Origin of the sequence: Cupriavidus sp. 2TAF22 (assembly GCF_052115045.1) — a bacterium.
GTDB lineage: Bacteria > Pseudomonadota > Gammaproteobacteria > Burkholderiales > Burkholderiaceae > Cupriavidus.
Window position 1 is genome coordinate 1 of sequence record NZ_JBFRFX010000049.1, and the last position, 44,090, is coordinate 44,090.

Here is a 44,090-nt window from a genome sequence, read left to right on the forward strand (position 1 = left end):
CGGCGCCGCGGCGCCGTCTTGCGCTCGATCAGCGATAACAGTTCCTGTCTTTCTTTCTTCGCCAACTTCACTGGCGTTGCATGGCGGCCTCGACTCATCCCGCCATGATATCCGAGGCGATTATTTATTCAAGCTATTTACGGGATGTTGTACTAGGGCCATCCGGGCTACTGGCTTGAGTCGTCCGCCGGCGACGTCTCCGCTCACCCGTACTAGCGCGTGAGTCTGCCGCCCCTATGTTTCAGGGCTCCTCCGAAAATAAACGTCCCGGACTGTACGCCCCCGGACGGCACGTGTACAGAGCGCGAACTATACATAGAGGCAAGAAGGCGATACAGGTGCCCGAGACCGGCTCCGTGGGCGGGACCGACATTGCCGGCACACCAGCTTCGTACGGTGAAGGACAACAACCGGTCGCGAGGTATCTGTATCGTGCCGCAGCGGCTGCCTCACGCAATTCTGTGTGGGAAACGACGCCGTGGTGACGCCCCCGGCGTCGGCGCCACGCCCGGGTTCCGCTCCGCACATGGCATCATCCCTACACACCCACCCACCATGGCAATTGCCTTCAGCTGCAATCTGGCCGCAACACCACTCCCGCTCGTGCATCCGTGGCAACACACGGTGGGAAGTTGCCACGCCCCAGTCGCACTGCGCGCGGACTGGCAGAAGCAACTGCGCAGGGCACACCGCGAACTGGGCTTTCGCCACGTCCGCTTCCACGGCATCCTGTGCGACGACATGAGCACCGTGGTCTGCCGGGACGGCCAATGGCTCTACTCCTTTTTCAATGCCGACCAGATATTCGACTTTCTGCTGTCGATCGGCATGAGGCCGATTGTCGAACTGTCATTCATGCCCTCCGCCCTGGCGTCGGGCACGGAGACCGTGTTTCACTATCGTGCCAACATCACGCCGCCAAGAGACTACCGGGAGTGGGAGCAACTGATCCGGAAACTGGTGAGCCACTGGGTCGCGCGCTACGGTATCGAGGAGGTTTCCCTATGGCTGTTCGAGGTTTGGAACGAGCCAAACCTGCGCCTGTTCTGGACTGGCGGCCAGCAAGCCTACTTCAGGCTCTACCAGGCCACGGTCCATGCCATCAAGCATATCGATGAGCGCCTGCAGGTCGGCGGTCCCGCTACCGCACAAAATGCGTGGATCGACGACTTCATCGGCTATTGCGAGCAGAATGCGCTTGCGGCCGACTTCGTCAGCACGCACTACTACGCCACGGATGCATCTTCCCAGTTCGATGCAGCAGACACGATTTCCCAACTGGAACATGCCCCGGCAGACCTCATGCGGGAGCGGGCCCTCCAGGCAAACGCGCAGGCGCGCGGCCGCCCTCTCCTATATACCGAATGGAACATCACACCGAAGCAGCGCGATCCGCTGCACGACGAGGCGTTCGGCGCCGCGCTCGCGGTCCGGATTGCCTTGAGCGTGGACGGTCTTGTGGATGCGTATGGCTATTGGACGTTCTCCGATATCTTCGAGGAGAACGCCTTGCCGAATGCGCCCTTTCATGGCGGTTTCGGCTTGCTGACGCTGCATGGCATCGCCAAACCTGCCTACCGGGCATTTCAGTTGATGCAACGCCTTGGCCCGAGCCATCTTCCCATCGTCGGCAAGCATGAAACGGTCGCCGTCTGGGCAGGGAGTCTCAGTCCCGGCTGCCGTCCTTCCTCCAGCCTGTTGTTGCTCAACCAGGCAATGCCCCGGCACGCCATCCGAAGCGAGACGGCACAGATCAGGTTGTCAGGAGCGGCCGGGCGGAGTCCGCGTCGGGTAACGATCGCGCGCATCGATGCGGATCATTGCAACCCGCGGGCAGCGTGGCAAGCCCTGGGAGAACCGGAGTACTTGGGCGCCGAAGATATCGACCGGATCAGTGCGGCAGCGGCACTCACCGACGAAGCACATGCCTTCTCGCTCGACGGCGAAACGACCTTGATCGAGGTGGCCCTTCAGCCTCAGTCCCTGGCATCGTTGCGGATTGAATGGAGCGCGTAGTGAAAGAAGCCGCCTCCCGCTCGTGGCCCGGATGGAGGTGCTGTAGCTCGTAAGCGGCCTGCGCCGGGCGCACCTCAGTGACGGGATCCGCCACGACCCGCGCATGCAGGCCGGACCGCCGCCGGGAGTTGCCCAGCACAAACCTGGCACCGGCCTGTGCCAGGAGGAATCAACGGGGCGGCGCAACTCAACACGACGGCGTCGTCACCGCATGGATCCGGCGCCATCGCTGGTTTGGGGAGAGACAATTATGAAATCCGGCTACAACTCACCGCTTTACCTGCTACCGTTCGATCATCGCCAGTCCTACGTGGCCGACCTGTTCCGCTTCCATCCTCCGCTGACACCTGCGGAGCGCGATAGGGTGACCAGCAGCAAGCAGATCATCTATGATGGCTTCCGGGATGCAGTCGACAACGGGGTGCCGGCATCTTGCGCCGGCATCCTGGTCGATGAGGAATTCGGCGCCGGCATTCTTCATGACGCGACGGAGGGCGGCTACGTGACCGCGCTCTCTGTCGAGAAGAGTGGCCCGGCTGAATTCGAGTTCGAGTATGGCGAAGCATTCGCGGAGCACATTGAAGCGTTCAGGCCGACTTTCGCAAAGGCTCTGGTGCGCTATAACCCGGATAACGACGCCGCGCTCAATCTCCGGCAAACAACGCGCCTGAGGCAGCTTGCAGACTACTGCCGGCGTGCCGGGCAGCGCCTCATGTTCGAACTGCTGGTGCCGGCCACGATGGCGCAGATGGAGCGGGTCGGGATGGACAAGGATGCCTATGACCGGCGCACCCGCCCCGGCCTAATGCGCCAGGCGATCCGTACCCTGCAGGATGCCGGCATCGAACCGGATATCTGGAAGATCGAAGGGCTCGACTGGCGCGAGGATTACGAGCAACTGGTGGAGACCGTGCGGCGCAACGCACGGGATGACGTCGGCTGCATCGTGCTGGGACGCGGCGCCGAAGAGGCCAGGGTAACGGAATGGCTGGAAACCGCCGCGTCAGTGCCTGGCATGATTGGATTCGCGGTTGGGCGCACCACGTTCTGGGACGCCATCGTCAGCTACGAGACCGGGGAAATGACAGGGCAGGAAGCCGTTTCCCGTATCGCCCGGAACTATGCCAGATGGGTCGAGCTCTTTGAGCAGGCACGGGCGTCCCGTCATGCCGCGGCATACGGTTCCACCGAATCCACGACACCGAAGACGCCGTCATGATCGTCAGTCCTCTGGCCGGCAAGCCGGCGCCAAGGGCGATCCCGGTGGATATTCCCCGGCTCGTCACGGCCTGCTACACCGGCATGCCCGATCCTGCCGAAGCCTGGCGACGCGTGATATTCGGCGCTTCTCGCCATCAGGGCTCTTCCTTGGAAAGAAGCTTCAACGAGTGGCACATGCTAGCCATCAGCTAAGCGATCTACGAATACCGCGCCGGGAAACGCGCAAGCTGGCGCGCGAAGCTCGCGCGGGAAAGACCGTTGTCGGCAGCCAGATGATCGATCGGGTCGCCGAGCGCTGGGCCGGAGTCTTTCTGAGGTCCCTGTCGGTTTCAAGTGGTTCACCGATGGGCTGTGCAATGCGAGCCTGAGATTCTGCTGTGAAGAGAGCGCGGGTGCCTCCTTCCTGCGCCTTGACGGTTCTGTATGGACAACCGACAAGGACGGCCGCGCGGCAGGCCTGCTCTCGGCCGAAATCACGGCGCGCTCCGGGCGCGAACCTGGCGAGATCTTTCGCAAGCTCACCCATGAGCTGCGCAGCTCTGTGGCCACCCGGGTCGAGACGGCCGCAACGATAGCGCAGAGGAAGGTGCTGCCGATGCTCTCGCCGCAGCAGGTGAAATGCACGGAGCTCGCCGACGAGCGCATTCAGCGTGTCCTCATCCGAGCGCCCGGCAACGACGCGCCGATCGGCGGACTGAAGGTCATTGCCGAGAGAGGCTGGTTCGCCGTGAGGCCATCCGGTACGGAAGACATCGACAAGATCTACGTCGAGAGATTTCATGACAATGCGCACCTGCGGCGCATTACCAAGGAAGCGCAAGCGAGCGTCGAAGACGCGCTTGCAGACTGCAAGAGGCGTCCGCCCGCACGGTCAGTCCGAGGCACCGGGCGCCGTCTCGTTTGCAACCGACAGGGGAATCACCACCAGGCCGTGAATCGCACGCAGACCGGCCACCTGCTCGACAGGTCGATGCGTCTGGCCATCCTCTCCCAGAGCGATACTGTCGTGGGTTAAAACTTAGACCTGCAGGCCCATCACCGCTGGCGGGTGGATCGACTAACGCATGTAATCCGGGAAGATCCGCCGATCAGCGCAATGCATCCAGACCGGTCCCACAGGGCTCCCTTGGGAAATCTGAGCTCACGGATATCCTCCAGCCTGACGATGACTCCGCGCCCTCGGCGCGGGCAGGATCGCACAGTTGCTCACATCCGCGGACACTGAGCCCTGGAAAGAAGGCTGTCGACCGCGGACCTTCCCGCCAGTTCGCCCGCCAGGACTGCCCAGCGGCGCGTAAATGGGCCGCCGTGCACCTTTACTCGGTACTCGGCCAGCGCTGGAAAGGCCGGTGGCAGCGAACTGCGCAGGCAGTACCAGGCCTCGAATATGTCCTGGGAACTTCCAACCATGTCAATCCAGATTTCGAAGCCGCGATACTCAACGGAATGTTGCATGGGGAACTCCGGCACGTTAGCGCCGGCAATGATCGGCGGCAGCTATTGAGGGCGCGCGCGCATAGCGGCAAGTTTGCTGCCGCTGGCGTCGGCAAACGGAGAGCGGCTCATGGCAGGCTGATACCGCCCGTATAGGCTACATCGTCATGGGACCATTGTCGGTACGCTACCGTACGGGTGCCGGTAACGCCTGTCGAAATTGCGATCGGACTCAATCAGGAGTGCATGGCACAGTATCGGCCCGGATACGAATTTTGTCGATCTTCTTCGGCATGTTCATGACTGTCGATGACTTGCTGAAGCCCGGTGGTTACATCGTGCCCACAAGCCAGTACGACTGCGTACCGACACTCTCGCCCGTAGCGCGCATCGTCTGCCCAACTGCATTGGGCCGCTCTACGGCGCAGTGCGGCTGCCCAAAGCGAGACGCGTCGCTTCACATGTCCGCCCCAAATCCGCGAGGACGAAAAAGCACTTACTACCGGGGCCCGGAGAGAAGACGGTCGAAGCCACGTGCAATGTGCTGTTCGCCAATTTCAGCGTGATCGTCCACCAGAATCACGGCGCCGTCAAAGGCAGCTTGAACCGGTCAATGCGGGCGATACCAGCATCTATTTGCGCTATGCCCGCAAGGTCATCAACGTGGCCGGCTACGGGCCTGGCCGCGGCGCAGGGGCAGGGGCAGGGGCAGGGGCAGCAGAAGCTGTACGAATTCGTGAAGCTGATGCAAGGCGCAGGCGTGTCGGTGAAGTTCGCCGTGCACCCGCTGGCCGGGCGCATGCCAGGCCAGACGGACGTACTGCTGGCGGAGGCCGGCGTGCCCTGCGACATGATCTTCCAGCTCGACGATGTCAATTCCGAGTTTACCGACGCCGACGTGGCGCCGGTGGTCGGCGCCAACGATGTGGTCAATCCCGCTGCCCGCACCGACAAGGCATCGCCGACCTTCGGCATGCCCATCCTCACGTCGACATGGCGAGGAAGGTCTACGTGGTCATCATCGCCATCTCGACCGCGGTCGGCATCGGGCCGGGCTTTAGCGATCGATCTGAACAAGGCTCTCTACTGGAGCGCGGTGATCAACAGCATGGTTTCCGCCCCGATCGTGGCGGCGATGGTGCTGATGGCCGCACGGGCCGACATCATGGGACCGTTCGTCATCGGCAAGGAGCTGAAGGTGCCGGGCTGGCTGGCCACCCGGCAGCCGTAGGCGCCATGTTCCTGACCTTGGGCGTGTAAAATCCCCCTACCGGCTAGACGGTCTTGAGCCGCGTCACCTTCGTGCCCTCCAGTGTGACACCGGCCATCAGCCCGCTGTTGGTAAGGACGAATGCCGTGACAGGCGCGGTAGCTGTATTGCTATCGATATTGCCGTTTGCGCCCACCTTCAACACCGCGACGGATGCATCGCCGCCCACGGCCCAGCCCTCGCTACTCGTGAACCGCTCTAGGGAGTCAGGTGTCATGAACAGGAAAACAAGCGCCTTCGACTGAGCTCCGATCTGCGGCCCGAACGAGGCAGTGGCGGTGCTGTAGTAGCCCACGGTGCTGCCGCCAACCCGCAAGGCGCCCTCCCCGTACTGGCCGCCAAACCAGAACCCGGCCGCGATCACCGAAGGAAATACCAGCACGCCGCGAGACTTGCCGACCAACTCGTGCGAGCCGTTGGCAGCGCTGTAGAGGCGCGTGAGGGTCGAGTCGATGCCGGTGTCGATCGTGCGTCGGTCTGCCGCCTGGCTACCCCCGGAAGCTGTCCCCGTCGTTGTGCAACCTGGCAGGGTAATGCCAATTGCCGCCACCGATCCGGTCGCAATCAGAATGAAATTTCGCCTTAGCATTTTGGTCTCCAGTGTCCGTATGCGAATCAAGCGTATGCCAGAGGCCGTGCAAATGCGGTACGACAGCGTACGGAAACACAAGGCGGATCACCGGATATGGCCATGCGGAAAGACAAATGCCGAAAGGAGGTATCCGTGTCCACCATCGTAGCGACCTTCCGGCGGATCGACGTCAGTATCCTGGTCAGGATCGACGTCCATTTAGACAGGATCTATCATGCAAAAGATTAGCTTCTCGGTGCGAAACCGCCGGCCAGCTCCGCCAAAATTTCCCGCGACGACGCAAGGCCAGACCTACCAGAGGGCCATGGACGAATCGCTGGAAATGAACTTCCCCGCGCGAGTGACCCGGCCGCTCCCAGCGCAGCCGCGAACGCCCATGAACAGATCAGCACCACACGTGACGACACTGACTGGTCACTCACCGCCGGCAGTGCACGCCAGCCCGCGATTCAGCGTGGAATCAGTCGCCGCTGATCATGCTCGGCAGCTACGTTATCACCGCGAAGTCCGCGAGGCCGAGCGGTGCGGGATTGGATGGCTCGAATCAGCCAGTTCCGGCGGTGTCCTCTTTCAGAGTACTTGATCAGATGCGACACGGATCGGCCGGCCCTGCCGAGTTGCTCCAGGATCGCCGGGTTCTCGAGTGTCCAGATGTCCTGCGTAATCTGCTCGTCCTTGGACGGCCGGCACGATGAATATCGCGTCCAGCAAGGGATCGACAAACACGCTGACGGCAGCGCCGGCGCCAAGTAGGATGTGATGCCTCATCTGTGGAGTGGGAACGTATGCGGGCGACGCGGCAAGAGCGGGGCGCCGATGGAGCCGCGCTATCGCCTCCACAGCCCTACATATCCCTTGTCGGCTGTATGGACCCTATCACGGGGACCACGGCCAGTAAGCGGCATGCGCAGCCCGCCAGCCTCCATCCACACCGCCCTCCCCGATCGCCATGCCGTCTGTACGATAGTGGACAAGCATGGGAAAGGCGCCAGGCAATGCGCCGGGCGCTCTCCCGCGGCGACGCCTCGTTCCCTGTCCGGTGCCGGACAGACACTGGCCGGCGTTCCGCATACAAATGGTACGCGATCGTACCGCCAACCCGCGAAGGGCGCGGCGAGATCATCGAACTGCCACTGAGATCACCCATGAAGCTCACTACGCTCATTCCAGCCGGCGACCACATTCGTCCTGCCCTCTGTTGCGCTTCTTTCCGTGCTTGCACTAGCCGGTCCGGCCGGAGCCATTACCGCCACGGACGCCCACGACTCGGCGCATGTGCTGAAGATCGCCAGGCACGACCGCATCGACACGCACATCGGTGACCTGCATACCAAGCTCCAGATTACGCGCTCCCAGGAAGTCCAGTGGCGGAAGGTCGCACAGGTAATACGAGACAACGCGAGCAAGATGGATTCGCTGCGGCTGGTGCGCGTCGATGGAGCCGGCAGCATGACAGCGGTCGGTGACCTAAAGTCCTATGGAGAGATAGCCGATGCGCATGCGGATGGCATCAGGAAGCTCACGCCCGCGTTCCTGGACCTGTACGACAGCATGTCGGACGTCCAGAGGAGGAACGCCGACCTGATCTTCCAGGACCGGCAGCATGTATCGAGAAAGAACTGATTACCGGGCCTGGACGTCCAGCTGCCCGAACATCTACGTAAATCGCTGACGTGGGATCAGGGCGCAGAGATGGCCCCACATGCGCACTTACAGCTCGATACAGGTCTGGCAATCTACTTCTACGACCCACAAAGCCCGTGGCAGCGCGGGACTGACGAGAACACAAATGGTCTGCTGCGGCAATACTTCCCCAAAGGCCGAACCACTTACGAGCGATTTGAGCATGTCACATCGGCAACGAACCACTCCGGATCCCCATGGCAAAACTGCGAATCGCTGAATTCATTCTCCACGACCTGGAGACCATCCTGGCACAGTGGGAAGCGTTTGCGGGTAGGCAATTGCCGGCGTCGGCGACTATGAACCCGCCGGCACTACGCGACCACGCTGAGCAAATTCTGCAGGCAGTCGCAAAGGATTTGTCTACTTTCCAATCCAGGATAATCCTGGCAGAAAAGTCGATGGGGCAGGCCCTTGAATTCATCGACGCCGCAGAAGCCGCCGCACAGACGCTTGCCCATTTTCGTTTGCGAAGCGGCTTCGACATCAACCAACTGGTGGCTGTGTACCGGGCTCTGCCAACAGCGGGCTGATGGCCGGCGTCACACTGGAAGGCACGAAGGTGACGAGGCCGAAGACGGTCTAGACGGAAGGGCGTAAGGGCGCGCCTCCCGCTGCGCGTTATGCGCGCATCGTCAGGAACATGGCGCTCACGGCTGCAGCCATCATCAGGGTGGCCAGCCAGCCCAGCACCTTCAGGCTCCTGCCGATGACGAACTGGCCCATGATGTCGGTTCGTGCGGCCATCAGCATCATCACGGCCATGATCGGCACGGAGACCACGCCGTTAATCACCGCGCTCCAGTAGAGCGCCTTGATCGGGTCGATCTTTGTGAAGCCCAGCCCGACGCCGATCGCGATCGAGATAGCGATGATGCCGTAGAATCGCTTGGCTTGCATCGGCGTGCGCTCTAGGCTGTTTCGCCATTTGAAGGCACCCGCCATGGCATAGGCGGACGAGCCGCCCAGCACAGGGATCGCCAGCAGGCCAGTACCAATGATGCCGGCGCTGAACAGCATGAAGGCAAACTCGCCAGCAATCGGGCGCAGCGCCAGTGCCGCCTGCGCCGACGTTTGGATATCGTTCACGCCATGCAGGTTGAGCGTAACCGCCGTGGTCAGGATGATGAAGAAGGCAACCAGGTTCGAGAAGGCCATGCCGATGCAGGTATCGATCTTGATGCGCCTGAGGTTGGGGCCGGCTTGCGCGGGCGCTTCTATCAACGGCCGCGCCCGTGTATCGGCCAGTTGGTCCTCGACTTCCTGCGACGCCTGCCAGAAGAATAGGTAGGGGCTGATGGTGGTGCCGAAGAGCGCCACCACGGTGGTAATGTATTCGGGCTTCCAGGACATGCGCGGCGCCAGTGTTTTTGCCATGACCTGCGGCCAAGGGATATGCACGACGAATACCGTGGCCACGTAGGCCAGCAAGGCGAGCGTGAGCCACTTCAGCAAGCGGACGTAGCGCCGGTAGGGGATGAATAGCTGCAACAGAAGGGAAACCAGGCCGAACGCCACCGCGTAGAGCTGTGCGGAGCCACCGACGATGAGCCTCAGTGCTTCGCCCATGGCCGAGACATCTGCCGCGATGTTGATCGTATTGGCCACCAGCACGAGGCTGACCACGCCGTAGAGCAGCCACGCCGGATAGTGCCGCCGGATGTTGGTGGCCAGCCCGTGGCCGCTCACTCGCCCAATCCTCGCGCTGACTACCTGGATGCCGACCATCAGCGGATAGGTGAAGAGCACCGTCCACAGCATGCTAAAGCCGAACTGCGCGCCCGCCTGTGAATAGGTGGCGATACCGCTTGGATCATCGTCGGCGGCGCCGGTGATCAGTCCCGGGCCGAGCTTGCCGAGCCAGAATCCTGCCGAGCCATTGGCCGACTCATCGGCCGAAACTTTGGCGATCGTTTCTATGTCGGGCACCATCGTCTCCGCAATGCACCGTTTCAGGAGAGCATGTACATGTTCTGGCGCCCGATGACGTAGCGGTTCCTGGCGAGTTCGAGGATCTGGTCGTGGTGCCGGTCGAAGGCCGCCAGCACTTCGGGCTCGGCTGGGCCCATTGCCGGGTCAAGATTCGCGAGCACTGCGGCGTTGACAAGAATGCGACTTCGCGTGCGTTGTCGTAGCCCAAGAACCACACAGTGCTTGGCTGCATCGTAGCTGCGGCTCGGGTTGAGAAAACTCAGTGCCATGTTGTGCCTCGATTAACCGGGCACTGTCGTGCCCGAAAAGTTGTTGCCCAAGGTGCCGGAACAATTGGTAGGCCTGGGGAGGAAACGCCACGGCGGCGTGGAGAAACCCTAATTCGCTTGTTGGCCGCTTACACGCGCTATAGCGCCTTGGTGAAAATCCAGTACGGAGCTACTGCGTGAAGGTATCGTCGCTAAGATCCGCTATCTGCTTGCTCTGCGGATTAAATTGACCGGGTTGGGCGGTTTTGCGGGCCTCGTCGGGTTGTTCGGGCCGACGCCTTGCAGGTGCTAACGGATGCGGTGTCGGAGCTGGAGGTGCGTGGGAAAAATGCATAAATGCCTTGTCGATATCGAAGATGTTTGCTCTGCTCCGCGCCGGGCGCCCCGGCGCGGGCATCGACTTACCTGAGCCCGATCCGTGATCGGCTTAGCGGCCTTCAGCGCGGCACGATGACCACGGTACCGTCTGTCGCGACGCCTCTGGCGCCGGGCGTGCCGGCGTTACCCCTTGCTCCCGTGTTTCCGGTAGCCCCTGTGCTGCCGGTAGCGCCCGTGTACCCCGTGGCACCGGTATCGCCTGTTGCGCCGGTGTATCCTGTTGCGCCGGTGTCACCTGTTGCGCCGGTGTCACCTGTTGCCCCGGTGCGCCCTGTCGCGCCGACGTATCCGGTGTTACCGGTATTGCCCGTTGCACCTTGTGGTCCGGCCGGCCCTGTACATGCTATGACGGCGAGTGTCATCAATGCTGAGACAATTAGTTGTGCGTATTTCATGACGGTTCCTTCCACGTTGCTGACTTGAACCGCCCGCGGGTTTGCGGGCAATCTTCCAGACTGGATTATTTTCAGGCGGCAACAAGGTGCGCCGGGCGTCTCGATCCGAGGGGGCGCCGCCAACCGTGCCTTCGCGCGCCGTTCCGAACACTTTGGCGCGCTGCCATCCGCTGCGATACTAATCCGGATCTGACGCAATGTCGGTACGCTAACGGGCATGCATTGCGGACCGGCATGCCTGCGCGGGCAGTGGCGAGATTCACCCGAGCCGCCCCCCACCGCGGTCCGTCGGGGCAGACAAAGTGCTCATATAATCACTCAAATGCCATTGAAGCGAACAGGTGAAAGCCCATTTCGCAGTGGGCCCTGCTAACGGAGGCGCGAGCGGAAGTAGCGTTGCGGACAGACCGCAGTCGAAGGCGATTGCCATGGCGGATGGTGCTTAAGGCTGACGCCGCACACGGGGCGGATCCAGGCGCGCCGCTGGCGCCGTGGGCGTCACGACGGCATCGTTTCCCGTGCGGAACCGCGTGAGACGGTCGCTGCGGCAAGCTACGGATTCTTCCTGAACCGCTTTTGTCCTTCGCCGCACGAGGCGGGCGTGCTGGCAATGCAGTTCCAGCCCCCGGAGGCGGCCACGACCTCCTTGCATCGCACACGATTGCGCAGGATCTCCTTCAGCATTCTTAGTGCGCTCTCAAAGCGGGCCGCCCCAGTGATACGGAAGACCGCATCCGCATTGCGCTCTGCGCCCCCGGCATGCTGTCGTAGAGCCCGCGGAACGCGGATGCGAGCTTGCGGATGCCTTCGGCATGCGCCTGGGCAATCGCGCCTCAGCCATTGAGGTCGGCGAAAGTCGTCGTATCTCTGGCACTGCTGCTGTTACCTACGTAGCGCCGTTGTAGCCGGGGCGCGTAGCTCCAGTAACGCTGCCGCGATGGCAGTTCGCAGTGCGATCCGGACGATGCCCGCGCGCCTTGCGCTCTCGGCAGGGCGTTCCAGGCTTCGGTAGTGTCCGGCACCGGACAGACGCGTCGCCGGAACCCGCGCACATATGGATTACGACCGGCGCCGCCGCGCCCCTCCGAGGCTCTCCGGCCCGCTCACTGACGGATCCGGATCGTTCAGTCTAAATCGATCAAATAACCAGGAGGTAGCCATGCATCGAGATCTAAATGTCGGTGACCATCGACTTTCGATCCAGGCCGAGCAAAAGCCCGACCCCTGGCGGCCAGCCGAAGTACTCGGATACGCTGTGCACTATTCGATCATCCGTACCGATGGGCGTCCTGTGAGGCCGAACTTCCAGATAGTGGAGTCATACGAACTCATTGATGGCACCTATCTCTTTCCCACGAGCGAGGCTGCGCTTGACTATGGCGAGGCCAAGGCGCGGGAGGATATCTCGACGTTATAGGGAGCCGGGCTTTCTTAGATGATGGCCGGCAAGTTCAGCAGGCCAAGCAACTCATCAGGCTTTCGCTGCTCCAGCGTCAAGGGGTTCACGCTCGCACACACTGCAAAAATAGCCGCCCTGCCACAGCAATGCGCCATTCTCGGCACGCCCATTCGTGTTCTGCGCTGGGTAATTGAATCCACCTGAAGCGCGACAACCGGAGGTCGCACGTGTAGGTGCATTGCAGCTAAATTTGCCACCCGGCGCTGTGTTTCCGACGCCGCCTCAAGCAATTTTTACCTATATGGCGCGCTTCCGCTGCCATGAAAATGGCTTTTTGTAGCCTATATTCAAGGTGCTGCCGTAGCAGCTTTAGCGAATACCCACTTCTGGGGGGCTTCACTAAACCCACGCAGGGGTCGGCACCTAAGCCCACTGCCATGCAGGGCAAGAATGCATGGCTAACTCCCGCTGAGGAGCAGAGCAATGAAGAACATCTCCATAACTCTAGGTGCCATCTTGGCACTCGTCGCGGTTGGTGCCACAGCCCAAACACCCAACGACGCGCAAATTGCCGCGATCGTCGTTACTGCAAACCAAGTCGACATTGATGCGGGAAAACTTGCGGAGAAGGACGGTCACTCTCGCGACGTGAAGGCTTTCGGAAAACAGATGGTCACCGACCATACCGGTGTGAATAAACAGGCTGTGGCGCTGGTCAAGAAGCTAAAGGTCACTCCGGAGAAGAATCCAACGAGTGAGAGCTTGCAGTCTGGCGGCGACGAGAACGTGAAGTCTCTGAAAGGCCTCAAGGGCTCGAGCTTCGATAAGGCATATATCGACCACGAAGTCACGTATCACGAACAAGTGATTGATGCACTCGACAAGACGCTCATTCCCAATGCGCAGAACGATGAGCTAAAGGCGCTGCTGGTTGCTGTGCGCCCCGCGTTTATCGGACACCTGGAGCATGCAAAGAAGATCCAATCATCGCTCGACAAGTAATTCTCGGCATGAGAATGACGTCCATGCACCACCTACCCTCCCGATGCGATGGACGGGAGCGAAAACATCTGCTGGCGGTTGCGCTGTTCGTTGCGTGGAGCTTGCTCTGCGTCGGTCCAAGCGCAATCGCAGCCGAGAAGACAGCAAGACACACGGTGATGATCCAAGGCGCGAAGTTTGCGCCCGACGCCATTAGCGTCAAGCGAGGCGATACAATTGTGTGGGTCAACAAAGATCCCTATCCCCACACCGTCACTGCGCCTGGGGTGTTCGACTCACACAACATCGTTGCTGGCGGGTCGTGGCGATATATTGCGCACAAGGCCGGCGAGTTCCCCTACGCCTGCACGCTGCACCCAAATATGAAAGGTACGCTCAAGGTCGAATAGGTTAGGTACCCATACGGGAGTGCTGTCACTCAGCACCGGCCATCGCATTGCCCAACGGCCTGCCACCATGGCGAAGGACTTGAACGACCCTTGCTCGATCATGCATAGGCCTAAGCAGTGGCCCGCGCGCCTGCGGAAATCGATAGGCGCCGGACCGGCCGCGATTGCTACGGTCCGACCCTGTGAAGCTAAACGTTGCTGGTAGCGCGCGCCATGAGGCCCTCCACTGAATTAGCCACAGGCATGCCATGCTTCTTGGGGGCCAGGCCAACGAGACCATTCAATTCGAAGCCCGCGGTAAGTACGCTACCTGCCGCTTGCGCGCCTGCTTCCGCGGTCAAGTGATCGACGCCACAGCGACAAACTTTTTTGAGGCCTTGTGTCAAATTCGGGAAGCGCTGGCGTCGAAGCGTCTCCGCTCTGCCACGGCGGAAGCCTCGACGTGTACTCCATCGGTTCCGTCCGCAAAATGGATAGCGGACTCCGTGCCTATCGCCTCACTATGGGTTGGCGGGTGAGCCAGTTCGACGTAGTAGAAACGTTCGGCTGCGAAACGGAGATAGCCCAGGCTACTGTGGCGGAGCAACGCGACTATTGTTCGCAGCGGCTCGAATCCACCGCATGAGAACCAGTAGTTGCCGCGGATCGCTTTCCTCCGAACTCACGGCTACATTAATGACGTCAACGAGGCGCGACGGCTTCACGCCCGACTATGTTGCGCTTCGCGAGACACGATCGCGGAAGGCTTGATCCACGTGGTGGAGTTCAGGAGGCTATATTGAGCCACTCAAAAATCGTCGCTACTGAGCACGATGGGATCGAGCGATGGATTCACCAACCACTTAAGGTGGGCTGCTTCCTTGATCCGATCTCGATGCTTGTCGAAGACCTCCCCGAGGTCGCCAATATGGCCACCGGCCAGTTCATCAAGAGCCGAGCGCGAAATATAGCCTTTACTTTTGGCTCCATCCGCCTCGATGGTGAAGTACACCCGCTCCCCATCGTCGGACGGCTTCGGCGAATGTATCGAGAAGGAATTTGGCATTTTCAACTCCTCTGGTTTGATAAAGGAATCGTAGCATGAGCGTGTTAGTCCAGATCTTGAATGATGTCGATTGCCCGCTTGCCATAATAGAGCGCGGCCTGCTCCGCCGCCGCTCGGGTGATGTAGTCGCTGCGGTCGCCTGCCGGCCCGTAGATCATGTCGTCGTCCCGGTCAGCCGTGTAGCGGATGGCAATCATGTAGCCCCACTTTTGCCCTGGAGGCGGTTCCATTCGGCGCATCTCCGCGATCTCAAAGGCGATCGCGTGGACATACATGCTGCGGTACTCCTCAGTGATCCAGCGCATCCGTTCGCTCATGCCTGCTCCCCTGCCCGGCGGATCGGAATCGTGCCAGGCTCAACTGTACGCGTCCACCCAGGCCTTCGCCCAGGCGATCCCGGCTGCCGCAGCACGCTCAAACGAGGGGTAGTACCCCAAGGGATCCGATCCTTCCTCGATGCTACCGTCCTTCGCAACTGCACCGGATGCCTCGAAGGATCCGTCGCCAAGCTGCTTTGCAAAGCCGCGTACGGTGTAGCCCTGGTAGCTTTCGATTGTCATGTCGACCTCCACCCTGGACGGGGAATCGTAGCATGAAGAAACTGGTCAACCCCACCCTCGACGGCGAGGCCGGCGCCATCCTCTCCGACTGCGAGCAATACCGCTAGCTACCGCCTCTGGCACGAGTGGGGCCGAAGCAGCCCGGGCCTCGGCTTCATCATGCTCAATCCGTCGACCGCCGATCCAGCGACGCCCATTGGCTTCACCATGCCGCGCAACGCGTACTCGGCGTACCAGCCGATTATTCTCCTTGCATAACAGGAGTCCGATCGATGGTCGATCGTCGGCCGCCTTAAGCGTAGACCGTATTAAATCTGTCACCGTTGCGAAAGTAAATGTGTCAACACGCCAGATGATCTCAGTCGATTCTGCGCCAGCCCTTACTGGACAAGCGTTTGCAGGCTGCGAACTAAATTTCACGAAGGCCGGATAGTCCATCGTGGACAAGTCGGCTGGGTCGTCCGAATAGCGTTCCAAGTCAGCATAGGGCGGGCACGAGAACACGAAATCAGCCTCGACGTCCGCCAGGTGCTGGCCGATCTTGCGGCTGTCACCCACGTGCCAGGCCGGCGCCGGGTCATCGGCACGCAGCAGATCGAGCTGCCCGCGATTGGCCGCCACCTGCTCGGCCCGCAGATCCATGCCGATGTACTGGCGCCCCAGCCGCGCCGAGACGATGCCGCGCACGCTGCCGCCCGCGAACGGGTCCAGCACTAGGCCGTCGGCCGGGCAGAACCAGCGGTACGCCAGCTCGCACAGGACCGGGTCGAAGATGCTGGTGCGGTGCTGCGCCGGCGCGCCGCGATCCGCCTTCTGGTGGTCTGACGCCCCAGCGTAGGCCGGTGCGTCGCGGCCCAGCTCGGACTGGATGCCCAGCGCCAGCCAGCCGCGCTTGCGATCCTGCCAGGCGGCGTCGCGCGCATTGAGCGTGCTGAATGGCGCGACCATGAAGCGCTCGGCCAACGAGCCCGCGCCGGCGCCGGGTGAGCTCGGTCGCGGCGGATCCAGCAGCTCGGCCAGATCGCCCGCGTCAAAGCCGATCACTGACAGGTCGAAATCCGCGTCGCGCAGGTCCGCTAGCTCGATCGCCAGCAGGTCGACATCCCAGCCGGCGTTCTCGGCCAGCTTGTTGTCCGCCAGGATGTACGCGCGCCGCTCATCCGCCGACAGGTGCGACAGGTCGCCCGTGGGCACTTCACCCGCGACCGGGCAGTGGCGGATGGACTCGCCGGCGGCCCACAGCTGCGTGGCCGCTTCGAGCCGGCCGTGGCCGGCCAGCAGGTCGTCACCAGCGACCAACGCCGGGTTGGTCCAGCCGAACCGCCGCAGCGAGGCCTTGAGCTGCTCGACCTGGGCGGCGCTGTGCGTGCGCGCATTCCGCTCGTACCGGACCAGGTCTGCCGCCGCGCGGTAGGCGATGGCGAGTTGGCCGGACGTTTTCATAGGCGGGAATAATGCAGGCGACGCGGAAGAAAATAGCCCGGCGGGAAGCCGGGCAATCCACCACGGGGTGAGTGGAGGAGACAGGGTTGGGGTGGCGCGGGCCCATCTCGCGGCTTATCGGCGGTCAGGCCAGTTGGGCTGCTCTTTGCACCCTCACGTCATGCCGCCTACCGCGTTTTTCGCAGTGTTCGGGGGAACGCCACCGGCGGGCGGCATGCGTGAGGGGGCTCCCGAAGGGACATTCCCTCGGGGGCCATGATTGATTACAACGAACTGTCCAAAATAGGTGTATGGTCAAGATCCATACCCCTCTGCAATGTTTCGCACCCGGGAATTTCTGATTCACTCACCGGGGAGCACCATGTCAATTGCGCTCAGGTATGAGTCGACAGGCACAACGAGGAAGCACTCGTTCAAGTCTTCTCACAAGCTTTCGAGAACAGCGCCACAACCAACTTCGCCGCCGCCGGAACCGCCGGCTCTCCAAAAGGACGAGAGCTTCAAGTGGACGATGCCGGAGGACCCGAAAGGCGACTACGCGTAGCGATTAGGCCCAAGCCAAAGCAAAAAGCCCGCTTGCGCGGGCTTTGGACGTAATTCGCAGGTGTATCGAATTTCGGCATTTTTGTGCAAAATTTGCAAAAAGGCAAGTAAAAGTTATCCGGACGCCCTACGCCGCTTCCTCGACCCCTACCATTCGCGCGGCCTTCAGGCGAGTGGGCACGCGGAGGCGGCGCACTGCCAATGCGGGCTGGCCCTACTCGGCGATGGCCTGAGACGATACGAGATTCGCCGGGCGGCGCTCAGGCGTTGATCCAGGCGCGCGCCTGATCCAGCTCGTTGACGTGGAACGCCTTGATTTCAGCCTTCGTAAAGAACCGCGCCAGATGCATCGACGCGTGGATCCATCCCGCGTCGGCCACCACGGCGGCGCGCGTGATTTTGCGGGCCAAGGGAACGCCGAGCGTCAGGTCGGTCCACAGCGCCTTTGGCTCGATACCGGTGAAATGCTCGAAGCGTTCGAGCACGCGGGTCTTGCCGTTCAGTTCGAAATCCCCTCGCATGCGCTCGATGGCTTCGCGCAGCTCGCGGTCAGTGACTTTGCCTTCGACGGAAATCTCGACGACTGGGGAATCAGGGTCAGTGTGATACAGGATCATGGCAGGAGCACTCGGCTGGGGAGACGTTACACGCTCAGGCACGGACAAACCTAGCGTTCGATCACCTCCTGATCGTACGCCTTTTCACACGGCTCGGATCGCACGGGTCCCTGTGTTCGCCAGGACTGGACCCAGGTACTGGGAGACAAAACCCACTAACTGTGAGACGTGACAGTTTCCGCACCGAAACGGACAATCCCGCCAAAAAGTGCCCTGCTCAACCCATGGAATCGTGAAGGCACCATTTTCCGGTACATTGATAATGTTATCAATGTATGGGAAATAAGGCATCCGAGAAAGCCCTACTCCTCATCATCGAGCGATGACTCCAATTGCTGTGCCGTTGGCAAGATGCCGAGAAGACTGTCTGGAAGGGTTTCCGTTAGGCGTACCACATACTCGGCAACGCCGATTGGCTTCGCGGACTCGCGCAGTGCGTACTCAACGATCAGCCCGTTTTTACTCTTGCAGAGGATGAGGCCAATAGTGTGACCATCCGATGCCTGCCGGAGTTGCTCGTCGGCGACGGACAGGTAGAAGTTCATCTTGCCGGCGTACTCTGGCTTGAACTCATCCATCTTTAGCTCAACCACGATGAAACAGCGGAGTTTCAGGTGATAGAAGAGCAGATCGAGGTAGTAGTCCTGGCCGCCGACGCTCAGATGGTACTGACTACCGACGAAGGCGAAGCCGACGCCGAGCTCCACCAGAAAATCCTTCAGATGAGCCAGCAGGGTTCGCTCCAGCTCGCGCTCGCGTGCCGTCGCGCCAAGGGTCAAGAAGTCGAACTGATAGGGGTCCTTCAGTAACTGCTGCGCCAATTCGGATTGCTGGGCTGGCAAGGTGCGGTGGAAATTCGACAAGGCGGCGCCTTGTCGTTCGTGCAGCCGCGTCTCGATCTGGTGAACGAGTACATTGCGGCTCCAGCCATGCTCGACCGCGGCGCGGGCATACCAAGCGCGCGTCTCCGCATCGCTTAGCATCTCCAAGAGCTTGAGGTTGTGGCCCCAGGGCAATTGTGCAACAGCCTGTTGCACAATTGCCTCGTGCGGCCAGGCCTCGGCGAACGCCCGCATGTACATCAAATTGCGCGGGGAGAAGCCAGCCATGTCTGGGAAGGCCTGGCGAAGGTCGTTCGCTAGCCGATTAACCACCTTTTTGCCCCACCCCCCGCTTTTTGCCGTTGCAGGATCGAGCCTCCGATGCGCCAGTACAGCAAGAGCAGTTCCCGGTTGACCGCCAGCGACGTACGTAGCCGCGCCTGCTGGACTTCCTCCTTCAGTTGGCCAAGCCAGGCAACATAGTCGTCGGGAAGGGAATCCGCCGCTGCACGGCGTGGGGAAGATCGAGTAGCCATCCGCACATTATTTCACATCACCCGGTCCGCCCGACGCGGAAATGCTCCACGCTCTGCCCGGCGTTGACCGCCCGCTGCAGCCAGTCCGGCATGGCGCCGTGGCCATCCCAGCCCTGTCCGTGCGCGTTGCGATAGCGCACCGCCCCGGGCAATGTCGCCGGTGGCGGCTCCATAAAACAGCCGGCGGCCTGCGCTGGGCCAGGGTCAGGCCGTGCTGGGCCATCTGGATGCGGATCCAGGTAATCGCTTCGGCGCGCTCGATTTCAATCGACATGGTGTTGGTGAACAGATTTAGGGAGGCGAGCGATCCGGCGTGGCGYCGCCGGGAAGGCGTGGCCCGCTCTCTTTGCTTAAATTTTAATCAAATCCGTTGAGGCCGTCGGCACTCGGCCCCCGCGCGGCTTGTCCACAGGCTTGTCCCCTTGCGCGGTGGATAAATGCCATCCGACACCTTCCGGCGCCCCCCTCAAGCCGGCCCCGGTCTGAACTTGGTTTTGATCGCCGGCGCCCGACGCCGGGCCAGCGCCAGATGGCGCGCCGCAGCGGCCTCCGCCTGGGCGCGCTCGGCCCCCCGCAGCGCCGCGTCCAGTTCGGCCCGCAGCGCGTCCTGTGCCGCCCGCCCTTGTCCAAGTGCCTGCTGTGCCTGAGCCAGTTGCTCGCCGAGCGTGTCGCGCTCGGCCTGCAGCCGCGCCCGCGCCTCGGCGCCGGCCACGGCGGCGGCTTGCGCCCTCGCCTGCACGGCCGCCAGTTCGGTGCGCAGGTCCGCCGCCGCCTGCTCGCCCTTCTGGCGCAGCGTGCGTTCCTGGTCGATCTCGCGCAGCGCGCGGCGTTCGGTGGCACTGGCCCGCTCCTGGGCCACGGCGACCTGCTCGCGGGTGTGCTCCAGCTCGGTCGAGAATTGGGTACGTAGCTCCTGCAGTTGCCGCTCGAGCGCTGCGAGCTGACGCGTACCTGCCTCCTGACGCGCCTGGGCAGCCGCGAGAGCCTGGCGCGCGGCCTCCAGTTCGCCCTGGAGCGCGGCGCGGGCCTGCTGGGCGGCGTCGCAGTCGGCCTGGACGGCGGCAGTCTCCTGCTCGGCCACCACCACCGCGGCGCGCGCGTGGTCGCGCTGGGCCTCGGCCTCGCTGGCCTGTAAGCGCGCTTCCGCCCGCAAGGCGGCCAGCTCGCCGGTGGCCGCCTCGTTAGCGGCCTGCCAGATCGATTGCACGGCATGGGCGGCGATCGCCTTGAGTGCGTCCGGCAGCCCGGGGTGGTCGATGGTCACCCGCATCTTGTCGCGCAGGTCCGTCCAGAACTGCGCCAGCACCTCGGTCGGCGTGCCCATGCTGCCCTTGCGCACCAGTTGATAGAGCTTGTTGGCAGTGGGGGTGATGCCGTAGCGGAAAAAGAGCAGGCCGCAGACCTCGCGGTAGAGGGAGACCGCGCCAAAGCGGGGGCTGAGATCGGCCCTCCCTCAAGAGGATAATGAGCCACCTACAATGTGCTCATGCCCCTCGACCCTTAGCGATCTCCGTCCTTCAACAGCGAATCAGCCCGCGGGGCTTGAGCCCGCTGGTCTGCCGGCGCGTATTCGTTCCCATGCACATGACGCACGGGTAACTTCACAATGTCATCCAGGTAGTCATGGCCTGGACGCACGAACATCTGCTCTTGAGCGAAGACTGATCTCAGCCCCCGCTTTGGCGCGGTCTCCCAGGACTACCGCTTCGTGATGGCGCCATTCAGCCAATGTCATCCTCCGACAGCGCCTCGTACCCCGCCGTCACATCGAACAGCTCCTCGTCGATCGCGCTTTGCCGCTCGTTATGAAACCGGCCGCGAAGGCTGGCGAGCAGTTCGTCGATGTTCTTGTCGGCCCGCTCCATCGCCGCTAGGCGGCTGGCGTTCTCGCTCGCCAGCGATTCGGCGCAGGCGCTGAACAGCGAGATAAAAAGGTGCTCGCGGATCAACGCGCGCATCGTGGCGGTGCCACCCCCGATCACTTCCGGCGGGTTCGGCGTTGGCCAGCGCTGTGCCAGCAACCCGGCCAGCCATTGCGCGTCAAGCGGCAACAGGCGCTGCTCAACCGGCTGGTAGAGGGCGCCCGGCCTTGGCTGGTTGTAGAAGACGTAGATACGGGGCTGCGCGGCCTGGCTCGGGTGTGTTTCCGTATCGAGCTGCAGCCGGTCGACCAGCGGGGCAATGGCCTCGACCGAGCCGGGCACCGCATAGGTGCCGGCCACGGTCACGCCGGCGCTGGCCAGGCGTGCCCGCACCCGCTCGCCGACGGCCCAGACCTCTCGCTTTCCGGGCATGGCCAGGAGCGCTTTGAGCGCATGGTCGACGATCACCTCATTGAACTGGCCCACCAGCCCCTGGTCGGAGCCGAACACGATGGCGCCGACCGCTCCCGTTGAGGCAGGCTTGCTTTCCCCCGGCGTTAAACCGGCCGGCGCCAGCGTACGCAGGCATGCCCAAAGACCCAGGCTCACCGCGCGGCGGTAGTCGGCCAGCGCCAGCACGGACTGTTCGTACTGGCTGATGCTGGAGGCGGCCAACGCGCGCATGGTGCGAACAACGGTTTGCAGATGCGTGGCGCTGCCGATCTGGTGCCGCAGCGTGGCGGCCGAGTCGCTCATTGCCTCCCCCCCTCTGCCGGAGAATGTGCCCGCGCTTCGAGCCCGGCCCCGGTATCAGCACCGGCCTGGAACTGCGCAAGGGCGGCGCGGACGATCGCGGTAACTGCCTGGCCATCGGCCTCGTCCGGCTTGCTCGCGGCCTCGAAGCGGGCGGATATCGCGGGCGGGATGCTCACCGCCGCGGCGCGCGCTGCAAGCTGCGCGTCCTGCATCCGGTCCAGCGGCATGGCATCGAACAGCCGCGCGGTCAGCGCGCTCAGGATGGCGATCTGCGCTGGCACCGGGACCGGGTCCGATTCGGGCTGCATCAGGCAGGCGCGAATGCGCTGACCGTGCGCGATGGACTGGCGGCTGTCGTCATCGAGCCGGGCGCCGAAACGGGAAAACGTCTCGAGTTCCTCGAACTGCGCGTAGGCGAGCTTGAGATCGCCGGCCACGGCGCGAAAGCTGCCCCGCTGCGCCTTGCCGCCCACGCGCGACACCGACTTGCCGACATCCACCGCGGGCAGCACGCCAAGCTCGAACAGCGTAGGCGACAGATAGACCTGGCCGTCGGTGATCGAGATCAGGTTGGTCGGGATGTAAGCCGACATGTCCTGCGCCTCGGTCTCGATGATCGGCAGCGCGGTAATCGAGCCGCCACCGCGCTCGGCGGCGAGGTGCGTGGCCCGCTCCAGCAGCCGCGAATGGATATAAAAGATGTCCCCCGGGAAAGCCTCGCGGCCGGGCGGGCGGCGCAGCAGCAGCGAAAGCTCGCGGTAGGCACGGGCGTGCTGGGTGAGGTCGTCATAGACGATCAGTACGTCCCGCCCGGCCTCCATGAAGTGCTCGGCGATGCTGGTGGCGGCATACGGCGCGATATAGGCCAGCCCCGGTGGCTGGTTGCCTTCGGTGACGACCACGACGGTATAGTCCATCGCCCCCTTGGCGCGCAGGGTCGCCACCGCCTTGGCGACGGCCGAGGCGCGCTGGCCGATGGCGCAATACACGCACACGACGTCCTGGCCGCGCTGGTTCAGAATGGTATCGATGGCGATCGCGGTCTTGCCGGTCTGGCGGTCCCCCAGGATCAGCTCGCGCTGGCCGCGCCCGATGGGGATCAGCGCATCGATGACTTTCACGCCGGTCTGCAGCGGCACCGTGACCGCCGCGCGCTCCATGATGGGCGCGGCCGGGCGCTCGATCGGCAACCGCGCGCTGGCCGCGAGCGGCCCGAGGCCATCGAGCGGCCGGCCCAGCGGATCGATCACGCGCCCGAGCAGCGTCTTGCCCACGGGCACGTCCATCACTCGGCCCGTGCGCTCGACCTGGTCGCCGGCCCGCAGCCGCCAGTAGTCGTCGAGCAGCACCACGCCGACCTCGCCTTCATCGACATTGAACGCGATGCCGTACACGTCGCCGGGAAAGCGCACTAGCTCGTCATAGCCGATGCCAGGCAGGCCGGAGACTTGCGCGACGCCCGTGGCCACGCTGACGATCGTGCCCACCTCCTGCGCTGCCAGTGCCGGCACGAACCGGCTGCGCGCCTCGCCCATGGCGGCGAATGCCCGTTCGATGGCGGTTTGCGGCGGGGTAAGCGCGAAGGTCATGGCTGGCTGGCCTCGGGCTTCGGCGCTGGCTTCGGCGCGGCCTGTGGCGCGGATTCCGGCTCGGGCCCGGCATGCATCGCCGCGTTCTCCGGGCTCAGCAGTTCGCTCACGGCATGCTCCAGCGAGCCGAGATAGCGATCGATGCTCCAGGCCAGCTTCTGGCCGCCGACGATTAGTTCGATGCCGCTTACCAGTTCCGGAGCCGTGTCGAACTGCAAGGGGATGGCGGTGCTCAGGATTTCATCCGCCGCCGCCTGGATGGCGGCGCGCTGTGCGGCAGGCAGCGCGAACGCACTGCGCACCACCGCGTGCGCCGCCGGCCGCCTGAAGGCGGCCGCAAGACTAGCTCTCGCCGGTTCGTCGAGCGCACGCAGGCGGCGGATGAAGACGTCGGCCACGCGTTCTTCGAGACTCGCCGAGGCCAGGTCCGCGAGCGCCCGGCGGGCGACGGCAAACACCTCGCGCCGCGCCAGGTCGCCGAGCGCCTGCGTCAGTTGACCGGATTCGCTGCGCAGCGCTTCCTGCCGTTTCGTTGCAAGCGCGTCCGCTGCCTGGCGCGCGGCTTCAAGCAATTGCCGGCGCTGTGTCTCGGCATCGCCAGCCGCCTGTGCCAGCAGCGCAGCGCGCTCGCGCTCGAACGCATCGGTCTTCTGCTGGAACGCCTCGCCTTGCTTGCGCGCCTCGGCCTCCCTGGCGCTGGCATCGGCGATCTGCCTGGCGATCCTGCCCTCGCGGGCGTCGATGGCGTCAAGCACGGGCTGGTAAAGAAAGCGCTTCAGCAGCCAGACGAGGATGACGAAGTTGAGCGCCTGCGCGCCAACGGTGAACCAGTCGATCAGCATGGCTTACCTGGCCACCGCGCGGGCGATGGCGGCGTTCCAGAAGGGGTTGGCAAAGATCAGGATCATCGAGACGACGAAGCAGTAGATCGCCGTCGACTCAATCATCGCCAGGCCGACAAAGAGCGTGCGCGTGATCGTGGCCGATGCATCGGGCTGCTGCGCCAGCGACGTCAGCGCTGTCGCTACCGCCCGGCCTTCCGCGAGCGCGGGCCCCATGCAGCCGAAGCCGGTGCAGAGGCCGGCCATGGCGATCGATGCCACCGCGATGATTGTCAGGCTGTCCATGGGATGGTTCCTTGGTCGGGTTCAGGGTGTTTTTTCGATCGGCAGGCCTGGCTCCGCCTTGCCGCTATGCGTGGCCGCCGCGAGATAGACCGCGGCCAGGATGCTGAAGATATAAGCCTGCACCATGCCGGTAAGCAGGCCGAGCGCGGTCATCACGATGGGAAACAGGAACGGCGTGATCGTCACCAGAATGGCGATGATCATGGCTCCGCTCATCATATTGCCGAACAGGCGAACAGCCAGCGCCAGCGTGCGCGACAGTTCGCTGATGATGTTGAACGGCAGCATCATCAAGGTCGGCTCGAGGTAGGACTTCAGGTAGCCGCGCAGCCCCTGGTCGCGGATGCCGTACAGCGGCACCGCCACGAACACGCACAACGCCAGCGCCAGCGTGGTCGACAGCGATCCGGTGGGCGGCTCGTAGCCGGGAACGATGGTAAACAGGCTGGCCGCGGCGACGAACAGGAACAGGGTGCCCAGGAAACCGAGATACTTGCGCGGCTGGCGCAGGCCGACTTCCGCGATCTGCTGCGCGATCCCGGTCACGATAATTTCAAGCAGGTTCTGCCAGCGCGAGCGGCGGTGGCCGGACGAGAGCCGGCGCGTGACCAGCCAGGAGCCCAGGGTCAGCACCCCCATCAGCACCCAGGTGAAAAGGATCGTGCCGTTGAGCTTGACGAAGCCGTGCTGCCAGAAGATCCACTGGTCAGGGCTGAGGCGCATGGCCCGTCTCCCGAGGCGCCGGGGTGCGGCGGTGGTCCGCCCATCGCCCCGTCATCCATGTCACCGCCAGGCGTGCCACTGCGAAACCAGCCAGGCAGGCAGCCATCCGCTCCCATTGCCCCGCGCCGACGGCGTAGAAGCCGAGCAGCGTGACGCCCATGCGCAGCAGCAGGCTGCCCAGCAGCCATAGGGCCGACTTTCCGGATGAAAGCGTCCGGCGGACCGTCCACCACAGGCCGCCGAAAAAGAAGCCTCCGAGTGCGCCACCCACGAGGGCCGCAAGCAGCAATGCCGCCACGTCATGTATTCGCATCGTCTTTCTCCTCCTCGTTCTGGCCCTGGTCCCGCCGCATGGCGCGGTCCTCCTTGGCGACCCAGTGCCACGCATTGAAGCAGCCGAGCACCAGGCCGGCCACCAGCAGCGCCAGCGTCCACACGTGCCGGCCCGGATAGTGCTTGTCCAGCCAGATGCCCAGCGCCGCGCCGAGTAGCGTCGGCACAACCACCGACCAGCCGACCAGCCCCATCATGCCCAGCCCGAACCAGACCCCCGGCACGCCCTGGCGCCGCGCCCTGAGCTTGCGCTGCGCCTTGGCGCCCACTTTGCCTGCCAGCGTGGGCTCGGGCTTCGGCTGTCCGCCGGGCGGTGGCACGGTCATGGCGACGGCTTGTGAAGCTTGGCGAAGCGGGCAAGAAAGCCCGTCTCCAGCTTAGCCATGACCGTGCGCAGGCTGCGCGCCTGCTCGTCCTGGGCCAGGAACTCGCGCTCCACGGTGTCGCGCAGCGTGGCCAGGTCGGCGCCTGCCATGGCGCGGCGCACCGACACGCGCACATCGAGGCCGGTCTTGACCAGCACGCCCTCATCGACCGCGATAAACACTTCGCCATCGGCCGGCGTTTCAAAGGCCAGGATGCCGGGCGCGAGCGCCGCGACGCAATCGAGGCGATGCGGCAGCATGCCGAACGCCCCCCCGGCGGTCTCCGCCACGATGCGCAACACCTCGCGCTTGCGCAGGAAGACCCGGAAGGGCAGCAGTATTTCAAGAAGCATGTGATCCGGCGGCATGGCTCTCCTCTGCTGGTTCTGGCGCCACGGGCGCGGGCTTGCCCCTCGCTTCGGCTATCGGCCCGATCATGTAGAGCGCGCTTTCGGGGTAGTCCTTGAACTCGTCGCGCAGAATGCGCTCGCACCCATCGAGCGAATCCGCCAGGCTGACTGTCCTGCCCTTGATGCCGGTGAACTGCTCCGTGGTGAAGAACGGCTGGGTCAGGAAACGCTCCAGGCGGCGGGCGCGGGCGACGACGTCGCGGTCGGCGGGGGAGAGCTGTTCCAGCCCCAGCATGGCGATGATGTCCTTGAGTTCCGCGTACTGGGCCAGCGTGCGGCGGATATCCTGCGCCAGGCGATAGTGGCGCGCGCCGACGATGCCGGGCGTGGCCATCCTGGAATTCGATTGCAGCGGGTCGACGGCCGGGTAGAGGCCCTCGCTTGCGCGCTTGCGCGATAGCACGATGGACGCCGACAGGTGCGAGAAGGTATGCACCGCTGCCGGGTCGGTGAAATCGTCCGCAGGCACGTAGACCGCCTGGATCGAGGTGATGGCACCGGTGTCGGTGTTGGCGATGCGCTCCTCCAGCCCAGACAGTTCGGTGCCCATGGTCGGCTGGTAGCCCAGCCGCGACGGCATCTGCCCCATCAGGCCCGAGATCTCCGATCCGGCCTGGATAAAGCGGAAGATATTGTCGATCAGCAGCAGGACGTCGCGGTGCTCATCGTCGCGGAAGTACTCGGCCATCGTCAGCGCCGCATGGCCAACCCGGAAGCGCGCGCCCGGGGGCTCGTTCATCTGGCCGAAGACCATGACCATGTCCTGCAGGACGCCGGCCTCGCGCATGTCGTGGTAAAGCTCCTCGCCCTCGCGGCAGCGCTCGCCGATGCCGCAGAAGATGCTCACGCCCCGGTGATGCCCGACCATGTTGTGGATCAGCTCGGTGAGCAGCACCGTCTTGCCCACGCCCGCGCCGCCAAACAGGCCTGCCTTGCCTCCGGTTTCGAGCGGCAGCAGCACGTCGATCGCCTTGATGCCGGTCTCGAACACCATCGACTGCGTGGAGCGCTGAGACAGGGGCGGCGGCGCCCGGTGCACCGAACGCCACTGGACATGCTGCGGCGCCGGCAACCGGTCGATGGGCTGGCCGAACACGTCGAACATGCGCGACAGGATGCTGGCGCCCACCGGCGCCTGCAACGGCCCACCGGTGTCCTGCACCGCCATGCCTCGCGCCAGCCCCTGGGTGGAGGTCAGCGCGATGCAGCGCACATGCCGCGCATCCCGCTGCGCCAGGACTTCGATGGCGATCCGGCCATCCACGCCGGTACGCAGCAAGGTGCGAATCGGCGGCAGCCCCGCCTCGAAGCGCACGTCGACGACGCTGCCGCGCACCGCAGCAACCACGCCCCGGCTCGCGCTCACCGGCAGCCTCCATGTGCGGGCGGAGCCGGTCCATGCGGGCACGTGGCCCCCAACCGTGCCGGCATGGCCGTCCGGCGATGCGCCACTGGCGCTGTCCTTGCTCCGGTCATGCGATCATCCTCAAGCCGCCCGTGCCCTTGCTGCCGTTTTCACCGTGATGCCCACACCAGGCGCCGCGCGTGCGGCAATGCACAATGATGCGCTTCTGCAGCGGGGAAAAGTTGATACAGGTCAACTTAGCGCATGCGTGGCCCCGAAGCAAGACGTTGCGCAGCCGGTGCTGACGAGAGCGCGCCAAATCGGGGGCAAACCACAGGACCGCTGCCGAGAGGCCAATGAGGCACCTACAATGCGCGCATGGCTTCCGATCCTGGGCCGGCGATCTCCGTCCTTCAACTTCGAATTGCTCTGCGCGGCCTGAGCCCGCCGGTTTGGCGGCGCGTCCTCGTTCCCGAGCACTTGACCCTCGGGCGAAATGTCATCCAAGTCGTCATGGGCTGGGCCGACGAACATCTGCACGAGTTCAGCATTCGTGGCAGACGTTACGGCGAAGCTCATGAGGGCATCTTGCAGTTCTGCACAGTGGCAAACGAACTGCCGCTGACCGCGTTTCATCTCCGCGAACACGAAGGCTTCGTCTATGTGTATGACTTCAACGCGTGGTGGCGCCACGAGATACGGATGGAGCGGCGTATGCTGCGGGAACATCCTGGTCGGCTGCCCCGTTGCGTGGCGGGTTGCGGGCCATGTCCGCCCGAGGACATTGGCGGGATCGAGAGGTATCTGGAGGCCAGGGGCGAACACAGTGAATATGAGTTCGTCGATTGGATCGAGTCGCTGCGCGAAGGGCCTATCGTGTTGGAAGACCTACGCGACGCGGTCGACCGGTGGCTGACTTGGCTGGATCGTCGCTTTGACCGTCAGACCGTCAATGATCGGTTGCGACAGCTCGAGGGGTAGACTGGTCGCCGCAGCCTCCAAGGGAGGACGGCGGCCATGCGTATCAGCTTGCTACTCGTAGTGCAGGACGATGGAGGCGCGCCAGCCACCGTCACCGAAATAGCCCAGCTCGAGAGAGATGGCCTTGATGTGGGCTCGCTGGGCCTGCATCTGGAGGAGGCGAAATCATTGCTGGGTCGGCTGCAGCGCACGATGGTCACGGCACAGGTTGCGGAGGCAGTTGCCCGGACCAGCGTTTGTCCCACGTGCGGGGCGCAGCTGGCTTGCAAGGGCCACCATTACTTGGTTTTCCGGAGCGCGTTCGGGCGACTGTCGATTGACAGTCCGAGGCTGTATCCCTGCCGGCGGTGCCAGGGCGACGCAGGTAGCTTCAGCCCGGTCGCCCGCTGTCTGCCTGAGCGGGTCAGTCCAGAACTGCAGTATCTCGAGGTCAAGTTTGCGGCGTTGATGTCGTATGGTCTGACCGTCAACGTCCTTCAAGAGGTATTGCCGCTCGATCATGTACTGGCAGCCACCTCAATCCGGCGCCAGGTCACCACGCTCGGTCGCCGGCTGGAAGCGGAACAGGCCACCGACGCCCGGCAGCAGGCGGAGGTGACCGCGAGCGTCGGTTCGTCCGAGATCCCGGAGCCCAGTCCGATCCGCGCGGTCGGCATTGACGGCGGCTACCTTCGGCGGGCCGGCCACCGGCGCCGCCAGGATGGCTGGTTTGAAGTGATCGTCGGAAAGTCCCTGCGGGATCAGGATGGCGGGCATAGTTTTGCCTACGTGCATAAACTGGAGCGCCGACCGGCCGATCGTATGTGGAATTTCCTTCTTCGTGAGGGTGTGCAACCCAGTCAGCCGGTGACCTTTCTGTCGGACGGCGGGGATACCGTACGGTTTGCCCAGCTCGGTTTTGGTGACCGCGGTGAGTACGTTCTCGATTGGTTCCACATCGCCATGCGGGTACAGAACCTCGCACAGATGATCAAGGGCCGGCCGGCCCACAGCGACGGCCCCAGCAACGCGGAATTGATCAAGGCGCTGCATAGCTCCAAGTGGCACCTGTGGCACGGCTGCCCCTATCCGGCGTTGCGCCGACTGGAAAGCCTGGGCTGGGATCTGGACGCTGAGGCCAGCCCCGAGGAGGCCAAACTCCTTGGCAAGCTCGAGGAGTTCATTGTCTACTTGGACAACAACCGGCACTTCATCGTGAACTACGGTGACCGCTATCGACATGGCAAGCCCATTGCCTCAGGTTTTGTCGAGTCAGCCGTCAACCAGGTGATCAGCAAGCGGTTCGTCAAACGGCAGCAGATGGCCTGGCGGCCTCGGCACACGCACAAACTACTGCAAATCCGGACCGCGGTGCTCAATAACCAGCTATGTTCTTACGTTGAACGCTGGTATCCCTCCATCGCCGGAGAAGAAGACCACCGCCTTGCCGCTTAGTCAGCCCCCGATTTCGCGCGCTCTCGTGTTCCAGCGCTAGTCAGTATGACTCCCCTGGAGGCAAAGGCTGGCCCGCCGTGAGGAATCAAACGCGGGTTAGCATGACTGCCAGAGCCGCATGGTGTGGACAGTGCCACACCCGGCGATTTCCAGCGCGGAGGCCAGCATGGAACACGATAGCACTTTGTATGTCGGTTTAGACGTCCATAAGGATTCGATCACCGTTGCTTATGCACTCGGCATGGCCGAGGTCGAACTGCTTGGCAAGATCGGTACGTCGAAGGCCGATATCGATCGCCTGTGCAAGCGCCTGCAGTCTAAATCGCGCCGGATCCGCATCGTCTACGAGGCAGGCCCCTTGCGGCTATGGCCTTTATCGGCAGCTTGCAGGGAAGGGATTCGAGTGCATGGTGTGCGCGCCGTCGCTGATCCCGAAGAAGCCCGGCGAGCGCGTCAAGACCGATCGGCGCGATGCGGTCAAGCTCGTGCGATCGCTGCGCGCCGGTGACCTCTCGGCCGTGTACGTGCCCAGCGTCGAAGACGAAGCATTCCGGGATCTGTCACGTGCCTGGGTCAGCGCCAAGGACGATCTGAAGCGCGCCCGCCAACGGCTGAAGGCCTTTCTGCTTTCGCACGGTGTCCGCTACACCGGCAGAGCTGACTGGGGGCCAGCACACCGGCGCTGGATAAGCGCATTTGCGTTCGATAGCGACTGGCAGCAACTTGCCTTTGACGAATATCGACGTGCTATCGAGGACCGGCTCGCGCAATGCAGCCGTCTCGAAGCGGCCCTGCGCGAGGCGGTGGCCAACTGGCGCTTCTACCCGGCCGTACGGGGCCTGCAGGCCATGCGCGGGGTGCAGTTCACCACAGCGATAGGCATCCTTGCCGAATTGGGTGATCTCTCACGCTTTGCGCATCCACGCCAACTAATGGCCTGGCTCGGTGTGACGCCCGCCGAACACTCGTCCGGTGAGAAGCGACGACAGGGCAGCATCACCAAGACTGGCAACAGCTACGCCAGAAAGCTGCTCGTCGAGGCTGCCTGGAGTTACCGGCACCCGGCACGTGTGAGCCCCGAGATCCAGCGCCGGCACGAAGGCATCCCCAAGGCCATCGTTGATCGGTCCTGGGACGCCCAGGTTCGACTGTGTCGGCGCTATCGGAGACTTGCCGCACGTGGCAAGAACCCGAACATTGCGGTGGTCGCGGTGGCCCGCGAACTGAGCGGGTTCATCTGGGATATCAGCCAGCTCGCGATGTCGCTTGCCGTACCGAACGAGGCACAGACAACGTAACCCAGCGCCGGTATCAATCTATCTGTCACTACTGTGAGACCAGTTTCCTGAAGGCGGCGTAGCCCGGCACACGAGCAACCCGCGAAAAAGCTAAGCAATGGATTTCATCCGACTTGCGGCGCTAGATAGCGGGCAGGCTCATTGGGCGGACCTCTGTAATGCGGTAGCCAACCCGCGGATATCAGCGTGATCCACCGTCGAGACTTACTGCTACGTCGCCCTCAGGAAATTGGGTGAGGAACAACATGGAACTGTGAAACCGAACCAAACCAATCTCGATTGACACGGGGAGTCATATCAGCTTTGAAACAGAAACAACGCCTGGCACGCACGCAGCTTCTGCCAGCCTGCGTTTGAGTTCAATCGGGTGATTGCGGCTCCCGTGCAGGCGACCGCCCCGTTTTGCCACAGACTCCAAAGTAGTCCCCACCAAATTCTGATGGTGACTACTCTGGATACATTCACCTTACGCGTCTACACGGCCTTCAGCGGACGGTTACGAACTGCGCAGGCGGTACCAGGCCTCGAATATGTCCTGGGAACTTCCAACCATGTCAATCCAGATTTCGAAGCCGCGATACTCAACGGAATGTTGCATAGGGAACTCCGGCACGTTTGCGCCGGCAATGATCGGCGGCAGCTATTGAGGGCGCGCGCATGGTGGCAAGTTCGCTGCCGCCGGCGTCGGCAAACCGAGCAGCGGCCTCATGGCAGCCTGATACCGCCCGTATAGCGCTACATCGTCGCGGGATTGGCTCCAGTGGCCGCGTGTCTGAGGTACTGATCCGCAAGCGCAAGCTCAGCCTGTGCATGGTCAAGCGCTTGCACGATGGCCTGCACATCCCCTACGAAAGCCTGCTGTCGTAAGCACGCGGGCACCAGGCAAACGGCGGAGGCGCCGAACGAGGGCAATTTGCAGTGAGCATTGCCGGCTACGGCGGCGAGCCCCACCTTGCTTTGCGTGCTCGATGAGCGGACGAACGAGCTGGTGGTCGACAAGGAAGTGGCCTTTCGCGCGAGGCGGCCCGAGGGGTTCGCTATGGTCGGATGTTCGCCGCGGATGGACGAGCCTGAGCGGCGGGTGACCGGGGCGAGACCGGCATAGGCGGCAAGATGCGCGGCTGAAGCGAAGGCTTCGCGACCTCAGTGAGGAGTCTGGCGGCGGTCCTGACGCCGACTTCCGGCATGCTGGTCAGGACCGGCCAGCGAGGGTGTGCCTGTACCAGGCGTTCGACTTCGCTGGCGACCTCGTCGCGTTGTTTGCGTGAGGCGACGAGCTGCAGGGCCAGGCGCGGCATGACGATGGTGGCTGCCTACGCGCGCTAGCATGGTTAGGCGGCTGGCGAGCGTCTTCTCGCTGGTCGCGGCAAGCTCGGCGGGCAACGGGTAGCGCTCGAGCAGATCGAGCACGGCCGGATGGTCCATGCGAGGTCCGTTCCAGTGCGGATGGATCTGGGTGAGCAGGCCGCGAATGCGGTTACTGGTTTGGGTGATTTGGGCAGCCAGATCGTCGTCGAAGCCTCACAGCATGGTGAGTTCGGCGAGTGGTTCGTCAGCGAGTCGCAGCGAGCGGGGCTCCCTTGTTTTCCCTGCAAAAAGTGACGAAAACGACTGCGTCCTGCCGCAGCCATCGAAGAGGCCCGGAAACCTGTTTTACTAGCCAAGCCACACCGCGTGCCCTGGATGCTGCAGGCAGCGGTGATACCGCGGCCGCGCCAAGGGCAGATAGGTTGGATGAATTCTGCCGTGTCCTGGCATCTTGGTAAAGATCCCTTTCTGGTCGTGCGTCAGTGGGCGTATATTTAGATTGCGGTGCCAACCCGTCATCTGCTGCCAAAAAGTGCAGCAAGGGGCATAACACGAGCAGTGAGGCCGACGCATGCATGCGCTTGAAACCCTAGGGAAAATCACCTCCTGTCCGTTTTGCCCGAAGTGGAGTGGGCTCGCCTAACTCCGCTACTGGCCGCGGTAGATTTGCCACTAGGCCACGTTATCTACGAGTCTGGAGACCGCCTCGATCATGTGTACTTCCCAACCACGTCGATCATCTCTCTCCTCTACGTCATGGAAGACGGCGCATCAGCCGAAATTGCGATCGTCGGTAATGAAGGCATCGTGGGTGTTGCCCTTTTCATGGGAGGCGAAACCACGCCGAGCCGTGCGATTGTACAGAGCGCTGGCCGCGCCTATAAGTTAAGCGGCGCCGCCATGAAGCAAGAATTCAATCGAGGTGGCCCAATGCAGCGACTACTGCTTCGCTATACGCAGTCGCTGATCACGCAAATGGCACAGACCGCTGTTTGCAATCGGCATCATTCAATCGACCAGCAACTTTGCCGTTGGCTATTGCTGAGCATGGACCGCTTGCCGTCCAACGAACTGCGCATGACGCAGGAGTTAATCGCCAACATGCTGGGCGTGCGAAGATCTGGCGTGACAGAGGCGGCGCTGAAACTACAGAGCGCCGGCCTGATTCGCTACCGTCATGGGCATATCGAAGTACTCGACAGGCCTGGGTTGGAGCAGCGTGTGTGCGAATGTTATGCCGTCGTGAAGCAAGAATGTGATCGTCTGTTGCCCGACTTACGAGCGATTTGAGCATGTCACATCGGCAACGAACCACTTCGGATTTCCATGGCAAAACTGCGACTGGCTGAGTTCATTCTCCACGACATGGAGACCATCCTGGCGCAGTGGGAAGCGTTTGCGAGTACGCAATTGCCGGCTTCGGCGACTATGAATCCGCCGGCACTACGCGACCACGCCGAGCAAATTCTGCGGGCAGTCGCAAAGGATTTGTCTACTTTCCAGACCAGGATAGCCCAGGCAGAAAAGTCGAGGGGCCTAGCCCTCCAATTGATCGACGCCGCAGAAACCGCCGCACAGACGCATGCCCATCTTCGCTTGCGAAGCGGCTTCGACATCAACCAACTGGCGGCTGAGTACCGGGCTCTGCGCGCCAGCGTTCTTCGTCTATGGATCGACAATTGTCAGCCTGACTCACCTGATCTCGATGACATGATCCGATTCAATGAGGCCATCGATCAGGCGCTGGCAGAATCGATCGGTCTTTTTACTGCGCAAGTGGACCAGGCTCGCAACCTGTTTTTGGGAATGCTGGGCCATGACATGCGAAGCCCCCTGCATATCATCCAGTTGACTGCGGTCTATCTTGCGAGTGTGGAAGCTGGAGAGAACGTATCCGGTGCCGCTCAGCGGCTGATCAAGAGCGGTGCTCGCCTGAAGGCGCTCCTGGACGATTTACTTGATTTCAATCGAACATCGTTGGGTCTACGTATCAATCTTGGTTCGGACAAAGTCGACTTGGCGAACTTGTTCGCCGAAGAGTTAACTCAGTTACGCGCTGCGCATCCGGGCCACGGGATCAATCTGGAGGTGAAGGGCGACACGCAGGGTGTTTGGGATGGTCGACGTCTGCAGCAGTTGCTCGGCAATCTGGTGGTGAATGCAATCAAGTACGGAGCGCCGGACGAGCCTGTACGAGTAGTTGTGGCCGGAGACGAGCGGGAAGTTCGCTTCGAGGTCAGGAATAGTGGGCGAGCCATCGAGCAATCGACCCTGGCTCAGCTCTTTGACCCTCTAAAGCGGGCCCCCGAGCATGAGAGCAGCCAACCCGCCGATGGCAGCCTTGGACTAGGCCTGTACATCGCGCGCGAGATTGCCCGAGCTCATGGTGGCGAGATAACAGCACGGTCCGACCAAGAAGAAACGGTATTTGCTGTCCGCTTGCCTCGCTGCGAGTAACGGTCATGTTGCATTGCACGGGAGTGCACTGGATCAGGTACCTTGCTAAGTGGATCTTGAAAATCATGAGGGAATGCTTGCGTAGCTGCGAAGAGTTATTGCCTGTTGCGTTGGTGAACGCCTACCTTGGAAATCGGGAGCTAGCCCCGCGAAGATGCGAATAGCCTCGCGCGTGTGCTCAAGCGACGCGGGCCGATCGGCGGGCATCGCGTTCTGATCGTTAGCCGGTGCGGGTGGCGTGGCGTCGTGCTCTTCCATCGTGGGCTCCCTCAGGATGGCGCACCTCGCCAGCGCGAGACGCCTCTTGTCAGCAAGTATAACCAGCCCCCGGACGCACGGGGCGGGGTGGCCAGCGCGGGCCCCATTGCTCTGAACAACAGGGCAATATTAGGCCTAGAGCGCGCCCTGAAGCTTCCAAGTCCGCATGATCAGAGCATCAAATTTCCGGCCCCCTAGTACGAATACCGCACGAGTCCTGCGAATGAGTTAGACGTGGTCAGTGTACCGCTTACCGGGAACCGGCGTATTACCTTCGCTGTGCAAGCAAAACATGGCTGCGTGAAACGCGTGGCCGATACAATATGCGATCGGCACAACGGCGCATAAGAGCATAGGAGCGCTCTCTCGGTCATTCAGGACGGCGCCCCCACCTGCTCCTTCTCAGGTGAAAAAAACCTTTCTCCTCAAGTCGGTAGATACGCAAAGCCGGCGGTATGTCGGCCAATCTCGGACGACTATCGTGGAGCCACCAAATCAGTTGTATCCCTCCCCCCGTTTTGATTCTGAACATCCCCCTCATCGACGCATTCTTCACCGCACCCTTTCCCAGCTCTAGTGTCCATTCGGAGGAACGCCAACTGAGCCCGGCGGCATGCTAGCGACAATCCCGTCGTTCGGCGATCCGGCGCCCAGATATCGAATCGGGTGCCATCCCCGCTGCGGCTCTAACGTCGGATTTTTGCGGCAGTTTTTGAGGATCTGTCTGAACCCGCACCGAAGAGCCCTTGCCGAAGCGCGCCGCAATCGCGTCTTGCACACTTGACAGCGCTTCGGCCTGGTGCTTTGCTTCCTCTGCTTCCCGCGCTTTGCGCGGTTCCCCACGCAACGCCGCCCGCGGCAACTCGCGGCGAAGAACCGCCACTCACTCTGCAATGGCGTTGAAACGCCTTGTGTCGGCGAACGCCCAGCCAGCCGCAGATTCTATGCCAACCGTACAAAAGGAGTTGATGGGCGCTTTGATGACGGGGAAAGTTGGCAGGAAGCTGAGTCAGGCATCGCGAAATGCGGGCACGCTTTCTAAACGAAAAGACGGAGTTCCCGATCTTTCATTAGGATCTGGGACATAAATGCATGATGCGCCTACTGGAACAGGCGCTAGTCTGAGAGTCCCTTAACGCAGGGCACCAACCGCCGCTGTGCAATATTCGGCGGCAATATCTACCACTGTCTTGTAGAAATGCGTCGTACCGGGGCCACGTTACCCGAGCGATAGCCAGCCCCGTTTGGACACAGGTTCTAGCACAGTGAGGATTGGCTGGAGCGCGCGTGCGCATATCGATTTGCGCCGATTCGTCCTTGGCGCGCAATCTGCCTTGGATCGGTCCTTGCAGCTCGTTCTTGCCGAAACTTCTCCCGGATCCGCCATGCCAAAGACGCCAGCCCCCAAGAAGCCTGCCAACAGCGCAGCTAACAAGCCCAAACCCGCGCCCAACGAAACCGCGCCGCCAACCGTCACTGGAGCAACCACCAGCGATAAGACACAGACCGTCAGCCGGGCGGCCACCGGGGCGGATGCCGCATACGACCGCGCCGTGACAGAGCGTCTCGCTCCCCGGCCTACGGTATTGGGCACCGATACAGTCGGCAATCTCGTCTCGAACGAGGACCGCGTGCTGACCACCAACCAGGGCATGCCCATTGGCGAGGACGATAACTCGCTTCACCTGGGGGCGCGTGGCCCCACACTCCTCGAAGACTTCCTGCTGCGCGAGAAGATCACTCACTTTGATCACGAGCGCATCCCGGAGCGCGTGGTCCACGCGCGGGGCGCCGCCGCGCATGGCTACTTCGAGTTGTATGAGTCGCTGGCGGAATTCACCACTGCCGACTTCCTGCAGTGTGAGGGAGCCCAGACGCCAGTGTTCGTACGCTTCTCCACCGTGGCGGGCTCACGCGGGTCGGCGGATCTTGCGCGTGACGTGCGCGGCTTCGCCGTCAAGTTCTACACGCGGCAAGGCAATTGCGATCTGGTCGGCAACAATATGCCGGTGTTCTTTATCCAGGACGCCATCAAGTTTCCCGACTTCGTCCATGCGGTGAAACCCGAGCCGCACAACGAGATCCCGCAGGCRGCGTCGGCGCACRAGACATTCTGGGACTTCGTGTCGCTGMWGCCGGAATCAATGCATATGGTGCTGTGGACCATGTCAGGCCGCGCGCTGCCGCGCAGCTTCGCCACCATGGAAGGCTTTGGCGTGCACACCTTCCGCCTGATCAATGCCAAGGGGAGTGCCACCTTCGTCAAATTTCACTGGAAGCCGGTGCTGGGCGCGCATTCGCTGGTGTGGGACGAGGCCCTCAAAATCAACGGCAAGGACCCGGACTTCCACCGCCGCGACCTGTGGGAATCGATTGAGAACGGCGCGTTCCCAGAGTATGAATTCGGCGTGCAACTGGTGCCCGAGGAGGACGAGCACAAGTTCGGCTTCGACTTGCTCGACCCGACTAAGCTGATTCCCGAAGAACTGGTGCCGGTGCGCCGTGTGGGCAAGATGGTACTGAACCGCAACCCGGACAACTTCTTCGCGGAGACCGAGCAGGTGGCTTTTCACCCCGGGCACCTGGTGCCGGGGCTGGATTTTACTAATGATCCGCTGTTGCAGGGGCGGCTGTTTTCCTACCTGGACACGCAGCTCACGCGGCTGGGCGGCCCAAATTTCCATGAGCTGCCGATCAACCGGGCACTGGCCCCGGTCCACAACAACCAGCGCGACGGTTTGATGCGTCAGACGGTGGTGGGAGGTCGCTCCAGCTATCAACCCAACAGCGTGGGCGGCGGTTGCCCGTTCCTGGCGGGCAACGCAGATGCACACCTGAGTTACGCTGAAAAGGCCGCGGAGGGTGCGGCCAAGGTGCGCCGGCGCAGCGACACATTCTCCGATCACTTCTCGCAAGCCAACCTGTTCTGGCGCAGCCAGACGGATACGGAAAAAAGTCAGATTGTCGATGCCTACACCTTCGAACTCTCCAAGGTGGAGATCCCCGACATCCGTGCCCGTGTGGTTGGCCAACTGGCCCATATCGCGGCCGAGCTTGCCGCCGGCGTGGCGAGCAAGCTCGGCATAAACGTGGAGCCTGTGGGCAAGCCGGTCGAGATCGACGATTACGGCCTGGCGGCTTCGCCAGCGTTGAGCCTGGCGTCGCAGCCGAAGGGCAATATCCGTGGCCGAAAGATTGCCGTGCTGGTTGCGGACGGCGTGAGCGGCGCGGCGGTAGCCGCGTTCAAAGCCCGGGCCGAGGATGCCGGGGCATCCGCCAAGGTGATTGGCCCGCGCGCTGGCGGCGTGACTTCCGCGCAAGGCAAGGTGGTGCCGGTCGACCACGCGCTGTCGTCCGTGGGTTCGGTGCTGTTCGACGCGGTGTACGTGCCGGAGGGAGACGTCGACGCGTTGCAGGCCGACCCCGCCGCCCTGCTCTTCATCTGCGAGGCCTATAAGCACTACAAGCCGATCGGCGCAGGCGGCACCGGCACCTTGCTGATTGCGGCCGCCGCTCGCGCGGCCGGGATCGACGGCGGCTTTGCCGGGCCGGGCGTGGTAATCGGCAAAAACGATGGGGGCGCCCAGCTCGATGCATTCCTAGAGGCCGTGGGCGAGCATCGCTGGTGGGCGCGCGCGGACGCCGCGCGGGTGATGGCCTGAGTGGTGGGCGCAATGCGCGAGGCGGGACCCCCGGTGCTGCCATCTCGCCTCACCTGAGCGACGCCCGTTCAGTCGCGCCGCGTTGCTGGCAGCAGTGGGGCTCCGCAGTGGTCACCGTTCTGGCGGGCGTGGCTAGCCGCCCGCCTCCACGCCGCCGCCGTGGGACGTTCGATGCGGGCTTTCCCATTGCGCGAGGCGGTGCTGACCAGTTGTGAGGAAGGCCCCGTGGTATCAGATGAGCCAGACCAGATTAACTCAACGAATACCGCGAGTGAGTTCGGCGCGGCGCGCTCGCTTCTCTACCCTCCGATGTCGTATAAACGTAGGAGGACCTAGGACGCTGTGCCAACGCGCGCGCCATCTTTCATGAGACGCTCGATCTTTGCCAGGTCGTCGGGCTTGCAGAAATGCTCAGTAAAGCCCGCTGCTATTGTAGCTTCGCGCTGCGCTAGTGATCTTTGTCCGGTGTACGCGACGAGGCGCCATCTGGCAGTTGGATAAAGCTCCCCCAGGCGCCGAGCCGCTGAGATTCCATCCATTCCAGGCATCTCCACGTCGAGAATGATTAAGTCCGGCCAGAACCATGCGACAGCGGTTATCACCTCCGTCCCGTCCCCGCAGACAACCACTTCGTGTCCCAAAAACGCAGCCAACGCGCCTAGTGGCTCGCGCTCTGACGCATTATCGTCCGCAATCAGTATTTTCATAACCCCAGACCCCCAAGGCACTATTAAATGCAAGCGCGGTCCCAGAAGAGGTCCCTTTTCGATTGTGCGGTGCAGCGCAAGGGGGCGCGGGTGTGGGCGCGTAGGTACTATGAGGAATCGCATTTTGTGATGGCGATGCGCCGCCGGGGGAACGACGTCCCCTCAATAGTTGCGGAACCGTCGGCCCCTCGGTCCGGCTCGTCGGCGGCAGGATCCATCGTGAGCATGCCCGTTTTTTCGCGTTCGGCCGGCGTATCCATTGCACTGGGTTCGCGTGGAATTCTGCCGCATGCCGAGGTATGCCAGTTGCCAGTGGTCCATTGCGCTTTTTCCCAATCCTATTTCCGGAATGTTGTACTAGTGCGCAAACAACGCGATCAAGATGATGATCGGAATAGGTACCCCAAGCATAAGAAGAAGAAGCGAGCGCATCGTGTACTCCTAAGCAGGTCTGACTGCAGGTTCGCTCATTGCGCGTTGCGAGACGACCATATGGTCGCGCCGAGCACCACCAAAGGTTGCGCAAAGGCTGGCAAAGAATGCACCGCAAAGCAAGGCTACGAAAAACCATAGACTTCCATGTGCTGTAGCCTTGCGCGCCATGTCTGCCCGCTGCGCAGCAGCAGCTTCTTCAGTCTTGATTGCTTTGTCGAGCCTGCTATATGTGTCCAATACACGTTTCTCAGCGTCCACGTCGCTCAACCCTGTGAACCGCGCCACCTGCCTCGACGCATACAGCTTGTCCTCGGGCGTTAGCCCACCCGATCGAACATCGTGCAAGAAAATGGCAGTCATTTCGGCGCGGGGTACGGATTCGGCAGTGCTTGTTAAAGGTTGGTCGGAGCGCCACAACATATCCCCAAAGTAAGCACCGGAAGCGGTGCGCTGCTGGGACGGGTCGGGCGAGGCTGCGACCGATCGCGCGCTCGCCAGGAGCCCAGCCGTGACGGGCGCGGTCGCACCAACCAGGATGGATCCGATCGTCGCAGTGAGGAACGCTGCCGTAGCCAGGGARGCGACCGCCCACGCCAAAAAACCATGCGCGGTATCCCGAAAATAAACTTCGTCCGTATGCACTGAGGCCCATTTCACGCGGAGACGGCCTGCCAGATAGCCGCCGATTCCGGCTGCGGCAAGCTGAGTAAAAACGAGCCAAGCTATGGTTGAGGCGCCCAACGTGTTCGCGCTGGCACCGTTGCCAGCCCATGGGGACGCGGCGGAAAGTCCAAGACCAACTCCCAGAATGAGGAGAATCAGCGAGATTGCTGCCGCAGCACTTCCGCCGGCTAAAACTGCCCCCCACGCGACGCCCGAAGCGGTTGAATCGGGTTCCGTCACTTGCTCCGGGCCGTCGAGAAAATGGGATGTCATGATTGACTCCGGTTCGGGAAACGAGGTGGGCGAGGTGGGCAGGCACGCAAGCTCTGCGATTGACTTCCTCAAAATGCCTTTCGCAAAAATTATGCCAACGATGAGTCTCGTCTTTGAACTGGCCCAGTGCCGAGTGCCCTAGGTTTCAATGCACGCTCGTCGCGCCGCGCAGGCAGGTCATTCCTGCAAGTTCGGTAGAAATATCCACATTCTTGCCAGTTATCCCCTCCTGAATGGCAAGGTGTCGGTACGTCCGTATCTGGAGCGGCCCCCTGAATCGCCTACAAGGACCTTCAAATCCGGTCAATTCTTTTCTCAATCCAGCCTGCATCAAATCCGGGGCGAGCGACGAGATGGGACTGCACACCTACAACCGGCCTACGAACGCGCTGAGCTCGGGCCAGAATGCTTAACCGCTCAGCATGGCTCCATCCGGACAGCGGCATTGCAGTTTGCGTATGCCACTCGATTCATCGAGCTGTCATGCTGTCGGTCCAACCTGTCGTCGATTCGTCCGTTGTAGGCTGTCAAGAAAAGATGACTCGGAATCCCTATGTAACGTCAGGGTCGCTCGGAGGTGAAGCAAGCTGGGACATGGTTAATCATGAATGTCTCACCACGATTCAGCAGAGCCCGGATGATGCGTGCATGTTTGGATTCGCTATTGGACCAAAGCGCGCAGGGCATAGTCAAGGTGAACGCCCTTTCCGTTTTCCAACTTCGACGGCATTCCCACGGACGCCCCGCACGTTCGGGCGGCCTGATCGATTGGTAGACCGTGGGAGCGCGAGTCGCGCGCACTCTATCCCCGAGATCGGAGCACATCTTGATCGTGGCACGGGAGGGCAAGGTTGAATCTGGCAGAGGTCTTGGCATGTGCAGCTCAAAAAATAGGGCATGTAAAAGAGCGACTCCATCGTTATTTCACGAAAGTGAAATTATATCTGCGAACGCCCGATCTCACGCCAGTGCAAACGAATGCAATAGTTTGATGCTGCGATGCCCTTGTGCTACTGACCCACGGGTTACCGCGAGAGGAGCGCGGACGACTATGTTTGTGACGCCGCAGCCCCCATCCAGCCCGGTCTTCCCGCGCGATATGCGAGGTCACCCAAAACCACGATGTGGGTACCCATCATGGCGTCAAGGCCTCGCTCGTCGGCGCGCGGAGCGCAAAGCAGGCTGGCCGGGACATATGACATCGTCGGGAGGCGCGGCCTTGACTTCCGGCAGGCCCCTGCAGATTGGATCCATGTTCACCACGTAGGTCACTGCTGTCAGCGCCCCCCTTCCAACTCATCCTCTTTGATGAAATTGCCCACACGGCCGTTGCTCGTATGCCGGTTCGCGCGTTGGTCCTCATGGCGTCATGTATGAAACGTTCCGCGCCCACGTGCGAGCCGATGCGCAGCCCCAGGTCATCATCCTCTCGGCGCAGCATGGCTTCATCCAGCCGGACGCGGAGATTGTCCTCTACGATGCCCGCATGACCGCAGGTCTCGCGAAGACCATGCTCTCGGACCTGTCGACGGCGATGGCCGATGCGGCGTGGCCCGACCAGCTCGGCCCGGTTTTTCTCGCCGGCGGCATGCACTATCGTCGGGTGATGCGCGCAGCCGTAGAGCGGTGGGCCCGTAAGGTTGGTGCTGGCAGCGCGCCTACGATCATGGAAACCAGCGGCGGCATCGGGATGCAGCGCTCCCAGCTCGGCCAGTATCTGGACAGCCTAGCCAATGAACTTACCGAAGAGATCGGGCGCTTTCCCAACGGGGTGCCCTACTTCCGCCGCGCTGGGCCGTTCACGGTGGGCGAGCGCGTCATTCACGTCTACCGTCACCTGCCGGGCATTGTGCCCGGTTGGGCAACCATCCGGACCCTTTTCCAAGGACCCAGTGGCCTGACCGCCGAAGCCGATGTCGAGGAGGGAACGGGAAACCGCGCGCACATCGTTTCCCGTTGGATTGCCCTGAACAGCCTCCAGCCGAACCAATGACTATCACCATCCCCCTGCAGCTGGAAGCCAAGGCCCTCGCTGCCAACCTCGATGGCACGCCCGGCGCCCTGCTTGCCCTCACCCATGCCGGCTACCGCTACTGGACCAAAGCCAGACGCCTGCATTTCCCGCCGCCGCGGCGCGAAGCGTTGCTGTTGGAGATCATGCGTTTCTGTGCAGACACAAACCTGCTGGAGTGCGCCCCCGACCCTGAGGACCGAGACCGCCAGCACGTGATAGAAGAGATGCTCGATGCCCGCTATCTGCGCTATGCACGCCTCAAGCGCAATCGGCATCGCGCATGAGCACGGTGGCGACCTTCTCTCCAGAGCCACACGGCGGCGAGCATCTGTCCGCCTGGTTCCACCCCGCTAACCTGAAGGCTGTGTCCGCCTCGAAGAGGCGGCAGGGGTGTGGGGAAAGCGGAATATCGCGGTAGGAATGCCCATTGCTGGACACCCCCCGCACAGATCCCGGCGTGCCCAATTCAGGCACCGGGCTCCCACCTTGGGTGTTTGACGGCGAATCTGTCGCCTGGCCATGGATGAAGGATTCGAGGTTTCGGG

At 62.6% G+C, this 44,090-nt stretch carries 38 protein-coding genes and 6 pseudogenes; 20 read left to right on the top strand and 24 right to left on the bottom strand.

From position 1 onward, the window contains the following. The first annotated feature begins 555 nt into the window (after positions 1-555). The 4 genes and pseudogenes from AB4Z48_RS34810 to AB4Z48_RS34825 all read left to right on the top strand — a co-directional run. Positions 556-2,016: a GH39 family glycosyl hydrolase gene (locus AB4Z48_RS34810; RefSeq protein WP_441622516.1), complete on the top strand. Its 1,461-nt coding sequence runs from the start codon at positions 556-558 to the stop codon at positions 2,014-2,016. 250 nt (positions 2,017-2,266) lie between these two features. Then, the gene (locus AB4Z48_RS34815) at positions 2,267-3,235 is read left to right on the top strand and encodes a 2-deoxy-5-keto-D-gluconate 6-phosphate aldolase domain-containing protein (RefSeq protein WP_441622518.1); all 969 of its coding nucleotides are present in this window, start codon (positions 2,267-2,269) and stop codon (positions 3,233-3,235) included. After that, on the top strand, positions 3,232-3,429 hold the full coding sequence (locus AB4Z48_RS34820; RefSeq protein ID WP_441622520.1) for a hypothetical protein: 198 nt from the start codon (positions 3,232-3,234) through the stop codon (positions 3,427-3,429). The genes AB4Z48_RS34815 and AB4Z48_RS34820 overlap by 4 nt, the downstream gene beginning before the upstream one ends. Positions 3,430-3,586: 157 nt before the next feature. Then, positions 3,587-3,991 (top strand): annotated as a pseudogene (locus AB4Z48_RS34825) (alpha-D-glucose phosphate-specific phosphoglucomutase); the annotation flags it as partial. Between the two features lie 117 nt (positions 3,992-4,108). On the opposite strand, the gene AB4Z48_RS34830 reads toward AB4Z48_RS34825, so the two are convergent. Both AB4Z48_RS34830 and AB4Z48_RS34835 read right to left on the bottom strand, forming a co-directional pair. After that, a complete protein-coding gene (locus AB4Z48_RS34830; RefSeq protein ID WP_441622581.1) occupies positions 4,109-4,237 on the bottom strand; it encodes a hypothetical protein in 129 nt (42 codons plus the stop codon). Positions 4,238-4,443: 206 nt separating this feature from the next. Next, positions 4,444-4,692 (bottom strand): hypothetical protein, encoded by a 249-nt coding sequence (locus AB4Z48_RS34835; RefSeq protein WP_441622522.1) that lies wholly within the window; start codon positions 4,690-4,692, stop codon positions 4,444-4,446. 520 nt (positions 4,693-5,212) lie between these two features. Here AB4Z48_RS34835 and AB4Z48_RS34840 point away from each other — a divergent pair. Next, positions 5,213-5,902 carry an NAD(P)(+) transhydrogenase (Re/Si-specific) subunit beta gene (locus AB4Z48_RS34840; protein WP_441622524.1) on the top strand — a complete coding sequence of 230 codons (690 nt, stop codon included), beginning with the start codon at positions 5,213-5,215 and terminating at the stop codon, positions 5,900-5,902. A gap of 43 nt (positions 5,903-5,945) precedes the next feature. On the opposite strand, the gene AB4Z48_RS34845 is transcribed toward AB4Z48_RS34840, so the two are convergent. Beyond that, a complete protein-coding gene (locus AB4Z48_RS34845) occupies positions 5,946-6,530 on the bottom strand; it encodes a BPSL1445 family SYLF domain-containing lipoprotein (RefSeq protein ID WP_441622526.1) in 585 nt (194 codons plus the stop codon). A 1,278-nt stretch (positions 6,531-7,808) separates the two neighbouring features. Here AB4Z48_RS34845 and AB4Z48_RS34850 point away from each other — a divergent pair. The 3 genes and pseudogenes from AB4Z48_RS34850 (at position 7,809) to AB4Z48_RS34860 (ending at position 8,749) form a co-directional block, all read left to right on the top strand. Further along, positions 7,809-8,156: a Spy/CpxP family protein refolding chaperone gene (locus AB4Z48_RS34850; RefSeq protein ID WP_441622528.1), complete on the top strand. Its 348-nt coding sequence runs from the start codon at positions 7,809-7,811 to the stop codon at positions 8,154-8,156. 21 nt (positions 8,157-8,177) lie between these two features. Next, positions 8,178-8,519: pseudogene (locus tag AB4Z48_RS34855) on the top strand (IS30 family transposase); the annotation flags it as partial. After that, entirely contained in the window at positions 8,414-8,749 is a 336-nt protein-coding gene (locus AB4Z48_RS34860) for a hypothetical protein (protein WP_441622530.1), read from the top strand. The pseudogene AB4Z48_RS34855 and the gene AB4Z48_RS34860, both read left to right, overlap by 106 nt. A gap of 88 nt (positions 8,750-8,837) precedes the next feature. Here AB4Z48_RS34860 and AB4Z48_RS34865 read toward each other — a convergent pair whose 3' ends face one another. After that, complete coding sequence (locus AB4Z48_RS34865) at positions 8,838-10,148, bottom strand: NRAMP family divalent metal transporter (protein ID WP_441622532.1); 1,311 nt, start codon at positions 10,146-10,148, stop codon at positions 8,838-8,840. A 20-nt stretch (positions 10,149-10,168) separates the two neighbouring features. Continuing rightward, the gene (locus AB4Z48_RS34870; RefSeq protein ID WP_441622534.1) at positions 10,169-10,417 is read right to left on the bottom strand and encodes a DUF1488 family protein; all 249 of its coding nucleotides are present in this window, start codon (positions 10,415-10,417) and stop codon (positions 10,169-10,171) included. A 1,932-nt stretch (positions 10,418-12,349) separates the two neighbouring features. On the opposite strand from AB4Z48_RS34870, the gene AB4Z48_RS34875 reads away from it, so the two are divergent. From AB4Z48_RS34875 to AB4Z48_RS34885, 3 genes are all read left to right on the top strand, one after another. Continuing rightward, a complete protein-coding gene (locus AB4Z48_RS34875; protein WP_441622536.1) occupies positions 12,350-12,607 on the top strand; it encodes a hypothetical protein in 258 nt (85 codons plus the stop codon). A 465-nt stretch (positions 12,608-13,072) separates the two neighbouring features. Further along, complete coding sequence (locus AB4Z48_RS34880; protein WP_441622538.1) at positions 13,073-13,591, top strand: DUF4142 domain-containing protein; 519 nt, start codon at positions 13,073-13,075, stop codon at positions 13,589-13,591. Between the two features lie 23 nt (positions 13,592-13,614). Beyond that, entirely contained in the window at positions 13,615-13,980 is a 366-nt protein-coding gene (locus AB4Z48_RS34885) for a cupredoxin domain-containing protein (protein WP_441622540.1), read from the top strand. A gap of 787 nt (positions 13,981-14,767) precedes the next feature. On the opposite strand, the gene AB4Z48_RS34890 is transcribed toward AB4Z48_RS34885, so the two are convergent. The 3 genes from AB4Z48_RS34890 to AB4Z48_RS34900 are packed head-to-tail and all read right to left on the bottom strand — an operon-like array spanning position 14,768 to position 15,585. Beyond that, positions 14,768-15,025 (bottom strand): DUF1488 family protein, encoded by a 258-nt coding sequence (locus tag AB4Z48_RS34890; protein WP_115215649.1) that lies wholly within the window; start codon positions 15,023-15,025, stop codon positions 14,768-14,770. Between the two features lie 44 nt (positions 15,026-15,069). After that, positions 15,070-15,342: a hypothetical protein gene (locus AB4Z48_RS34895; RefSeq protein WP_441622542.1), complete on the bottom strand. Its 273-nt coding sequence runs from the start codon at positions 15,340-15,342 to the stop codon at positions 15,070-15,072. Positions 15,343-15,381: 39 nt separating this feature from the next. Next, on the bottom strand, positions 15,382-15,585 hold the full coding sequence (locus AB4Z48_RS34900) for a hypothetical protein (protein WP_441622544.1): 204 nt from the start codon (positions 15,583-15,585) through the stop codon (positions 15,382-15,384). Between the two features lie 144 nt (positions 15,586-15,729). Between AB4Z48_RS34900 and AB4Z48_RS34905 the strand changes: the two are divergent. After that, a pseudogene (locus tag AB4Z48_RS34905) lies at positions 15,730-15,843 on the top strand (hypothetical protein); the annotation flags it as partial. 1,988 nt (positions 15,844-17,831) lie between these two features. Here the strand turns inward: AB4Z48_RS34905 and AB4Z48_RS34910 are convergent. The 13 genes and pseudogenes from AB4Z48_RS34910 to atpD all read right to left on the bottom strand — a co-directional run bounded on the left by AB4Z48_RS34910 (position 17,832) and on the right by atpD (position 28,076). Then, complete coding sequence (locus tag AB4Z48_RS34910; RefSeq protein WP_441622546.1) at positions 17,832-18,188, bottom strand: STAS/SEC14 domain-containing protein; 357 nt, start codon at positions 18,186-18,188, stop codon at positions 17,832-17,834. A gap of 302 nt (positions 18,189-18,490) precedes the next feature. Then, positions 18,491-19,342 (bottom strand): PDDEXK nuclease domain-containing protein, encoded by an 852-nt coding sequence (locus AB4Z48_RS34915; RefSeq protein ID WP_441622548.1) that lies wholly within the window; start codon positions 19,340-19,342, stop codon positions 18,491-18,493. Positions 19,343-19,562: 220 nt separating this feature from the next. Further along, positions 19,563-19,819 (bottom strand): annotated as a pseudogene (locus AB4Z48_RS34920) (H-NS histone family protein). 192 nt (positions 19,820-20,011) lie between these two features. Beyond that, positions 20,012-20,884: a DNA-binding protein gene (locus tag AB4Z48_RS34925; RefSeq protein ID WP_441622550.1), complete on the bottom strand. Its 873-nt coding sequence runs from the start codon at positions 20,882-20,884 to the stop codon at positions 20,012-20,014. 382 nt (positions 20,885-21,266) lie between these two features. Further along, complete coding sequence (locus AB4Z48_RS34930; protein ID WP_441622552.1) at positions 21,267-22,163, bottom strand: F0F1 ATP synthase subunit gamma; 897 nt, start codon at positions 22,161-22,163, stop codon at positions 21,267-21,269. After that, a complete protein-coding gene (locus AB4Z48_RS34935; RefSeq protein WP_441622554.1) occupies positions 22,160-23,752 on the bottom strand; it encodes an alternate F1F0 ATPase, F1 subunit alpha in 1,593 nt (530 codons plus the stop codon). The genes AB4Z48_RS34930 and AB4Z48_RS34935 overlap by 4 nt, the downstream gene beginning before the upstream one ends. Continuing rightward, complete coding sequence (locus AB4Z48_RS34940; RefSeq protein ID WP_441622556.1) at positions 23,749-24,594, bottom strand: F0F1 ATP synthase subunit delta; 846 nt, start codon at positions 24,592-24,594, stop codon at positions 23,749-23,751. The genes AB4Z48_RS34935 and AB4Z48_RS34940 overlap by 4 nt, the downstream gene beginning before the upstream one ends. A gap of 3 nt (positions 24,595-24,597) precedes the next feature. Then, positions 24,598-24,879: a F0F1 ATP synthase subunit C gene (locus AB4Z48_RS34945; RefSeq protein ID WP_150990106.1), complete on the bottom strand. Its 282-nt coding sequence runs from the start codon at positions 24,877-24,879 to the stop codon at positions 24,598-24,600. A 21-nt stretch (positions 24,880-24,900) separates the two neighbouring features. After that, complete coding sequence (locus AB4Z48_RS34950; protein ID WP_441622558.1) at positions 24,901-25,602, bottom strand: F0F1 ATP synthase subunit A; 702 nt, start codon at positions 25,600-25,602, stop codon at positions 24,901-24,903. Then, positions 25,586-25,915: an N-ATPase subunit AtpR gene (locus AB4Z48_RS34955; protein ID WP_441622560.1), complete on the bottom strand. Its 330-nt coding sequence runs from the start codon at positions 25,913-25,915 to the stop codon at positions 25,586-25,588. Before AB4Z48_RS34955 ends, AB4Z48_RS34950 begins: the two co-directional genes overlap by 17 nt. Beyond that, positions 25,902-26,261, bottom strand: a complete 360-nt coding sequence (locus AB4Z48_RS34960) for an AtpZ/AtpI family protein (protein ID WP_441622562.1) — start codon at positions 26,259-26,261, stop codon at positions 25,902-25,904. Before AB4Z48_RS34960 ends, AB4Z48_RS34955 begins: the two co-directional genes overlap by 14 nt. Beyond that, on the bottom strand, positions 26,258-26,653 hold the full coding sequence (locus tag AB4Z48_RS34965; RefSeq protein WP_441622564.1) for a F0F1 ATP synthase subunit epsilon: 396 nt from the start codon (positions 26,651-26,653) through the stop codon (positions 26,258-26,260). The genes AB4Z48_RS34960 and AB4Z48_RS34965 overlap by 4 nt, the downstream gene beginning before the upstream one ends. Then, a complete protein-coding gene (gene atpD / locus AB4Z48_RS34970) occupies positions 26,643-28,076 on the bottom strand; it encodes a F0F1 ATP synthase subunit beta (protein ID WP_441622566.1) in 1,434 nt (477 codons plus the stop codon). The genes AB4Z48_RS34965 and atpD overlap by 11 nt, the downstream gene beginning before the upstream one ends. A gap of 357 nt (positions 28,077-28,433) precedes the next feature. Between atpD and AB4Z48_RS34975 the strand changes: the two genes are divergently transcribed. The 3 genes and pseudogenes from AB4Z48_RS34975 to AB4Z48_RS34985 all read left to right on the top strand — a co-directional run bounded on the left by AB4Z48_RS34975 (position 28,434) and on the right by AB4Z48_RS34985 (position 31,768). Beyond that, positions 28,434-29,036, top strand: coding sequence for a plasmid pRiA4b ORF-3 family protein (locus tag AB4Z48_RS34975; protein ID WP_441622568.1), 603 nt, complete (start codon positions 28,434-28,436; stop codon positions 29,034-29,036). Positions 29,037-29,072: 36 nt separating this feature from the next. Next, positions 29,073-30,470 (top strand): ISKra4 family transposase, encoded by a 1,398-nt coding sequence (locus AB4Z48_RS34980; RefSeq protein ID WP_441622570.1) that lies wholly within the window; start codon positions 29,073-29,075, stop codon positions 30,468-30,470. 166 nt (positions 30,471-30,636) lie between these two features. Further along, a pseudogene (locus tag AB4Z48_RS34985) lies at positions 30,637-31,768 on the top strand (IS110 family transposase). 1,041 nt (positions 31,769-32,809) lie between these two features. On the opposite strand, the pseudogene AB4Z48_RS34990 reads toward AB4Z48_RS34985, so the two are convergent. After that, a pseudogene (locus AB4Z48_RS34990) lies at positions 32,810-33,340 on the bottom strand (transposase); the annotation flags it as partial. Between the two features lie 342 nt (positions 33,341-33,682). Here AB4Z48_RS34990 and AB4Z48_RS34995 point away from each other — a divergent pair. The 3 genes from AB4Z48_RS34995 (at position 33,683) to AB4Z48_RS35005 (ending at position 39,453) form a co-directional block, all read left to right on the top strand. After that, the gene (locus AB4Z48_RS34995) at positions 33,683-34,366 is read left to right on the top strand and encodes a Crp/Fnr family transcriptional regulator (protein WP_441622583.1); all 684 of its coding nucleotides are present in this window, start codon (positions 33,683-33,685) and stop codon (positions 34,364-34,366) included. Between the two features lie 45 nt (positions 34,367-34,411). Beyond that, on the top strand, positions 34,412-35,533 hold the full coding sequence (locus tag AB4Z48_RS35000) for a sensor histidine kinase (RefSeq protein ID WP_441622585.1): 1,122 nt from the start codon (positions 34,412-34,414) through the stop codon (positions 35,531-35,533). Between the two features lie 1,643 nt (positions 35,534-37,176). After that, entirely contained in the window at positions 37,177-39,453 is a 2,277-nt protein-coding gene (locus AB4Z48_RS35005; RefSeq protein WP_441622572.1) for a catalase, read from the top strand. A gap of 332 nt (positions 39,454-39,785) precedes the next feature. Here the strand turns inward: AB4Z48_RS35005 and AB4Z48_RS35010 are convergent, their stop codons facing one another. Next, entirely contained in the window at positions 39,786-40,283 is a 498-nt protein-coding gene (locus AB4Z48_RS35010) for a response regulator (protein WP_441622573.1), read from the bottom strand. Positions 40,284-40,601: 318 nt separating this feature from the next. After that, positions 40,602-41,531, bottom strand: a complete 930-nt coding sequence (locus AB4Z48_RS35015) for a hypothetical protein (RefSeq protein ID WP_441622575.1) — start codon at positions 41,529-41,531, stop codon at positions 40,602-40,604. A gap of 1,369 nt (positions 41,532-42,900) precedes the next feature. Here AB4Z48_RS35015 and AB4Z48_RS35020 point away from each other — a divergent pair. Together AB4Z48_RS35020 and AB4Z48_RS35025 are read left to right on the top strand one after the other, a co-directional pair. Beyond that, entirely contained in the window at positions 42,901-43,524 is a 624-nt protein-coding gene (locus AB4Z48_RS35020) for a DUF6884 domain-containing protein (RefSeq protein WP_441622577.1), read from the top strand. Continuing rightward, positions 43,521-43,829, top strand: coding sequence for a hypothetical protein (locus AB4Z48_RS35025; protein WP_441622579.1), 309 nt, complete (start codon positions 43,521-43,523; stop codon positions 43,827-43,829). The genes AB4Z48_RS35020 and AB4Z48_RS35025 overlap by 4 nt, the downstream gene beginning before the upstream one ends. Positions 43,830-44,090: the final 261 nt, after the last annotated feature.

Coding starts and splice junctions, on each gene's coding strand:
- AB4Z48_RS34965 (WP_441622564.1), bottom strand. CDS start 26,653: ATGCTTCTTGAAATACTGCTGCCCTTCCGGGTCTTCCTGCGCAAGCGC.
- AB4Z48_RS34820 (WP_441622520.1), top strand. CDS start 3,232: ATGATCGTCAGTCCTCTGGCCGGCAAGCCGGCGCCAAGGGCGATCCCG.
- AB4Z48_RS34955 (WP_441622560.1), bottom strand. CDS start 25,915: ATGCGAATACATGACGTGGCGGCATTGCTGCTTGCGGCCCTCGTGGGT.
- AB4Z48_RS34940 (WP_441622556.1), bottom strand. CDS start 24,594: ATGCTGATCGACTGGTTCACCGTTGGCGCGCAGGCGCTCAACTTCGTC.
- AB4Z48_RS34845 (WP_441622526.1), bottom strand. CDS start 6,530: ATGCTAAGGCGAAATTTCATTCTGATTGCGACCGGATCGGTGGCGGCA.
- AB4Z48_RS34945 (WP_150990106.1), bottom strand. CDS start 24,879: ATGGACAGCCTGACAATCATCGCGGTGGCATCGATCGCCATGGCCGGC.
- AB4Z48_RS34975 (WP_441622568.1), top strand. CDS start 28,434: ATGGCTTCCGATCCTGGGCCGGCGATCTCCGTCCTTCAACTTCGAATT.
- AB4Z48_RS34875 (WP_441622536.1), top strand. CDS start 12,350: ATGCATCGAGATCTAAATGTCGGTGACCATCGACTTTCGATCCAGGCC.
- AB4Z48_RS34950 (WP_441622558.1), bottom strand. CDS start 25,602: ATGCGCCTCAGCCCTGACCAGTGGATCTTCTGGCAGCACGGCTTCGTC.
- AB4Z48_RS34865 (WP_441622532.1), bottom strand. CDS start 10,148: ATGGTGCCCGACATAGAAACGATCGCCAAAGTTTCGGCCGATGAGTCG.
- AB4Z48_RS34935 (WP_441622554.1), bottom strand. CDS start 23,752: ATGACCTTCGCGCTTACCCCGCCGCAAACCGCCATCGAACGGGCATTC.
- AB4Z48_RS35025 (WP_441622579.1), top strand. CDS start 43,521: ATGACTATCACCATCCCCCTGCAGCTGGAAGCCAAGGCCCTCGCTGCC.
- AB4Z48_RS34835 (WP_441622522.1), bottom strand. CDS start 4,692: ATGCAACATTCCGTTGAGTATCGCGGCTTCGAAATCTGGATTGACATG.
- AB4Z48_RS34860 (WP_441622530.1), top strand. CDS start 8,414: ATGGCAAAACTGCGAATCGCTGAATTCATTCTCCACGACCTGGAGACC.
- AB4Z48_RS34885 (WP_441622540.1), top strand. CDS start 13,615: ATGCACCACCTACCCTCCCGATGCGATGGACGGGAGCGAAAACATCTG.
- AB4Z48_RS34890 (WP_115215649.1), bottom strand. CDS start 15,025: ATGCCAAATTCCTTCTCGATACATTCGCCGAAGCCGTCCGACGATGGG.
- AB4Z48_RS35020 (WP_441622577.1), top strand. CDS start 42,901: ATGTATGAAACGTTCCGCGCCCACGTGCGAGCCGATGCGCAGCCCCAG.
- AB4Z48_RS34900 (WP_441622544.1), bottom strand. CDS start 15,585: ATGACAATCGAAAGCTACCAGGGCTACACCGTACGCGGCTTTGCAAAG.
- AB4Z48_RS34980 (WP_441622570.1), top strand. CDS start 29,073: ATGCGTATCAGCTTGCTACTCGTAGTGCAGGACGATGGAGGCGCGCCA.
- AB4Z48_RS34960 (WP_441622562.1), bottom strand. CDS start 26,261: ATGACCGTGCCACCGCCCGGCGGACAGCCGAAGCCCGAGCCCACGCTG.
- AB4Z48_RS34810 (WP_441622516.1), top strand. CDS start 556: ATGGCAATTGCCTTCAGCTGCAATCTGGCCGCAACACCACTCCCGCTC.
- AB4Z48_RS34895 (WP_441622542.1), bottom strand. CDS start 15,342: ATGAGCGAACGGATGCGCTGGATCACTGAGGAGTACCGCAGCATGTAT.
- AB4Z48_RS34880 (WP_441622538.1), top strand. CDS start 13,073: ATGAAGAACATCTCCATAACTCTAGGTGCCATCTTGGCACTCGTCGCG.
- AB4Z48_RS34910 (WP_441622546.1), bottom strand. CDS start 18,188: ATGATCCTGTATCACACTGACCCTGATTCCCCAGTCGTCGAGATTTCC.
- AB4Z48_RS35010 (WP_441622573.1), bottom strand. CDS start 40,283: ATGCGATTCCTCATAGTACCTACGCGCCCACACCCGCGCCCCCTTGCG.
- AB4Z48_RS34930 (WP_441622552.1), bottom strand. CDS start 22,163: ATGAGCGACTCGGCCGCCACGCTGCGGCACCAGATCGGCAGCGCCACG.
- AB4Z48_RS34870 (WP_441622534.1), bottom strand. CDS start 10,417: ATGGCACTGAGTTTTCTCAACCCGAGCCGCAGCTACGATGCAGCCAAG.
- AB4Z48_RS34815 (WP_441622518.1), top strand. CDS start 2,267: ATGAAATCCGGCTACAACTCACCGCTTTACCTGCTACCGTTCGATCAT.